The organism is Parasphingorhabdus flavimaris, assembly GCF_013371215.1.
GTDB classification, from domain to species: Bacteria; Pseudomonadota; Alphaproteobacteria; order Sphingomonadales; family Sphingomonadaceae; genus Parasphingorhabdus; species Parasphingorhabdus flavimaris.
Map to the genome: position 1 here is coordinate 1 of NZ_JABWMH010000003.1, position 57,671 is coordinate 57,671.

53 protein-coding genes (1 of these 53 running past the window's edge) are annotated in these 57,671 nt (G+C 58.1%); 27 read left to right on the top strand and 26 right to left on the bottom strand.

Annotated features, from left to right (window positions below; genetic code table 11):
* Positions 1-746: 746 nt before the first annotated feature.
* Positions 747-926: a hypothetical protein gene (locus HUO14_RS08910; protein ID WP_176279566.1), complete on the bottom strand. Its 180-nt coding sequence runs from the start codon at positions 924-926 to the stop codon at positions 747-749.
* A 110-nt stretch (positions 927-1,036) separates the two neighbouring features.
* Positions 1,037-2,149, bottom strand: coding sequence for a hypothetical protein (locus HUO14_RS08915; RefSeq protein ID WP_176279567.1), 1,113 nt, complete (start codon positions 2,147-2,149; stop codon positions 1,037-1,039).
* A 479-nt stretch (positions 2,150-2,628) separates the two neighbouring features.
* On the opposite strand from HUO14_RS08915, the gene HUO14_RS08920 reads away from it, so the two are divergent.
* Positions 2,629-3,795, top strand: a complete 1,167-nt coding sequence (locus HUO14_RS08920) for a hypothetical protein (RefSeq protein WP_176279568.1) — start codon at positions 2,629-2,631, stop codon at positions 3,793-3,795.
* Between the two features lie 976 nt (positions 3,796-4,771).
* Here the strand turns inward: HUO14_RS08920 and HUO14_RS08925 are convergent.
* Entirely contained in the window at positions 4,772-5,098 is a 327-nt protein-coding gene (locus HUO14_RS08925) for a DUF423 domain-containing protein (RefSeq protein ID WP_176280151.1), read from the bottom strand.
* Between the two features lie 295 nt (positions 5,099-5,393).
* Here HUO14_RS08925 and HUO14_RS08930 point away from each other — a divergent pair, with 295 nt between their 5' ends.
* Positions 5,394-6,821: a M24 family metallopeptidase gene (locus HUO14_RS08930; RefSeq protein ID WP_343046081.1), complete on the top strand. Its 1,428-nt coding sequence runs from the start codon at positions 5,394-5,396 to the stop codon at positions 6,819-6,821.
* 79 nt (positions 6,822-6,900) lie between these two features.
* On the opposite strand, the gene asd is transcribed toward HUO14_RS08930, so the two are convergent.
* The gene (gene asd / locus HUO14_RS08935; RefSeq protein WP_176279569.1) at positions 6,901-7,755 is read right to left on the bottom strand and encodes an archaetidylserine decarboxylase; all 855 of its coding nucleotides are present in this window, start codon (positions 7,753-7,755) and stop codon (positions 6,901-6,903) included.
* A 377-nt stretch (positions 7,756-8,132) separates the two neighbouring features.
* Here asd and HUO14_RS08940 point away from each other — a divergent pair, with 377 nt between their 5' ends.
* Positions 8,133-10,172 (top strand): putative bifunctional diguanylate cyclase/phosphodiesterase, encoded by a 2,040-nt coding sequence (locus HUO14_RS08940; protein WP_176279570.1) that lies wholly within the window; start codon positions 8,133-8,135, stop codon positions 10,170-10,172.
* A complete protein-coding gene (locus HUO14_RS08945) occupies positions 10,169-10,627 on the top strand; it encodes a BLUF domain-containing protein (protein WP_176279571.1) in 459 nt (152 codons plus the stop codon). The genes HUO14_RS08940 and HUO14_RS08945 overlap by 4 nt, the downstream gene beginning before the upstream one ends.
* 194 nt (positions 10,628-10,821) lie before the next feature.
* Here the strand turns inward: HUO14_RS08945 and HUO14_RS08950 are convergent, their stop codons facing one another.
* On the bottom strand, positions 10,822-13,101 hold the full coding sequence (locus tag HUO14_RS08950) for a PAS domain S-box protein (RefSeq protein WP_176279572.1): 2,280 nt from the start codon (positions 13,099-13,101) through the stop codon (positions 10,822-10,824).
* Positions 13,102-13,301: 200 nt separating this feature from the next.
* On the opposite strand from HUO14_RS08950, the gene HUO14_RS08955 reads away from it, so the two are divergent.
* The gene (locus HUO14_RS08955) at positions 13,302-13,466 is read left to right on the top strand and encodes a DUF1328 domain-containing protein (RefSeq protein WP_176279573.1); all 165 of its coding nucleotides are present in this window, start codon (positions 13,302-13,304) and stop codon (positions 13,464-13,466) included.
* A 56-nt stretch (positions 13,467-13,522) separates the two neighbouring features.
* Here the strand turns inward: HUO14_RS08955 and HUO14_RS08960 are convergent, their stop codons facing one another.
* The 3 genes from HUO14_RS08960 to HUO14_RS08970 are packed head-to-tail and all read right to left on the bottom strand — an operon-like array spanning position 13,523 to position 16,456.
* Positions 13,523-14,344: a methyltransferase domain-containing protein gene (locus tag HUO14_RS08960; protein ID WP_176279574.1), complete on the bottom strand. Its 822-nt coding sequence runs from the start codon at positions 14,342-14,344 to the stop codon at positions 13,523-13,525.
* Positions 14,345-14,348: 4 nt separating this feature from the next.
* On the bottom strand, positions 14,349-15,659 hold the full coding sequence (locus HUO14_RS08965) for an FAD-dependent oxidoreductase (RefSeq protein ID WP_176279575.1): 1,311 nt from the start codon (positions 15,657-15,659) through the stop codon (positions 14,349-14,351).
* Positions 15,659-16,456 (bottom strand): thioesterase family protein, encoded by a 798-nt coding sequence (locus tag HUO14_RS08970; protein ID WP_176279576.1) that lies wholly within the window; start codon positions 16,454-16,456, stop codon positions 15,659-15,661. Before HUO14_RS08970 ends, HUO14_RS08965 begins: the two co-directional genes overlap by 1 nt.
* A 124-nt stretch (positions 16,457-16,580) precedes the next feature.
* Here HUO14_RS08970 and HUO14_RS08975 point away from each other — a divergent pair, with 124 nt between their 5' ends.
* The gene (locus HUO14_RS08975) at positions 16,581-16,880 is read left to right on the top strand and encodes an integration host factor subunit alpha (RefSeq protein ID WP_176279577.1); all 300 of its coding nucleotides are present in this window, start codon (positions 16,581-16,583) and stop codon (positions 16,878-16,880) included.
* A gap of 30 nt (positions 16,881-16,910) precedes the next feature.
* A complete protein-coding gene (locus HUO14_RS08980; RefSeq protein ID WP_176279578.1) occupies positions 16,911-17,297 on the top strand; it encodes a MerR family transcriptional regulator in 387 nt (128 codons plus the stop codon).
* 27 nt (positions 17,298-17,324) lie between these two features.
* On the opposite strand, the gene HUO14_RS08985 is transcribed toward HUO14_RS08980, so the two are convergent.
* Genes HUO14_RS08985 through HUO14_RS08995 form a run of 3 tightly spaced genes read right to left on the bottom strand, consistent with a single transcriptional unit; the run spans position 17,325 to position 21,166 of the window.
* Positions 17,325-17,867: a SixA phosphatase family protein gene (locus HUO14_RS08985; RefSeq protein WP_176279579.1), complete on the bottom strand. Its 543-nt coding sequence runs from the start codon at positions 17,865-17,867 to the stop codon at positions 17,325-17,327.
* Complete coding sequence (locus HUO14_RS08990) at positions 17,864-20,599, bottom strand: ATP-dependent DNA helicase (RefSeq protein ID WP_176279580.1); 2,736 nt, start codon at positions 20,597-20,599, stop codon at positions 17,864-17,866. Before HUO14_RS08990 ends, HUO14_RS08985 begins: the two co-directional genes overlap by 4 nt.
* A complete protein-coding gene (locus tag HUO14_RS08995) occupies positions 20,600-21,166 on the bottom strand; it encodes an NnrU family protein (protein ID WP_176279581.1) in 567 nt (188 codons plus the stop codon). It lies immediately after the preceding gene.
* Between the two features lie 86 nt (positions 21,167-21,252).
* Between HUO14_RS08995 and HUO14_RS09000 the strand changes: the two genes are divergently transcribed.
* Genes HUO14_RS09000 through HUO14_RS09010 form a run of 3 tightly spaced genes read left to right on the top strand, consistent with a single transcriptional unit; the run spans position 21,253 to position 23,800 of the window.
* Entirely contained in the window at positions 21,253-22,833 is a 1,581-nt protein-coding gene (locus HUO14_RS09000; RefSeq protein ID WP_425500484.1) for a lysine--tRNA ligase, read from the top strand.
* The gene (locus tag HUO14_RS09005) at positions 22,830-23,318 is read left to right on the top strand and encodes a DUF3291 domain-containing protein (RefSeq protein WP_176279582.1); all 489 of its coding nucleotides are present in this window, start codon (positions 22,830-22,832) and stop codon (positions 23,316-23,318) included. Before HUO14_RS09000 ends, HUO14_RS09005 begins: the two co-directional genes overlap by 4 nt.
* Complete coding sequence (locus HUO14_RS09010) at positions 23,318-23,800, top strand: asparaginase domain-containing protein (RefSeq protein ID WP_176279583.1); 483 nt, start codon at positions 23,318-23,320, stop codon at positions 23,798-23,800. The genes HUO14_RS09005 and HUO14_RS09010 overlap by 1 nt, the downstream gene beginning before the upstream one ends.
* 39 nt (positions 23,801-23,839) lie before the next feature.
* Here HUO14_RS09010 and HUO14_RS09015 read toward each other — a convergent pair whose 3' ends face one another.
* Positions 23,840-24,901 (bottom strand): fatty acid desaturase family protein, encoded by a 1,062-nt coding sequence (locus HUO14_RS09015; RefSeq protein WP_176279584.1) that lies wholly within the window; start codon positions 24,899-24,901, stop codon positions 23,840-23,842.
* A 153-nt stretch (positions 24,902-25,054) separates the two neighbouring features.
* Between HUO14_RS09015 and HUO14_RS09020 the strand changes: the two genes are divergently transcribed.
* Positions 25,055-26,476 (top strand): mechanosensitive ion channel family protein, encoded by a 1,422-nt coding sequence (locus HUO14_RS09020; protein ID WP_176279585.1) that lies wholly within the window; start codon positions 25,055-25,057, stop codon positions 26,474-26,476.
* A 1-nt stretch (position 26,477) separates the two neighbouring features.
* Here the strand turns inward: HUO14_RS09020 and argE are convergent, their stop codons facing one another.
* The 6 genes from argE to HUO14_RS09050 all read right to left on the bottom strand — a co-directional run bounded on the left by argE (position 26,478) and on the right by HUO14_RS09050 (position 33,544).
* Positions 26,478-27,641: an acetylornithine deacetylase gene (gene argE, locus HUO14_RS09025; protein ID WP_176279586.1), complete on the bottom strand. Its 1,164-nt coding sequence runs from the start codon at positions 27,639-27,641 to the stop codon at positions 26,478-26,480.
* A gap of 237 nt (positions 27,642-27,878) precedes the next feature.
* Entirely contained in the window at positions 27,879-28,415 is a 537-nt protein-coding gene (locus tag HUO14_RS09030) for a rhodanese-like domain-containing protein (protein WP_176279587.1), read from the bottom strand.
* Between the two features lie 79 nt (positions 28,416-28,494).
* Positions 28,495-29,457, bottom strand: coding sequence for a hypothetical protein (locus HUO14_RS09035; protein WP_176279588.1), 963 nt, complete (start codon positions 29,455-29,457; stop codon positions 28,495-28,497).
* 141 nt (positions 29,458-29,598) lie between these two features.
* Positions 29,599-31,431, bottom strand: a complete 1,833-nt coding sequence (locus tag HUO14_RS09040) for a DUF885 domain-containing protein (protein ID WP_176279589.1) — start codon at positions 31,429-31,431, stop codon at positions 29,599-29,601.
* A gap of 123 nt (positions 31,432-31,554) precedes the next feature.
* Positions 31,555-32,256 carry a prolyl hydroxylase family protein gene (locus tag HUO14_RS09045; protein ID WP_176279590.1) on the bottom strand — a complete coding sequence of 234 codons (702 nt, stop codon included), beginning with the start codon at positions 32,254-32,256 and terminating at the stop codon, positions 31,555-31,557.
* Between the two features lie 10 nt (positions 32,257-32,266).
* Positions 32,267-33,544, bottom strand: coding sequence for a metal-dependent hydrolase family protein (locus tag HUO14_RS09050; protein ID WP_176279591.1), 1,278 nt, complete (start codon positions 33,542-33,544; stop codon positions 32,267-32,269).
* Positions 33,545-33,912: 368 nt separating this feature from the next.
* Between HUO14_RS09050 and HUO14_RS09055 the strand changes: the two genes are divergently transcribed.
* A complete protein-coding gene (locus HUO14_RS09055; RefSeq protein WP_176279592.1) occupies positions 33,913-35,313 on the top strand; it encodes a methyl-accepting chemotaxis protein in 1,401 nt (466 codons plus the stop codon).
* Positions 35,314-35,410: 97 nt separating this feature from the next.
* On the opposite strand, the gene HUO14_RS09060 is transcribed toward HUO14_RS09055, so the two are convergent.
* The 4 genes from HUO14_RS09060 to aroQ all read right to left on the bottom strand — a co-directional run bounded on the left by HUO14_RS09060 (position 35,411) and on the right by aroQ (position 38,975).
* Complete coding sequence (locus tag HUO14_RS09060) at positions 35,411-36,388, bottom strand: RcnB family protein (protein ID WP_176279593.1); 978 nt, start codon at positions 36,386-36,388, stop codon at positions 35,411-35,413.
* Between the two features lie 289 nt (positions 36,389-36,677).
* The gene (gene accC, locus HUO14_RS09065) at positions 36,678-38,033 is read right to left on the bottom strand and encodes an acetyl-CoA carboxylase biotin carboxylase subunit (RefSeq protein WP_176279594.1); all 1,356 of its coding nucleotides are present in this window, start codon (positions 38,031-38,033) and stop codon (positions 36,678-36,680) included.
* A gap of 10 nt (positions 38,034-38,043) precedes the next feature.
* Positions 38,044-38,517, bottom strand: a complete 474-nt coding sequence (accB, locus tag HUO14_RS09070; RefSeq protein ID WP_246255464.1) for an acetyl-CoA carboxylase biotin carboxyl carrier protein — start codon at positions 38,515-38,517, stop codon at positions 38,044-38,046.
* A gap of 20 nt (positions 38,518-38,537) precedes the next feature.
* Positions 38,538-38,975 (bottom strand): type II 3-dehydroquinate dehydratase, encoded by a 438-nt coding sequence (aroQ, locus tag HUO14_RS09075; protein WP_176279595.1) that lies wholly within the window; start codon positions 38,973-38,975, stop codon positions 38,538-38,540.
* Positions 38,976-39,059: 84 nt separating this feature from the next.
* Here aroQ and thiS point away from each other — a divergent pair, with 84 nt between their 5' ends.
* From thiS to HUO14_RS09125, 10 genes are all read left to right on the top strand, one after another.
* Entirely contained in the window at positions 39,060-40,055 is a 996-nt protein-coding gene (gene thiS / locus HUO14_RS09080; RefSeq protein ID WP_176279596.1) for a sulfur carrier protein ThiS, read from the top strand.
* 322 nt (positions 40,056-40,377) lie between these two features.
* Positions 40,378-40,731, top strand: a complete 354-nt coding sequence (locus HUO14_RS09085) for a UrcA family protein (RefSeq protein WP_176279597.1) — start codon at positions 40,378-40,380, stop codon at positions 40,729-40,731.
* Between the two features lie 384 nt (positions 40,732-41,115).
* Positions 41,116-41,400 (top strand): CtrA inhibitor SciP, encoded by a 285-nt coding sequence (sciP, locus tag HUO14_RS09090; RefSeq protein ID WP_176279598.1) that lies wholly within the window; start codon positions 41,116-41,118, stop codon positions 41,398-41,400.
* A gap of 96 nt (positions 41,401-41,496) precedes the next feature.
* Entirely contained in the window at positions 41,497-42,648 is a 1,152-nt protein-coding gene (locus tag HUO14_RS09095) for an EAL domain-containing response regulator (RefSeq protein ID WP_176279599.1), read from the top strand.
* A 188-nt stretch (positions 42,649-42,836) separates the two neighbouring features.
* A complete protein-coding gene (locus tag HUO14_RS09100) occupies positions 42,837-44,378 on the top strand; it encodes a WS/DGAT/MGAT family O-acyltransferase (protein ID WP_176279600.1) in 1,542 nt (513 codons plus the stop codon).
* Positions 44,379-44,455: 77 nt separating this feature from the next.
* The gene (locus HUO14_RS09105) at positions 44,456-45,370 is read left to right on the top strand and encodes an SDR family NAD(P)-dependent oxidoreductase (protein ID WP_176279601.1); all 915 of its coding nucleotides are present in this window, start codon (positions 44,456-44,458) and stop codon (positions 45,368-45,370) included.
* Positions 45,371-45,481: 111 nt separating this feature from the next.
* Positions 45,482-45,940 (top strand): MaoC family dehydratase, encoded by a 459-nt coding sequence (locus HUO14_RS09110; protein WP_176279602.1) that lies wholly within the window; start codon positions 45,482-45,484, stop codon positions 45,938-45,940.
* 165 nt (positions 45,941-46,105) lie between these two features.
* Positions 46,106-47,236 (top strand): DUF47 family protein, encoded by a 1,131-nt coding sequence (locus tag HUO14_RS09115; RefSeq protein ID WP_176279603.1) that lies wholly within the window; start codon positions 46,106-46,108, stop codon positions 47,234-47,236.
* A gap of 14 nt (positions 47,237-47,250) precedes the next feature.
* Positions 47,251-48,252 carry an inorganic phosphate transporter gene (locus HUO14_RS09120; RefSeq protein ID WP_176279604.1) on the top strand — a complete coding sequence of 334 codons (1,002 nt, stop codon included), beginning with the start codon at positions 47,251-47,253 and terminating at the stop codon, positions 48,250-48,252.
* A gap of 131 nt (positions 48,253-48,383) precedes the next feature.
* On the top strand, positions 48,384-49,160 hold the full coding sequence (locus HUO14_RS09125; protein ID WP_176279605.1) for a glucose 1-dehydrogenase: 777 nt from the start codon (positions 48,384-48,386) through the stop codon (positions 49,158-49,160).
* 29 nt (positions 49,161-49,189) lie between these two features.
* Here the strand turns inward: HUO14_RS09125 and HUO14_RS09130 are convergent, their stop codons facing one another.
* On the bottom strand, positions 49,190-49,903 hold the full coding sequence (locus HUO14_RS09130) for a DUF3592 domain-containing protein (RefSeq protein ID WP_176279606.1): 714 nt from the start codon (positions 49,901-49,903) through the stop codon (positions 49,190-49,192).
* 237 nt (positions 49,904-50,140) lie between these two features.
* Here HUO14_RS09130 and HUO14_RS09135 point away from each other — a divergent pair, with 237 nt between their 5' ends.
* The 5 genes from HUO14_RS09135 (at position 50,141) to HUO14_RS09155 (ending at position 54,974) form a co-directional block, all read left to right on the top strand.
* The gene (locus HUO14_RS09135) at positions 50,141-51,355 is read left to right on the top strand and encodes an acyl-CoA dehydrogenase family protein (RefSeq protein WP_176279607.1); all 1,215 of its coding nucleotides are present in this window, start codon (positions 50,141-50,143) and stop codon (positions 51,353-51,355) included.
* Between the two features lie 80 nt (positions 51,356-51,435).
* A complete protein-coding gene (locus HUO14_RS09140; RefSeq protein ID WP_343046082.1) occupies positions 51,436-52,578 on the top strand; it encodes an acyl-CoA dehydrogenase family protein in 1,143 nt (380 codons plus the stop codon).
* Positions 52,579-52,685: 107 nt separating this feature from the next.
* Positions 52,686-53,444, top strand: coding sequence for a crotonase/enoyl-CoA hydratase family protein (locus HUO14_RS09145; protein WP_176279608.1), 759 nt, complete (start codon positions 52,686-52,688; stop codon positions 53,442-53,444).
* Positions 53,445-53,453: 9 nt separating this feature from the next.
* Positions 53,454-54,413, top strand: coding sequence for an alpha/beta fold hydrolase (locus tag HUO14_RS09150; RefSeq protein ID WP_176279609.1), 960 nt, complete (start codon positions 53,454-53,456; stop codon positions 54,411-54,413).
* Positions 54,414-54,575: 162 nt separating this feature from the next.
* Positions 54,576-54,974, top strand: a complete 399-nt coding sequence (locus tag HUO14_RS09155; protein ID WP_246255466.1) for an RcnB family protein — start codon at positions 54,576-54,578, stop codon at positions 54,972-54,974.
* A gap of 66 nt (positions 54,975-55,040) precedes the next feature.
* Here HUO14_RS09155 and HUO14_RS09160 read toward each other — a convergent pair whose 3' ends face one another.
* The 3 genes from HUO14_RS09160 to HUO14_RS09170 all read right to left on the bottom strand — a co-directional run.
* A complete protein-coding gene (locus tag HUO14_RS09160; RefSeq protein ID WP_176279610.1) occupies positions 55,041-56,018 on the bottom strand; it encodes an NAD(P)H-dependent flavin oxidoreductase in 978 nt (325 codons plus the stop codon).
* A 70-nt stretch (positions 56,019-56,088) separates the two neighbouring features.
* Positions 56,089-57,117: an acyl-CoA dehydrogenase family protein gene (locus tag HUO14_RS09165; RefSeq protein ID WP_176279611.1), complete on the bottom strand. Its 1,029-nt coding sequence runs from the start codon at positions 57,115-57,117 to the stop codon at positions 56,089-56,091.
* A gap of 118 nt (positions 57,118-57,235) precedes the next feature.
* On the bottom strand, positions 57,236-57,671 hold the 3' end of the coding sequence (locus HUO14_RS09170) for an acyl-CoA dehydrogenase family protein (RefSeq protein WP_176279612.1). 719 nt of this gene lie beyond the right edge of the window; 436 of the gene's 1,155 nt are visible here — the last part of the coding sequence; its start codon lies beyond the right edge, outside the window; its stop codon occupies positions 57,236-57,238.

A 57,671-nucleotide genomic window follows, 5' to 3' on the forward strand; every position in this document is an offset into this window, starting at 1 on the left:
GCACTCGCTTTGGGTTTTGAGGATTTGGGTCTCATCTTCGTTCCTTCGTCACTACGACGAGACCCAAATCCTCCTTAACTTACAACATCAAATTTGTGCCACAGGTGCTGACGGGGAACACACTAGGGGGGTGAGCAAAGAGTTCTGTTGATTCAATCCGAGTTCCTGCGCGTAGCTATGGTGCTAGAAACCACCTGTTTAGGACGGCGGAAATATTTCACGAACACAAATATTGATCGGTAGTTCGCGTCTTTGGAGCCCGAGCGCTACCAGTGAATGGCATTAAAGAGGGCTACGTTAATCTCGCGAGTTTGACCGTATTTGCGTCGTATTTTAAAACAGTCGCAATTGGGCCGAGTGCGGACTGACCGCTCTTGGTTTTCGAACTCGCTGCCGAGCCATCGATGGATGTTCCGGCTGGTGTCGAATGCTGTCAGCCATTCCGCGACCGCGGTCTTTCCGCCGCCGTTCGCCCCAATCAGGAACGTCGCTTTGGCCAAGTCGATCACGGTATTCGATGCGAATACCGGTGAGCGATGGATCGTCAGGCGCCGAATGAAACCGAACGCCGCCTGCTTCCCGCTGTGCTCCTACGATGTTTGATATTCGTGCAACGCCTTCCAGCTTTGCAGTTTGTCTACAGGAAAGCGGGCGCCGCTTCTATTGTCGATCAGGGCTTCGTGGTCTCCGCACATCCAGATGCCGTTGGTCGCGGATCTGATCTGCTTAGGCGTCAGCTCCCCTTGTCAGCGCGGCCCCCTTTTCGCCGCCGAATGAATATGACTTGCAAAGCCGGTGTCCTCGAACTCGTCGGCCGACTTGGCAGGCCCGACGGTGAGCTTGCCGCAGCCTGGATTGGAACAGCGATAGCCGGCTCGCGACGCAATCACGGTACGGGTCATTTTGGTAAATTCGTTTCGAGCCATTGAACGTTAGAATCTTCTTCCTTCGCCGCACATTATGGGAATGTCGTCGGGTTGCCTCCACCCGGCATGACGGGATGCCGCGGCGATCGACTCATCCCAAAGACTTGCACTTAGTCCAACCCAAGTCTGACCTTTGCGGCCGATCTCATCGTTTCGATGAATATCCAATCCTTTTCCCCGTGCTCGACCATCTGACTGATCGGCACGCCGACATAGCGATGTAGGCGTTGGTACACGGAACGCCGCTCGTCGAGTGTCGTAAGATCCTCCAAGCGCTTGCCGAAATGAACGATATTGTGGCGAAGTCCCTGCTTTGGGATACCAACCGGTCCCTGCTCGGCTGTAAGGCGCAGGAAGTCCTGTTGGATCGCAAGATAGTCGGCTTTGTCGTGGGCGATCTGGCGTCCGATCGCCTTACGCGCGTGCTGCATTTTCGTGAAGTCGTTGGGATCGGCGAGAAACTCGATTAGGGCCATCAGCTGCATGAAGCGGCTGGTCTCGCTCACGGCCTCGAGCGCCTCCGAGTAGAGTCGCAGCGCATGGGTGGCGAGTGTAGCTAGCTCCCCTGACGGCATGGGCGGGACGAAAACGTCGGTCATGTCGGTACCGATGCCCAACAGGAGATGGTGACTAGCGACCTCGCCAGCGATCAAATAGCTTTCGTGATCTTCGGGCGCGTAGAACAAGCCGCAGCTATACGGCGTGTCCGCGAGAAGTCCTACGCGGCCTGGCAGTTTCTGAGGTGTCCAGAGGTCGCATTCTGCGAAGCGAACCAAATCGAAGGTACGGTCGCACCTCTCCATCTCCGCGCGGAGCATTTCCAGATGCGCCTCATGGCTGCTTGGAAAGAGAAACGACTGCCAGTCGAGCCGAGTCTTGAAGCCAAGTAACGCGCTACCGAAGAATTCCGGAAGGTCGATGTTGGTCATGGCGCCTTTACCCCAGTGCAACTCGTCACCGGACAGTTCGAGCACGCCGTCGGTCATTTGCCTGCTGAAGGCGGCGAAGCGTCGAGCCGGCCATTCCACGACACGGAGATCGGACGCCGTCAGGGCGTCCGGGGGAAACAAGGCGACGCCGGGAGTCAACCAATCGGTGGCTTCGACCAAGACCCGCGAGATGGGAAGCAAACAGACCCGCTCGCCGGTCTCGCAACTGCTAATTAGCTCGGACAGAATAGCTTGCATGGGCATCGGCGTAGTCGGTTCGATCGCGATTGTCACCCGCGAGACTCGCTTTAAAACACAAAGTGGGGCCCATTATGTTATACCATGACAGTACTGGCGGTGCTCTTGATTTGGCTGATCGCCGTAAAGCTTTGACCGCATTGCTGTTCGGGCGGGCAAAAATGTTTGCGCGACGATCTCCATTCATACTGCTGTACAAGCCGACAGATGGTATTCGAGACGGTTCTGCACGGTTACCCACTGCCCGGCGAGTGGCAGTTGTCGGGATGGCAACCAAACAAGCTTTACGAATGAGATTAGGGTGCGATGTGGATTGACGGTCCTTGCAAAAGGTGTCCAGCGGCTCATGGGCCGGAAGCGGAATGTCAGCTCTTAGGTAGGGCCATAGCCAATTTTGACGCCACCATGTTCCTCTTGTTTTGCCCAACATTACCAGAGCGGCAGAAATTCAACTTCTGAAGTTGTTTTCCTCCACATGGATAGACAGGTTATATTGGACTGGCTAGGATCACCAGATGCAAGTCAACTCAAAACTAGCGCACCTTTCGGCCGAGCAACTGGTGGATCTTCTCGAGAAATATGGCAACCAATCGATACCGCTTAAGGATATCATCTCTGAGTTTTCAATCCAGACTACACCGAGCGCGCTTAATGCACTTTTGCCGCCGCTAATTCATGAGGAAGCACCTTGCCCCTACTGTGTGGACGTCTTCCTTCAGTCTCGCCGCCCAAATCGTTCCGGCTATACCTCTCCTATCAGGCGTTGCCCCAATTGCGGCCATCAGAACACCGATTATTGCCTATGCCTGAACTGCCGGGAATCGGCAGCTAAAAAACGCCAGTGGATCGAAGAGATCAAGCGCGACTTAATACGCGACGACTATGGAGGTCGTCATTACGATGACAATTTCAAATGCGTTACGCTTCGCGATGCGGTCTACCTCTCGGCGCTTATACGCCAATCGCTTTCAGAAGACTTGGCAGTAGTTGACCCTTACGCACCCGGCCCGCCGTTGCTTGCTCCAACCGGCGATCACATGCGGGAAATCACAATGCATCTTCAGGGGAAAGTTTTGCTCGCGGTTGACCCGGAGAGTCCAATTGATGCCTTTGTCTTCAATGAAGAGTTGACCGAGGCTCATTCCTACTACCCTGCAAAAGTCGATTGGCTGTTTCTTCCAGGCCTAGCCCCGGCCAGTAAGCGGCAGTTCATAGCCGACCTCACCGCAGCCATTGATAACAATTGGCCCGACGCATGGCAAAATGACATGCCGAGCTTGTGGCGTGAAATCATCAAGGTCGAAGCTTTCGAATACTTCTTCCACTTGCTGGACCAGCGCGGCTACCAACTCGACAAGATCGGTGAGAAGACGCATGCCGTTTTCGACTTCTTGATTGAGCGCTTTCCTCTTTCGAAAATCTATAATCTTATGTGGCAAGCGGTTCGTGACGTGACCGACTACAACGTCAAGAACGACATCCCGACTTATCGTGCCAAGAACAATTTTGTTGGGGCGATTCAACGCAAGGCCGAGAAGTATATCGCGCAAGGATGGGACTTGAAGGATTCTCGTAGGGATTTTGACTGTCCGCAGACATGGATTAGCTCAACCTTCTTCGATACCTTCATGAAAGTCGGGGAAGACGGATTTACCTCCATGCCACCTCCCGAAAGCGACTAAATCGGTACTAATTGGTGGGGCAGACAGTCTTTCGACTGGAACTCTAAGTCCACATTTGGATGCCAACTCGAAATAATGGACTAAACGCTTACCGGCAGGCTGGTTGGACATACGTGTGCGCCATCCGGCCGCAGATGTCTGTGACCGGTCGTAGTAGAGTGACTTTTAATCCCCACTTCCCTTCTCAAGGAAGCGGATAAATGATTGGTGAAGATAGCGGAGAGTTCAAGCTGAATTGCGATTCCGTCACGGAGAAGGTAATCATGGGGCAGGACAATTACGGCAATCTCAAATGCCCTCTGGTCGCTATTTTGATCTGGGACCAAGGGGCTTGGTCAGTACTGGTTATGCGAATTTCCGACCGACTAATATAAGCACTCTCCGGGATTGTCTGCAAGAAGCATTGGAGCACACTTTATGGATTGCGCGCAATGACGTTCTTGCCAAGCTCGATCGGCGAGTGACGCGTATTGTGAAGGACGGTCCAGCCTTCCGACATAGGCATCTGAATGGATGCAAGCTGGTAGCGGCGCTTGGTCTGGCTATCGTAGAGCTACAAACTGTCGAAAAGGACGTCGATCGTAGATTATGCGAAATGTTCGGTCTTGGTTCCAGTCTTGGATTCCGGCGGCCGCAAGACACGGGCTCAGAGTATATCCCATGACCTTTTGAAGAATAAGCCCCCCACCCCCAACATGATTCGGTTGGCTTATTGGGTGCATCAACAAATTGTACTCGAACCGATCCAAGGAATTAGTCCCGGGGCAGGTATGGGGGCACAGGCAGCATTGATGATAAAATACTTTTTTAAATCAAATGCCTACCGGCTCGACGTGGTTACTCTTCTGGCACCATATTTTCATTCGTTCATGACCGCGAACGATCGCCAAACAGGCCGCGGCGCGACCGTCATCTCCACAAGCTTAAATCGGCATTTGGCCCGCTACATCTCGAAATCCGGCGTGATCTGCTCGTCTTACCCGCGATAATGGATCCAGGCCGCCCAGAGCCATCCGCCGATCAGCAAGGTTCCACCAATCGGTGTTACCGCGCCGAGCCATCGCGGGGCGCCAAAGGCCATTGCGTATAATGTCAGGGCGAAAACGGCGGAGCCGACCAGAAGCAGGATCGCCGGACCCCTGGCGACGCCCATGATCGCCAGTGCGGCCACGGCATGGATCAACTGGTACAATCCGCCGGTTCGCAACCAATCCGCTTCCTGTTGTCCCGGCGCTGCATGGGCCCCGAACGCCCCCGCGGCAATGGCCAATGCTGCCGAAACAGCCGCAAATAATCCGATCAGCATATCTCTTCCTTCTCTTTTTTTTCCGACCAGTCGCCGCCCGTTTCTCACCCCGTGGCCTGACCGCGCCGGTGCGCCGGTCATTATTGCCTGAATCATCCGCAATATCAGATGTAGACCATATCGCCGGAATAGCGACATTGGAACATTGGAACATTGGAGAAGCGGAACGCCGCTCAGGTTCGGAATGGCCCGGGCCGTTCAGTGGCGGCTGGACGCCCGGCAATCTTTACCGCAAGAGGAAGCGGACAGGTGCTAGGTGTAGCTGGCAGCACATCCAGCAGGAGATAAAAGGGTGACGAACCAACGCGATACTGGAATGCGATCGGTGTTTCTCGGCTTTTCGGGATCGGGGAAATTTGCAGGCGCCGCGCTGAAAATGCTGTTTGCGATAGGGCTGCTGTCGACGCCCGCCATGCCAGTCGCTGCGGAGGATGGCGCCGAGAGGACCGCTTACCCGGCGGTCCTGCCGCTTCGCGATCGGGCGGATCTCCTCGACAACTGGCTGCAAGAGCGTCTCGACACGATTCTGCCGATGATAATGCGCGAACAGGGCGTTGACATGTGGGTTCTGGTCGCGCGCGAGAATTTCGAGGAGCCGGTGGTTGCATCGATGCTCGATGCCAAAAGCTTCTCGGCCCGGCGCCGCACGATATTGGTGTTTTTCGATCCCGGCGAGGGCCAGCCGGTCGAACGGCTCACGGTCAGCCGCTATGGTCTGGGTGACATGTTCGAGGCGGCCTGGACGCCGGAAACGCAGCCGGACCAATGGCTCCGGCTCGCTGAAATCATCGCCGATCGCAATCCGCAAAAGATTGCGATCAATTCATCGAAACTGACCGCTTATGCCGACGGCATGACGCTGAGCGCCCATGAAGAGATGATGGCGGCGTTACCCGCCGCGCTCCGGTCGCGGGTCGTCCGTGATGAAGTTCTGGCGATACGCTGGCTCGAAACGCGAACGCCATCGGAAATGGCGCGTTACCCGGAGATCGTGGCGCTGGCCCACGCGATTATCGGCGAAGGGCTCTCCGGCAAGGTGATCAGGCCGGGGATTACCACGACCGACGACGTGGCCTGGTGGTTTCGCGAGAGGATCGCGGAGCTGGGGGTTGAAGCCTGGTTCCATCCATCGGTAGCCATCAGCCGCCAGGGGGTGAAGGAACAACTGGACGGAGATACGGTGATCGAACAAGGCGATATGCTCTGGACGGATTTCGGGATTACATATCTGCGGTTGAACACCGATACCCAGCAGAACGCCTATGTCCTGCGCGACGGCGAGACGCAGGCGCCGAAAGGCCTGCGCGATGGTCTTGCGGCCAGCAACCGGGTGCAGGATGCACTTACCTCGTCATTCACGGCGGGCGACAGCGGCAACGATATTCTCGTCCGGGCCCGTGACAAGGCGATCGCCCAAGGGCTCGAACCCAGTATTTATTCGCACCCGATCGGCTATCATGGCCATGGGGCAGGCGCCGCCATCGGTTTCTGGGATGACCAGAACCCCGGTCCGCGCGGAGAATATAGCCTATATCCCAACACGGCGTGGTCAATCGAACTCAGCGCCACGATGGAGGTGCCCGAATGGGGCCGGCAAAAAATCTCCTTCAAGACCGAAGAGGATGCGTTTTTCGATGGCCAGACGGTGCAATATATCGACGGGCGGCAAAAAGAATTTTATCTGATCGGAGGAACGCCCGAGGCCAGTGAACAGCGGTGATCGGAGTCAGTAGAAGCCGAGATGGCAGCCACTATTCGTTTCTCTACAAACCCCCGTGCGAATGCTGGTCGCCAATATTTCAGAGACCGGGCCGCTCGCCCATTGTTTCGCCGAGACGCACCAATCTCTCCGGAGCCCAGTCGGCTGAAAAAGCGATGCTGTGCTGGGGGAACAGCATGACTATCGTAGAGCCGAGCAGGAACCGCCCCATCTCCTCGCCCTTTTCGAGCGTGATATTCTCGTCGGCATAGGTCCACCGTGTAATCTTGGTCGCGGGCTTTGGTTTGACCACGCCGTGCCAGACCGTCGCCATGCTGCCGACGATGGTGGCGCCGACCAGGACCATCGCGAACGTGCCGTGCTCGGGTGATTCAAACATGCAGATCACCCGCTCGTTTCGCGCGAAAAGATTGGGCACGCCGCGCGCAGTGGCGGGGTTGACCGAAAACAGCGAGCCCGGCACGTAGATCATATCTGTCAGCCTCCCGTCACAAGGCATATGCAGGCGATGATAATCCCTGGGCGACAGATACAGGTTGGCAAAGCTGCCGTTCCGAAATTTTCCCGCCAGTACTGCATCGCCGCCGAGCAGCTCGGTGGTTGTAAAGAAATGGCCCTTGGCCTGAAGAATGCGATTGTCATCAACAGCCCCGAGCTGGCTGATCGCGCCATCCACCGGGCAGGCAAAATCTGCTGTCGTTATCGGTCGCGCGCCGGCTTTGAGCGGACGGGTGAAGAAGGCGTTGAAGCTGCTATAGCTGGAGATGTCCGGATTCCGGGCTTCGCTCATATCCACCGCATATTTGCCGACGAACCAGCCTATCAGCCGCGTTGTCAGCCTGCCCCGTTCCGCGGCGGCAATGCGGCCGGCAAAGGTGGTAAGGCCCCGCTTTGGCAGTATATATTGTGACGCGACTCTCAAGCGTTCGAACAAATTTTTTCTCGCATCAGTTGATCGGGCAACTCTCAAACCGCAAGTCCTGCCAGAACGTCCCTTTGGAATGTTGCGGATGCAAGATGAGCTCGAGCGATGTTTCAGAGCCTTGTGGCACCACAGATATTCACTGCTTCGCAAATGTCAATTGCCGCGGGCCCGCTTCGCGCTCCCGGCTTCGGTCGGCAGGGAAGATATCCACCCATGGCGGAAAAGATCGGTCCCCGACAATTGTGCAGACTGACCGATACTCGATGGGAAGTGGAATAGCGAATTTCCGGCCTACAGCGCGCCCCCGCGCATGTTGAGCCCTTAGCCAAAGCCCGATGCCACCGTTAACCATCCTCGTAGTTCCCATGGCGACGCAAGGAGTTTTAATGCGCGTACTGACTTGCCTGTATCACGAACATAATCTCTGGATCGTAGCCTTGTCCGCCCTGATGTGCCTGGTGGGCTGTCTGGCATCGATGAAATTGTTCCAGCGCACCTTCTTCGAAAGCGGGACAGTACGGTTCCAGTGGTGTTTTCTGTCTGCCTTTACCGCGGGTTCGGCGATATGGGCAACGCACTTCATTGCCATGCTCGGCTACCGCCCGGGCGTTCCCGTGACCCTTGGCGGCACTTTGACGGTGTTATCGGCACTGATCGCGGTCGGTGGAATCGCGCTGGGCCTGATGGTCGCCTGGACACGTAACCGGTTCATTTCCGTATTTACCGGTGGCGGGATCATCGGTCTGTCGATAGCCGCCATGCATTATGTCGGCATGTTCGCTTATCGCGCCGATGGTATCGTGAGATGGCTGCCGGAATATGTCATTGCTTCTCTGATCCTGACTGTTGGTTTTTCTGCGCTCACCATCGACCGGTTGAGAAAAACGGGCGACGGCAAGAATATTCTTCTGCCTGCCGGATCATTCGCTGCGGCAATTGTCGTTCTGCATTTTACCGGCATGGCGGCTTTCACTGTGACCCCGCTGCCGGGCGTTCAGGCCGGTGCCGACAGCGATGCCTTTCTGGCGTTGGCGGCGGCGGTCGCAATGGTTGCCCTGTTCATCATCGGCGCCGGCCTTTCAACCCATCTGCTCGAACGGCGGACAAAATCGAAATCGGACGAGCGGCTTCGGCATATAGCGCTCCACGATGCGTTGACCGAAGTTGCCAATCGCCGGGCCTTTACGGAGGCCTTGCGGATCGAATGCGGCAAGCTGGATAAATTTGGCCGCCCCTTTGCCTTGCTGATGATCGATCTGGATAGTTTCAAGCCGATCAATGATACACTCGGCCACCCGGCTGGCGATATCGTTCTCCAGAAAGTCGCCTGGCGCTTGCGTCATGCTGTCCGCCGCGGAGATATGGTGGCGCGAATTGGCGGAGACGAGTTTGCTGTAATCGCTTACGGGCTCAATTCGGAAGACGAAGCGGCTGCTTTGGCAGCGCGCATTGTCGAAATTCTCGGGCGACCATATATCATGCAAGGGCAAGTCGCGGAAATTGGCGCCAGCGTTGGAGTCAGCCTCGCGCCGGATCACGGGTGTGACCCCGGAACACTGGTCCAATATACCGACATTGCGCTCTATACGGCAAAGCGGGCCGACGAGCGGGGATATCGGCTGTTCGAGCTAACCATGCAGGAGGCCACGCAACGCCGCCGGTTGCTTGAGGTTGATCTTCGACGCGCCTGTATGCGCGAAGATTTCCAGATCGCCTATCAGCCCGTGATAGATTCTGCCACTGGTGCCTTTACCGGGGCGGAAGCGTTGCTGCGATGGACCTGCCCGAAGCGGGGTAATGTCCAGCCATCCGAGTTTATTCCGGTCGCCGAAGAGCTCGGCCTGATTTCGCGCATTGGCGCCATGGTTCTAAAGAAGGCCTGCATTGATGCCGCTTCGTGGCCCGGGCATCTTGATCTGGCCGTCAATATTTCCCCCGTGCAATTGCTCGATCCGCGGTTGCCGCAGACCGTTTTCCAGGCACTGGAGGATTCGGGTTTCCCCGCCGCACGGCTGGAACTGGAAATCACCGAAACCGCGCTTCTCGGAAATGACGAAATTGTGATGCGCACACTCACCGAATTGAGAGACTTCGGGATCCGGATATCGCTGGATGATTTCGGAACAGGATATTCGTCGCTCAGCTATCTGCACCGTTTTCCGATCAACCGGATCAAGATCGACAAGTCCTTTGTGCAGCAACTGCCCGCTGACGCCGGCAGCGCTTCGATCGTCCGGGCTATTGCCCAGCTCGGCCAGAGCCTGCAGATGAAGATAACGGCAGAAGGTATCGAAACCGACGAACAGATGGCGTTTATTGCCGAGCACGGATGCGACGACGTACAGGGTTTTCTGATCAGCCGGCCGATTGATGCGGACAAGATTATCGGTCTGTTCCAACGCGAGACAAGCAAGGCGGCAGCATGAACGCATATACATCCGACAAGCAATTCTCGCGGTTGCTTTACACCAGCGCGCTCGACATCGAATGTTGCGGCGAGAAACCGGCGGAAACCGTCCGCAGAATTGCAGAAGGCGCCGCCGAGCAGAACCGATTGTCTGACCTCACCGGCAGCCTTCTGTTCGTGAACGGGGTTTTCATCCAGATTCTGGAAGGACCGCAGGATGAAGTGGAAAAGGCGTTCGAAAGAATTTGCTGTGATTTTCGACATGTCGACGTGCGGCTGATCGATCTGATCAATGTCTCGGAGCGGTTGTTTGAAGGCTGGAATATGGCTTTTCTCAGCGATGATGAGATGTCGTCACTAGCGCTTGGCGACGAATTGCAGGAAATCCAGTTTCTGGCCGGAGTAAACGCCAGTCAGGCCACGCTTCAAATGCGCAGCCTTCTCGACAATCATTCCGCCGCTAGCAAAGCCTGAAATTTCTCCGCCAACCGGCTGGCCACGGATTCAATATTGCAGACCCGGTCGTGATCGGCTTCCACAGCCGGATTCAGCCTTCGCTTCTTCCGATATTTGCTCTCATATGGCAGCGGAGTCTTTGCCGTTGGATGATTGTCGATATTCGTAGCATATTTCTGCTCGAAACCTTCGGACCCGGGTGATCTTTCAGCTCAATGGGCCTGACCGGCAGAGGGCGGAGCCGTAGCGGCCAGCATCTCCCCGACCTCTTTTACCAAAAGCGCCGATTGAATGGGCTTGGCGAGATGCTGGGATCCGGAAAATGCTGCCGGACGGTCTTCGGCGCTGCGTCCCGAGACCGAAAGATAGGGCGTCCCCATTTGCGATAGCAGCTTTGCGACCGGTTCGGACGTTTCCTTGCCGAGATTGATATCCAGCACGGCAGCGTCGCACAGCTCGTTTTCGAGTTGCTCGAGCGCCCCGCCGACGGTGGTTACCGGACCCAGAATATCGAACCCCGCATCTTTCAGGACTTCCGATATCTCGAGGCCGATCAGGATTTCGTCCTCCACCACCAATATGCGGCGCGTGGTCTCGGTACGCGGTTTCCGCAACTGGATGACCGCGTTTGAGTCCCGGCCGGCCGCCGCCGAACCGCTGAGCAATTTGGCGGCCCGGCAGGATATCCGGCAAACAAGGCCGGCTGGCTCCCATTCCAGATCAACCTCGCCCTCGAGGCTGGCTGCGAGCAGCCGGTCGATCACCGTGGAGCCAAAGCCGTTGCGCGTCGGCTTTTCGACGACGGGACCGCCGCGCTCGGTCCAGTGCATCGAGAAGTCGGGTTCTGCTTCGCCGCTTTGCTCGATTTTCCAGTCAATCTCGATGATGCCGTCATCATTGGACAATGCGCCATATTTCGCTGCGTTGGTGGCGAGTTCGTGCACCGCCATGCCGATTGCCTGGGCCGCCGGTGCCGTGATTTTCAGGGGCGGGCCCATCAGCTTGATCCTCGATCCCAATGTGTCCCGGAAATGGGCAAGCTGGGATTGCACCAGTTCCTGGAGGGGAATGTCCTGCCAGCCGCTGTTGAGCAGAACGTCGTGGCTGGCCGAGAGCGCGAGAATGCGCTCCTCAAAGCGCTGGACGAAGGTCATGGCGTCATTTGCGGCGGTCTGCCGGGCAATCACCTGCACCAGGGTCAACATGTTCTTGGCCCGATGGTTCACCTCTCCCATCAGCAGGCGTTCGCGTTCCTCCGCGCGCTTTCGCTCGCTGATATCATGCGCGATCTTCGAAGCTCCAACGACATTGCCGGCGGCATCGTAAATCGGCGAGACATTGACCGCCACATCCACCCGTCGCCCGTCACGGGCGACGCGGACGGTCTCGTAATTGCTGATCTTCTCGCCACGGTTCATGCGCGCGAGAATGTCATCTTCCTCTTCCTGTCGCTCGGGCGGAATGAGCAGGCGGATCGATTTGCCGATCATTTCCTCGGCAGGATAGCCGAAGATTTTTTCGGCGCCGTCGTTCCAGCTGGTGATGATGCTGTTCAGGGTCTTGGAGATGATCGCCTCGTTCGAAGAGGCAACTATCGCGGCGAGATGGGCCTGCGCCCGTTCCGCCCGCCTGGCGTCGGTTATATCGGTGATCGAGGCATAGAAAAGATTCTCGACTCCCGGAAAAAACTGCAGTTGGACCGCGACATCATAATGCGAGCCATCCTTCCGCTCGTGCACCGCTTCAAACAGCAGGCTGGGGACATCGCCGTTGCGCAGCGGTGTTACAAATTCGATAAATTCGTCTTTGCTATAATGGGGCTTCAGGTCCCAGGGCGTCAAATGGCGAAGCTCTTCCATCGAATAGCCGAGATTTTCCCGGGCGCCGCGATTGACCAGCTCGAAATAATAGCTGTCGGCGCCGAAGACATAAACTTCACTGACGGAATCTTCGACGATTCGTCCGAGCCGTTCGTTGAGCGAGGACGTGGCCAGTCGCTCCAGTTCGGCCGCTGCGCGACCGGAGAATAATTCGACTATTTCAGTTGCCTGCTCCGGGTATGCAATGGTCTTGTCGTCGAGGACTGCCAGCAAACCCAGTATCTCGCCGGACGACGTGCGCAGCGGCGTGCCGATGTAGCTTTTCGCGCCCATTTCGTTCAGCATGTGGTCCTGCGGGAACAGGTCGACGATATTGTCCGGAAAACAACAGGCGCCCTGTTCGACAATATTGGCGCATGGCGTATGTTCCAGCTGATATTCGAAATTCTCTCCCGGGCCGTTGTCCCAGACCGCGACCGTGCACGCTTTGCTCGGGTCAGTCGGGTGGAGCGTCGACAGGAATACAGACCGGACAGAAAGAGCTTCTGCCAGCGCCTCCACCATGACCGGGAAAAAGGCTTCCCCTACAACTTTGGAACAAGAAGCCAGCTTGGCTTGTACCGAAGCGAAAGACTGTATTTCGCCATCTGGCGATCGAGTAGTTTGCACCATCTTTAGGTCTCCCAGAGCTCAATCTGTAAATCCTTCGCGGGCTTCCTGCAATAGGATGTTTTGACCGCCATTCACCGGATCGCCATGCGAAATCCGGCGCGAGCCTTGCCGCGGTCGCGACATCCGCATCGGTTGGATATGGTGTCAGCAACCTTTCTGGCGCCGGTGCGTAATCTGCAGACCTATTGGAGGATATTAAAATGTTACGTTACGCCATCATCTTTCTTGTAATCGCGGTCATCGCCGCCGTTCTCGGCTTCGGTGGTATTGCCGGCGCAGCTGCGGGAATTGCAGAGATTATATTCTACATTTTCCTGGTGCTTTTCGTGATTGGAATTGTCGCGCATCTGTTCCGTCGAGCCTGAACCGCAACGGGATCGCGGGCGGCTGGTGCGTTTCTGCGCCCGACGCCCGCTGATCCTCAATATCGTCTGTCACTGCCGCCGACCTTGGTCGCGCTGACAAGACAATAGCGCAAGATCGAGCGACGGTAAGCCCATTTGAGGAACCGGCTGGTCACGGCATATTTGCACCGGACCGGCCATGTCAGTTTCCGGTCGCTGCCAGCGGAAAAGGCGGGCATGACATATTCGCTGATATCGAGGATGATGATTTCCCCGTAGCCGGCCTGCACCAGCTGGTCCCGGTATATCTCCTCGTTCACGATATTGGTTTCGGCAATATGGGCCCGCTTGAGCATCCAGCACAGAAGCCGGTGGCGAAAACCTTTCGTCCGGTGCCGCGCATCGAGCATGAAGTCGGTCAGAACCAGTCGGCCGGCGGGTGCCAGATGCTGCTCGGCCAGCCCCCAGAATGCCAGCCGGTCAGGAAAATGATAGGTGCAATCGAGCGCCAGCACATGGCTGGGTTTGGTCCCGTCCAGTGCGGCTTTCCAAATGGCGGGATCGTTGACATCACCCCGCCGGATCGCGGCGGAAGTATCTGCTTGACCCTTGCCTGCCAGCAGGGTCCTGGCGTGAGCGGTCTGGCTTCGCGACAGGTTCACGCCGGATATTTGCGATACGCCAAAATGCTCCAGCCAAAGCAACAGCTGGTCGCCGCAACCAAATCCGGCGTCGAAAACGATTGAATGGTGATCCAGTGCGGCCTGTTCTCCGAGCAAGGTCGCCAGTGCGCGGCAGGCATCCGAATAATCGCTCGCATTCTTCCAGTAGCCGAGGTTGCCCCAGGACTGACCGGCGCGATTGAGCGCCAGTTCTGCCAGATCATGGAACTCGGACACAGGATCAGTCCGCAGCGGTGATGCTGCCGCTCCAGGGAATGGTCGCACCCAATTGTCTCGCCACCGTGACCGAAGAGTCGACCGCAGCCTCGAGAAGCGGGATTTTCTCCGCCATATAGGAACCGCATAGCCACAGCCGGTTGCCGGCCCGCGTTTGCTGCTCGCGCAAAGCGAGGACCGCCTTACGGCTGTCTCGCGTTACCGTCGGGCGGGTAAAATCGACTCGCGCCAATTCCCGATTGGGAGCGATTCTGCGCATCGGATTCCACGTCTGAAAGACGGTTTCCTGACCGGAGAGGCGGGGGATTGCCTTGGTCAGATTGACCGAAACTTCGGCCCTGCTGCTGCCTTGCGGGACGTGATAGCTGACCGGAGAAAGGCCGTCTGCCGGGGCGGGCAGAATATCCGGATCGGTGTGGACGCTCATCGTCGACTTTTCGAAAGGAATGCGGTTGAGCAATGCCCGCCGGTCGTCAAATCCTGAGAGCATCGCCGCTGCCTGATGAGCTTGGGCTGCCACCACCACCTGATCGAAACACTGATCTTCTCCGGCCCCGGTGACCAGTCGAAGCTGCGCTTTGGCCGGTTCGATCGACGCAACCGGGCTGTTCGTCCGCAATTCCACGTCGGTCAGCATGCGCGGGACGATGTCATCGACCCCCTTGGCTGCGCTCATGATGCCGATTTCGTGAACGCCGCATGTCAGATATTCGAGCATCAGGTCGGCGGGATAATCGCGCACCGCCTGATAGTCGCAGGTGCAGGTTACCGACATCATCGGCAACAGCACGTGATCGACGAACAATCGTCCCGCACCGGACTGGTCGAGATATTCGCCAAAGCTCAATTGAGCGAGATCCGTGCGGGCAATGTCCCGTCTTGCCCGGGCGAAAAACCGCCGGCTCTGCAGGCCGATGGTCCAGGCCACCGGGCTTGTCCAGCTGCGGCCTTTGGGACGGGGAAAGCGGCCTGGGCCCCAGTCGCTATTGCCATAATGGAGGATGATACGGCCGGCTTCGTCGGAAAAGACACCGGCATGGTCGCTGGTCAGTATCTCGACGCCGATATGCTGGTAGAGCGCAAGCAGATTGTCATAATAGCCGTGGCAGAATATCCGGAGCGGGATGTCGATCCGGCGGGTGATGCCGTTGCTGACATAATCGACGCTATGCGCGCCCATGCCGGCCCGCGCCTGACTTTCGAAAACCGTGACCCGATATTTGTCCTTGAGCAGATAGGCCGCGCTAAGTCCGGCAATACCAGTGCCGATGACGGCGAGCCTGGGTTTGTTCCGGTGATCGCGGTCTGCTACCATCAGGCGTAATAAGCCACGCTCTGCATAGCGGTTGCCATCAGTTCACGGCGGCTGTTCCAGATGCTCATATATTGGCTGCTCGCTCCGTGATCGGCATGGTGGGTGTGCGAATCGATAAGCCACCAGCCATCTTCGGTGGTCAGCTCTTCGGCGATGATATTGATTTGCCAGTTCATCGAGCTGACCATCGCGTTCTTGTCGAGCAATCCCATCACCGAAGGGGGCAGGCTGTCGCACATGCACAGGATTTCGGCCACGGGATCGAGGCCGTCGCGCTGTTTCAGGCGCATCCAGCTGGTCAGGCGATTGGTCTTCTTGCTCGTGTCGATCCGCTTGCCGACATATTCCATGTTCGAGGTGAAAAATTGCGGCGGCCCGCTGTGCAGGTCTTCGCCATCGGGTAGCTCGGGAAAGTCTGGCGCGATAATATCGGATGTCCTGACTTCCGTCGGACGGGGCGCGGCAAATATGAAGTTGCAATGAAGCCCCAGACCCTTGTCCCCGAATATCTCGGACTGGACGAAAGCGGTATTCTTGCCGCGACGCAGCATCGCGGTTTCCGCAGTGAGTGCCCCGAACAGCGGTCCGGTGAACGCAACCTGTGCCGACCGCAGAGGAGGAAGTCCCTCTTCGATATGGCTGGCTGCGTGATAGGCAAGCGCGCCGGACAGTCCACCAAAGGCGGTTCGGCCCTGCGTCCAGCTTTGCGGTAGAGTGACGGGATGGTCCGGTCCGCCGGGTCCGCATTGGTCGAGCAGTTGGGCGAGGGCGACAGGTTGTGGTTGTTTATCGGTCATGACTTCTCGCATATCGGGCTAATCGGCTGAAATCCACTGGTAAGTTTGCCGTCATCGTTTACAAAAGCGCGGATTTGATTTATGCCTTTGTCGAGTTTTCAATCTCTTGATGGAAGATATCGTGATGAGCTATACTAACACGCTGACCCGCGCCGACCTGGCCGAAACGATGAACCGGCTGGTAGGCTTGTCGCGTGCCGACAGCGCTGTCATGGTTGAATCAATCCTTGATCACATGATTGATGCGCTTGTCGATGGCGAAAATGTCAAGATTTCCGGTTTCGGAACCTTCGTATTGCGCGACAAGGGAGAGCGGACCGGGCGCAATCCCAAGACCGGTATCGAAGTTCCGATCGCGCCGCGCCGGGTGCTGACCTTCCGCGCCAGCCAAACGATGCGTGACAGGATCATCGCCGCCGGTTAATCGGCTGAGCGAACCCGGGGGGATTAGAATATGACCAAGGAACAAGGGGCTTTCCGGACCATCGGAGAGCTGTCGAAAGAGCTGAGCATCAAGCCCCATATCCTGCGCTACTGGGAAGACCAGTTCGCGATGCTGACACCGCTCAAGCGCGCTGGTGCGCGGCGCCATTACCGGCCCGAAGATGTCATCATGGTCAAGACGATCAACCGCCTGCTCAATGAAGAAGGCTATACGATCAAGGGCGCGCGCAAATTTCTGGCGTCGAGGCGCAAGGGACCCGAGATGGTCGAAGATGCGCCGCAAGCCGCTGCCGCCTCGCTGCCGTTGATGACTGGCGATGCGCCGGATAATGGCGTGATTCTTGCTGAACTCAAAGCGATCCGCGATCGGCTTTCGCACGCGCTGGACGCCGCCTAGCTCTCAAACAGGTCCGAGCCGCCGAATTCAATCGTAATTCGGGCCGAGCTCCGGATCGAGGTCGCGCGGCCGCGTAAAGCGATCCAGTGTGGCGCATTTCTCTGTAATATCGGCCCAGTTATCGATGGCGAGGGTCATCTCGGCCAGCGTGGCGGTCGGATATTTTGTTTCCACCTCGTCCCGCGCCGGTGAGGTTCCGTCATCCGGAACAAGATCGAAGATCAGGTCTTCCAGGCCCGGATTATGGCCAACCATCAGCACATGCTCGGCATCGGGCCGGGCGCCGCGCAAAACATCCAGCAAGGTGGCAGAGGAAGCGAGGTAGATTTTGCGATCCCAGGTCGGTTCCATCGCGAGGTTGCTGGCGTCTTCCACATTTTCCAGAGTTTCGATCACCCGCACCGCCGGCGAGGCCAGAATCTGGTCGAAGGTCAGTCGGTTGCGCTTGATGAAGCTGCCCATGACGGCTGCCGCGCGCTTGCCCTTTTTGTTGAGAGGCCGGTCAAAGTCGCGCTCGACCGGGTCATCCCAGCCGGATTTGGCGTGGCGCAAGAGTGTAAGTTTTTTCATTGCGGATCGTCATGCATCAAACTTGTTTCAGTTGAAAGACCGGATTCCTTCATTTCGGACGTTGCCTTGCTTATCTCTGCCAGCGCCTGTGCCAGAGGCATCCGTTCGATCGGTGTGCCTTCCGGAAAGGCCGAGAACAGACGCGACGGGAAAGACGAAGAAAGGATGACGAAATGGCCATGGTCGTCGGCGCGGCGGATGATCCGGCCAAAGGCCTGCGCCAGGCGTGCGCGGATGATCCGGTCGTCATAGGCGCTGCCGCCGCCGGCCAGTTTGCGGGCACGGTGCAGGATATTGGGGCGCGGCCACGGCACCGATTCCATCACCACCAGACGCAGGCTCTGGCCCGGGACATCGACTCCGTCGCGCAGGGCATCGGTGCCCAGCAGGCTGGCCTTGGGATCGTCACGGAAAATATCGACCAGGGTGCCGGTGTCGATCGGGTCGACATGCTGGGCGTAGATCGGCAGACCGCTTTGCGCCATCCGGTCGGCGATCCGGGCATATACCGTGCGCAGGCGCCGGATCGCGGTGAACAGGCCAAGCGTCCCGCCCGCCGAGGCTTCAATCAATTGCGCGTAGGCACCGGCCAGTCCGGCCATGTCGCCGCGCTTCACATCGGTCACGATGATGACTTTCGCCTGATTGGGATAGTCAAACGGGCTGGCGACTTCAAATTCCTGCGGCGGGTGCGGAAGATGGACGGCACCGCTGCGCGCCCGGGCGGTATCCCAGCCACCGCCGCCTTTCAGCGTCGCCGAAGTGATCATCACGCCATGGGCTGGCTTGGTGACGACTTCGGTGACCGGAATGGTCGGGTCGAGCCAGTGACGGCAGATGCCGATGTCATATTCGCGGCCCTCGAACCGGTCGATCATCAGCCAGTCGACGAAATCGGGATCGGCTGGCCCGCCGATGCGGGACAGGAGCGAAAGCCAGCCCGACAGGGTATCGCGGCGCCAGCCGAGGCTCGAGAGAGCGCCTTCCATCCGCGCGCGGGCCGGGGCGTCCATCCAGTCCGGGCCTTCCTCGATCAGATGTTCGATCCGCTGGCCGAGACGGACCAGAGGCTTTAGCAAGCCATCCATTGCCTCGGCGGCATTGGCGACGGCATCGATCATCGGCCCTTCGACATGGGTCAGTTCGGTTTCGAGTCCGTAACCGGCATCGGCGCTCTGGCTTTCGTCGCGGGCGAAGACCATCGCGCGGACTTCCTGAAGAAGCGCCTCAATCGGGCCGAAGGGCTCGCCTTCCCCGATCCGCTGGAGCCAGCCGTCACCGGGCAGGGCTTCGGCGGCATGGCGCGCGCTTTCGATCGCGCGGCCACCTTCCTCGTCATAGGATGCGAGATCGGCGAGCCGCGCGGCAAGCCCGCGGCGGCGTCCGCGATTCTTCGTTTCCGGACCGATCACCCAGCGACGGATTTCTATCGCTTCCTGTCCGGAAAGCCGCGCCGCAAACATCGAATCGGCGGCGTCGAACAGATGGTGGCCTTCGTCAAAAATCAATCTGGTCGGGCGGTTTTGCTGTTCGCGCCCGCGGGCAGCATTGACCATGACCAGCGCGTGGTTGGCGATGACGATATCGGCCTGCTGGCTGGCATGTGCCGCCTTCTCGATGAAACATTTGCGATAATGCGGGCAACCGGCATAGACACATTCTCCGCGCCGGTCAGTCAGCGCGGTGGCGCCGTTGCGACGGAATAATGTGGTCAGCCATCCTGGCAGATCGCCGCCAACCATGTCGCCGTCCTTGCTATAGGCAGCCCAGCGCGCGACCAGATGGGCCAGGATCGCTGCACGACCGGTAAAGCCACCCTGCAACGCGTCTTCGAGATTGAGCAGGCAGAGATAATTTTCCCGTCCCTTGCGGACGACAACTTTCCTGCGGAATGTCTCTTCATCCGGGTAGATTCGGCGGGTTTCCCGGTCGAGCTGGCGCTGCAGCGCCTTGGTAAAGGTCGAGATCCACACCGTACCGCCTGCTTGCTGCGACCAAAGGGAAGCGGGCGCGAGATAGCCGAGTGTTTTGCCGATACCCGTCCCCGCTTCGGCCAGCAGCATATTGGGAGAGCCCTTGATCTTGCGCGGGTTGAAAATCTGGCTGACAGCAGCAGCGTAGCTTTTCTGGCCCTCGCGCTCTTCCGATCCTTCGCCGGTCAGGGAGTCAAGCGTGGCCAGCGCCTCGTTCCGGTCTATCGTGACCGTTCGCGGCGCAGGGCGCGGTGCCTCTTCTTCCCATTCGGGCAGTTTGGAAAAAAGCCAGCGTTCGGCCTCGACCGGTTTTTCCAGTTTGCGCCCGACTTCCTGTGCCCAGGGCCAGCGCAGCCGATAGAGCGCCTGCGCGCTGCTCCACGCGCCTTCGCGCTCTTTCCAGAAAGGTGCTTCCAGTCCTTCCAGCAAAAGGCTCGCCGCCTGCCGGCAAAGCGCCGCAATATCGGCCTCTTGCGCCGGCGGAGCCAGACCGAGCGCCTTGGCGAGGCCGGCAGGAGTTGGTACGACGAACTGGGCCGGATGGATGAAGGCGAACAGCTCCAGCAGGTCGAGCCCGGACAGGTCGGGATAGCCGAGCCTTTGCCCCAACAGGGGAGCGTTGAGCAGGATATGCGGCGTTTCCGCTACCCGGCCAATCGCCTCGCCCTTGCCGATTGCGCGGGTTTCGCCATCGGATGAGCAAATCCAGATGCCGCTGTGGCTGGCATGAAGCGCGGGATAGGGAAGTGGTGTTACCATTCAGCCGACGACCGGTACACCGGCGATCCACGGGTGAACGAACATCAAAATGGCATAAAGTGTCGCCGCAATCACCACGCTCAGCAATTCACGACTTACGCTCGCGATCCTGGCCGGTTTCACCCAGATGCCTTCATTGCGCGAAACAGTGATGATCGAGACCAGCGCCCACAGGCCGAGTCCGCCGAACAATATCAGCGACTTGTTGTCGCCATTGGCAAGCAGATGGCCTCCGGCCCAGATCAGAACGCCGGTCAGCATCGGATGCCGTATCCATTGCCGGATGCGCGAGGCGCCCTGCGCCGCACCGATCAGCAGGATAGCGATGAACATCAGCGTCATATTGGCGTGGCGGCCCCAGGCAGGCGGGTCATAGACAAATTCCGCGGTCGTCGAGCGCCAGCCGAAAATCATCAAGGCCAGCGAAACCAGCAGGATCAGCGCGACCAGACCCTTGTGCGGCCCTTCACCAATCGCGCCCTGAATCGATGCGCGCAGGCCCGGTGTCACCGACTTCATCAGATGTACTAGGCTCCATAGCAGCACACCGGCAATAAGCATTTCCATGTTCATTCTCCCGCTTTTGTTGCGTTCTACCTTGCCATATAGGCTAAGGCTACTATTTGCGCAGCATTGACTGAGAAGGACAAATTGTGACCGATTATCGTGAAGCAGCAGAGAATTCCAAAGCGTGGCCGTTCGAGGAAGCCCGCAAGCTGCTCAAACGCTATCGCGGCGAGCGCGGCGCACCGGCACCGAAACCGGGTGGTGAACCAATGCTGTTCGAGACCGGCTATGGTCCCTCGGGCCTGCCGCATATCGGCACGTTCAACGAGGTCCTGCGCACGACGATGGTGCGGCACGCCTATGAAACGCTGACCGGCAATCCGACAAGGCTGATCGCGTTCAGCGATGACATGGACGGCTTTCGCAAGGTGCCGACCAATGTTCCCAATCAGGATATGCTCGCCGAACATCTCCACAAGCCGCTCACGCAGGTGCCGGACCCGTTCGAAAAGTTCGAGAGCTTTGCCGCGCACAACAATGCGATGCTGCGCGATTTTCTCGACCAGTTCGGTTTCGACTATGAATTCATGTCCTCGACCGAGCAATATCGCAGCGGCGCCTTTGACGAGACGCTGAAGCTGGTCCTCGCCCGCAACCAGCAGATACTGGACATCATGCTGCCGACTCTCGGCAAGGAGCGGCAGGCGACTTACTCGCCGATATTGCCGATCAGTCCGAAAACCGGCCACGTGTTGCAGGTGCCTGTCGAGATCGTTGATGCCGAAGCGGGGACTGTCCGCTTTGAAGACGATGGCGAGATGATCGAGCATAATATCCTCTCCGGCGGCGCCAAGCTGCAGTGGAAGGTCGACTGGGCGATGCGCTGGACCGCGCTTGGCGTCGATTATGAAATGTATGGCAAGGACCTGACCGACAGCGGTGTGCAGTCGGGCAAGATTGCCAAGGTGCTGGGCGCGCGCAAGCCGGAAGGCCTGATCTACGAGATGTTCCTCGACGAGAAGGGCGAGAAGATTTCCAAGTCCAAGGGCAATGGCCTCAGCCTCGACGAATGGCTGCGCTATGGCTCGGAGAACAGCCTCGCTTTCTATATCTTCCGCGAGCCCAAATCGGCCAAGCAACTGCATCTGGGCGTCATTCCCAAGGCGGTCGACGAATATTTCCAGTCGCGCGCGCTGTGGCATGAGCAGACACCGGAAAAGCGGCTCGGCAACGCCGTCCATCATGTCCACAATGGCGATGTGCCGACGGACACGATCCCGGTCACCTTTGGCTTGCTGCTCAATCTGGTCGGTGTGATGGGCGACGCGGATCGCGAACAGATCTGGGGCTATTTGCGCCAATATGCGCCGGACGCAACGCCGGAACGCTATCCCGATCTCGACGAGCTGATCGGCAATGCCATGGCCTATCACAAGGATTTCATCGCCCCGACCTTGCAGCGGCGCAAACCGGAAGGCGTCGAAGTGGCGGCGCTTGAACGGCTGGATCGCGAACTTGCCGCGCTGCCCGAACATGCGGCGGCCGAGGATGTCCAGACGATTGTCTATACGATCGGCAAGGAAGGCGGCTTCGACAACCTGCGCGACTGGTTCAAGGCGCTTTACGAGACTCTGCTTGGCTCTTCGCAGGGACCGCGCATGGGTAGCTTCATCGCGCTTTATGGCATATCAAACACCCGGAAACTGATTGCGGAGGCTTTTTCATGAGTGGATATCATCTTGCACAGATCAATATTGCCCGGTTCAAACGGCCCAAGGATGATCCGGCCAATGCCGATTTCATGGACGCGCTGGATCCTGTCAATGCAGCGGCGGAAGCGGCCCCGGGTTTTCTCTGGCGGCTGACCGGCGAAGGCAATGATGCGGTCGATATTGACGCGGTTCCCGGCGACCCCAATCTGGTTGTCAACATGTCGGTCTGGACCGATGTCGATTCGCTCGGCGCCTATGTCTATCGCAATGACCAGCATCTGGTGATCATGCGCCGCCGCAAGGAGTGGATGGAGCATATCGATGTCTATCAGGCGCTCTGGTGGGTGCCCGTCGGGCACGTGCCGAGCGTAGCGGAAGGGCTGGCAGCGGTTGATTATCTTGCCCTCCACGGACCGACGGACAAGGCCTTTACCTTTCGTCACACCTACCCGGCACCGGATGGCACGCCCGCTGTTCCCGTGCTGGACGAATGCGCCTGATGATCGACATTTTTACCACCGGCGGAACGATCGACAAGATCTATTTCGATGCCTTGTCCGAATATCATATCGGTCCGACACCACTGCCCGACATATTGGCCGAGAATAATGTCTATGTGCAGCATCGGGTGACCCAGTTGATGCGCAAGGACAGTCTCGAACTGACCGATGACGATCGCCTTGAAATTCGTGCGGCGATCATTGCCAGCGATGCCGACAAGATTCTTGTGACCCATGGTACCGATACAATGGTCCAGACCGGACGTGTTCTGGCGGATATTCCGGGCAAGACCATCGTGATCACAGGAGCGATGCAACCCGCGACCTTGCGGATCAGCGATGCCGAATTCAATGTCGGCTTTGCGCTGGCCGCCACGCAGACTTTGGCACCGGGCGTCTATATCGCGATGAACGGCGAGATATTCGATCCGGCGAAGGTCCACAAGGACAGGTCGGCGCACCGGTTCATCCGCGACCAGTAGCGCCGCTCTGGTCGCAATCAGGGCGGGGGTCCAGTCGGTCTAGGCTGCAACCGGCCTTGTCACCGTCCGCAAGACCTCGCCATAGCTGTTGGCGATCGTCATCCGCGGGCCATAGCCCTTGGCGATCAGCGCCGTATGCGCCTCGGGCAGATTGTAGCAGGGCACGCCCATGAACAGATGATGCTCGCTGTGATAATTGACCCAATAGGGCGCCAGCGTCATCCGCATCAGCATATTGGCCTTGGTCGTGCGGGCGTGGCTGAACGGGTCATCGCCGCCGGTGGTGGTGCAGGCATGTTCGGCGATATTGCGGATGCGCAGGATCAGCTGGAATGTGGTCGCCAGCGCGGCCAGCCAGATCAGGAACGGGATGATGCCGAGCGTCGCCAGGCTGACCAGCAGCACCGTCAGCTGGATCAGCAGGAAGCGACCGACCGTTCTGGTGGTCCGCTTGGCGCCATCCAGATCGACCACGGGAGCCGCCACGCCAGCAGCGCCGTTGCGGTTCATCGGGGTTCCCGCCGATGTGTCGCGCTTGGCCGACGGGCTTGTGTCACTTGCGCCCGATAGCATGGCCTTTAGTCCGATCCACGCCACTGCAAACTGGTTGCCGCGCTGTTTCAGGAATGTCTGTCCGGTCAGGTCGCGGATGACCTTGCGTTTCATGCTCGCCGGCGTCGTCGGGAAAGCCGCCGACAGGCCGAGGTCGGGGTCTTCGGCTTGCTGGGTGAAGCGGTGATGGGTCAGATGATAGGCGCGATAGCTGTGCAGATCGCTGCCGGTCGCCGAGCCGGTGATCCACTGGCCGACGAAATTGTTGATCTTGCGCTTGGGGTGAAGCAGGCCGTGGGCACCTTCGTGCATCAGGATCGACAGGCCGAGCTGCCGCCCGCCGACCAGCACCAGCGCCAGCGGTGTCGCCAACAGCCCGGCGAGCCAGTGCCACTGCCATAGCAGCGCTGTGCCGCCAATGACCAAAGCCACCATCAGCCACGCGTGCAGCGCCAGCCACAGGCCGCGCCAGCGCGACACGCGGGTCATCGCCGTCCACTCCTCGCGGGCGAAAATCTCGTTCGGTTTTGCGGCCTTTACTGCGGGCATGGCGGTTCTCTCCTGGTCACCCGATATACCGGTTTTCTGAAGATTTTACAAATTTGCCGCCTGACGCTACGACATGCTTGTGGCAACGTTTTGCGGTCTCGGTGGTTGATGCTTTAATCATCCCAGGATCGGGATGAAATATAGGGGCTCGCGATGCAATTCTGGCAATCTGGACCAAGGTTCCATTCGGCACTTGCCATATTGGCCGGTTCTTTTTTCATGCTCTCGGCGCTGATAGCGCATCCGGTCCAGGCCCAGATCGAATTGCCGAGCATAGAAACCCCCGCCGAGCCGGTCGACCCGCAGCCGATCATCGAAGCCCAGACCATTTCGCCCACCGATGCCGAGATAAAAGAGCGGATCGAAGGTATTTTTGCTGAAATTGATGCCTTGAAAGGCGTTCTGGTCAAGGTTGACGCCGGCGTGGTGGCGTTGACCGGCGATGTGCCGGCTCTGGTCGATGCGGATCGGGCGGAGAGTATCGCGGCCCGGGTAGCCGGCGTGGTCACGGTCGAAAACAGTCTGGAGCGGAATCTCGATGTTGCGGATAATCTGCAGCCGGTCACCGACAAGTTGAAGACCAATTTCGAGAAATTTCTCAACAGCCTGCCGCTGATCGGCATTGCGCTGGCAATCTTCATCCTGTTCTGGGTACTGGGCAGGGTGATATCGGGAATGACCGGCCTGTGGCGCCGGATTGCACCAAACATGTTCATGGCGGAACTGATGGCGACGAGCATCAGGGTCATCTTCGTCATTGTCGGCCTGATCATCGCGCTTGGTGTGCTGCAGGCGACCGCGCTGATGGGCGCGATACTCGGCGGTGCCGGCGTGCTTGGTCTGGCGATCGGTTTCGCGATCCGCGACACGGTCGACAATTATATCTCGAGCATCATGCTTTCGATCCGCCAGCCGTTTCGCGCCAATGACCATGTCGTGATCGGCGACCGCGAGGGCCATGTCATCCGTCTGACCTCGCGGGCTACGATATTGATGACGCTTGAGGGCAATCATCTGCGCATTCCCAACAGCACCGTGTTCAAGGCCGAAATACTCAACTATTCCACCAATCCAGAACGCCGTTTCGATTTCGAACTGGGTGTCGATGCCGATGACGACCCGCTCGCCGCTATCGCCATCGGTCTGGAGGCGCTGCGCGGACTGGCCTTCGTGCTCGACGATCCCGATGCCAGCGCCCATCTCGCAGAGGTTGGGGATTCCAACATCGTCATCCGCTTTCTTGGCTGGATCGATCAGACCCATAGCGATTTCTACAAGGCCCGCAGCATCGCCATTCGGGCGGTGATGACCGTATTGGATACCGAAGGCTTTGGCCTGCCGGAACCGATATACCGGCTGCGGTTCGACAGCGGAGCACCGCTCGAAATCGCGCGTTCTGCCAAAGATGAAGCCAGCGACAAAAGCGCGGCGAGCAAACCGGCCCGCAAGCCGCCGCAAGCGGATCTGGCGTTGGGGGATGTCAGCCTTGAAAATGATATCGGCAAAAAGGTTGCGGAAGAACGCGCCGCAGCCCGTGAACAGGACATATTGGACGAAAGCCGGCCGATCGAGTGAGCTAGGGGCGGGACAGTTCCTCAGCCAGGCGTATCATGAAGTCCGCGCCGCGCGCGAACTGGTCCACCGCGAGATATTCGTTCGGCTGATGCGCCTGTTCGATGGACCCGGGGCCGCAGATCACGGTGGCAAAACCGGCCTGCTGAAATTGTCCGGCTTCGGCGGCGTAAGAGACAACCCCTGCCGGACCGTTGTCGCCGGTCAGGCGGCGGACAAAATCTTCCGCGTCGCGTGAACCGGTCGGCGCCATTGGCGGGGCGTTCGACCGACGGATGATCGTCACTCCCGCGTCGGGAAAGGCCTGTTTCATTTCGCCATCCAGGGCCGCGATCTTGGCCTTGAACGGAGCCAGCACCGCCTCGGGATCGACATCCGGCGGGCAGCGCAGATCAAAAACGAAATGCGCCCGACGGGCCAGAATATTGGGAGCGGTTCCGCCTTCCATCCTGCCGATGGTCAGCGTCGCATGGGGCGGGATGAATGGCGAGTCCGGCTTGCCCTGCTCCCAGAGCGTCCGGGCCAGTCCGGCCAGTTCATGCATCAGCTCGATAGCAACCATGTTGGCGGACAGTCCGATATGGGGAAGACTGCTATGGGCTTCATGGCCGAGAACCTCGACCTCGTGGACGGTGATGCCCTTGTGCCCGTTGATCACCTTCATCATCGTCGGTTCGCCGATGATCGCCAGCGCCGGTTTCGGCAGCCTGGCGGCCATTTCCTCGATCATCGCCGGCGCGCCGAGACAGCCGACTTCCTCGTCATAGCTGAAGGCCAGATGCACGGGGCGTTTGCCGGTCTTGAACAAGGATACTGCGGCCAGCGCCAGAGCGACAAACCCTTTCATATCGCAAGTCCCGCGCCCGTGGAGGAGTCCATTGCGCTCGGTCACGGTCCACGGATCGCTGTCCCAATCCTGTCCGTCGATGGGTACGACATCGCTATGGCCGGATAGAATGACTCCGCCCTCCACGTCCGGACCGACGCTGGCATAGAGATTGGCCTTGCTGGCATCCGCATTGACGACCCGCGTCGATGCAACGCCATGCTGACCAAGATAGTCCTCGACCCAGGCGATCAGCTCGAGATTGCTGTTCCGCGACGTCGTGTCGAAGGCAATCAGCCTGGCAAGAATATCGCGGGCGGGAGTGATGAGAGCGTTGGTCATGGGGCGAAGAACTTTACAAAGTTTACAGTGCTAAAAGAAAAAAAGAGACCGGTCCCAAAAACGGCGAAAATTGGAGGGTTTTGCGGGGTTGTTTGAATCGGATCATAGCGGCCGACTATCATAAACAGCGCGATGTAGAACAGGGAATTTTGTTTAGCCCCTCCTTTGAAGAGGAGGAGCTTGAATCTCGCTCGCAATGACAACAGGCAGAAGTTGTTACGCTAGGCACCTTCTGCCTCACGGGAGAAGGGAGGCGCGCAGCCGATCATCACCCACCCACTGCACCAGCGGATCATAGAGATCGACGATCGCGCCGAGCTCGTAGATATTGCGGTAGCCATAGCCATAGAGGTTGATGAAGGTCGGAATGTTGAGCGCCAGCGGCGCGCGTTTGGTCATTATCGGGCGGATATTGTTGCTGAAATTATTGTTGCAGTAGATCAGTATTTCCCGGTCGGGATTGCTGCCGATCACGGCACGTAGCTTGCTGTCGGTAAAGTCGGAAAAGGGAAGGTTGATCGCGCCCGCCATATGACCTTCGGCAAAAGCAGCGGCTGAGCGGGTGTCGAGAATGAGCGTTTCGGGTCTTGCCGACCGTCGATGGAATTCCGCCAGATCAATCAGCCGCCCGGCGCGAACTGCGGCGACCTCGTGGCTCAGGTTCAGAAATCCGGGATAGTCGATCTGCGGCTCGCTGTCGGGGGCAGCTTGCAGCGGCGAAGCCGACAGGGCGATTGCTGCACCCATAGTCAGCACCAATCCGGCGTATCGCATGTCGGAATCTCCTCACAAAGAAGGGAGATATCCGGCAAATATTTTGAACCGGCGCTGAACCCGCCAGCAATCTCGCGATCTAGTGACCCGTTTCCGCCAGTCCGTCGGCGATGAAATCAAGCAGTGCGCTTTCCAGCGGATCGAGATTCTGGTCGGCCTGAATCTTTCCGTGCAGCCAGCTATTCTCGACGATGGTCAGCTTGCGCGCTTGCTCGACTGCGTTGATGTGGCCACATTCGGCATTTTTCTTGCCGAAAATATCGCTGCTGAACACATTTTTGAATGTGCCGCCGACGTCGGAATCTTTCATCCGGCCAAAGAAGCGGCGAACGCTGGGCTTGGTGTCGTCCATGAAATTTTCCAGCCGCGTCGCTTCTGCGCGGCACAGCATGTCATATTCACCATAGGCCATCAGATAATTGCCAACCAGCTGCACGAATAGTGTCTGCCAGTTCTTGCCGTTCTCGCTGCTCAGCGTCGCGTCCTTGATCCGGAACAGCATATCGGCTTCGCTGCGGCTGATCCGGCCGGGGCCGTCTGAACCCGGCGCGTAGCAGATGCGGCGCAGTATCCCGACTTCGCTGTCGCTGATGGAACCGGGTTGCAGGGATCCGCCATCGCGGGTCGGACCCTTGCCGGTCAGAACGGCGTCTTCAATCTGCTTGAGCACGTAGTCCTGCAGAACCTCCGGCGTGCCAGTGGCTTTTTCCATTGTGCGGACGAGCAGTTCCAGCTCTGCCGCGGACTCAATCGTGCCGTCATGGTCGACTTTTTCCATCAGCCACCGGGCATTATCATCGCTGACATAGCCTTTGGGGGCGGCCTGGTTCACCACATATTCGGTGATTGCAGCGACGAAAAACTCCAGCCATTCCTCGCTCGGATCGCTGCCGAGATCGTTGATCTGGAACAGGAGATCGGCTTCATCGGAGCTGATATTGCCGTCCGGCCAGATTTCCTTGCGCAGCGTCATGACATCTGCGGCGCTGATCGCCTGCTTGGCTTTGATTTCCCCGATCAGTCCCGATACGTCCATTTTCATCACATTCATCCCGCTGTTTCGGGATTGCGACTAGCCAGAAATGCTTAAAATGCGGTTAGTGCGATTTGCGCCAGGGTTCGAAAGGGGTGCCGGTATGGGGGAATCTATCCTCCATACCGGCTTTATTTTTTAACGCGCCGATCAGCCTTGTGAAGCAACCCAGTCGCGGATTTTCGATTCCAGCACCGTCATCGGCAATGCGCCGGTGTTGAGCACCTGATCGTGAAATTCGCGCGGGTCGAACTTGTCGCCGAGGGCGTCCTCGGCTTCTTTCTTCAGCCGCTGGATAGTCAGCGCGCCGATCTTGTATGCAAGGGCCTGGGTCGGGATCGCGATATAGCGTTCGACTTCGGCGGTGGCATCGGTTTCGCCCATGCTGCTGTTGTCGAGCATATACTGGATCGCCTGTTCACGGCTCCAGCCCTTGCTGTGCAGGCCGGTGTCGACGACCAGCCGCATGGCGCGGAGCATCTCGTCGTCGAGATGGCCGAAACGCTGGTAAGGGTCGTCATAAAGTTCCATCGGGAAGCCGAGCTTCTCTGCGTAAAGCGCCCAGCCTTCGACAAAGGCGGTGTTGCCGCCAAAGCGCATGAAATTGGGCAGGTCGGCATTTTCCTGGGCCAGTGAAATCTGGAAATGGTGACCCGGTGCGCCTTCGTGCAGATAAAGGGTGGTGATGCCCGAGGTGCTGCGCGAAGGCAGGTCATAGGCATTGAAATAGAATACGCCGGGACGCGAGCCGTCGGGCGTGCCGCTCTGATAGGAACCGCCGGCCTGGAATTTCTCGATCGATTCGTCATAGGGGCGAATTTCCAGCGGCGATTTTGGCAAGACCTTGAATTGCTCGCCAATCCTGGCATCGACCATCTTGCCCATGTCATAATAAGCCTGGGTCAGCGCCTCGCGGGATTCGGGGTGGAACTGTTCATCGGTCCGCAGGAATTCGAAAAATTCCGACAATGTGCCGTCGAAACCGACCTCGGCCTTGATTGCTTCCATCTCGGTCTTGATCCGCGTCACTTCGCTGAGACCCAGATTGTGAACATAGTCGGCCTTGAGCGGCAGGGTGGTCGTGTTCTCGATCATATTCTCATAGAGAATCGCCCCGCCCTTCATCTGGGACAGGCCGACTTCGGTGCGGGCGACTGGCAGATATTCGTTTTTGAGGAAATCATGCATCCGCTGGTTACCGGCGAAAATCTCTTCGGTCGCCGCTGCATATTCCTTGGTCAGTCGCGCCTTGTCGTCATCGCTGAAATCGTCGGGAAAATTCCTAGTCGGCGCCATGAACGGGCTGTCTTCGAGACCCAGGGCATTTTGCGTGGCGAGCTGTTCGATCACGTTGGTGATCGTCAATTTGGTTTCGAGCACGCCGCTTTCCATGCCTTCGCGAAAACGTTCGATCGAACGGTCGCCGATGACAATATATTCTTTGTGACGTTTGAGATTGTCCTCGTAATGTTTCACCGTCTTGAACGGCGCGCCGCCTTTGCCCGATGCAAAATTGGGATAGAATGTGTGAAAGCCGCTGAAATGATTGACCGGGCGAACCACCGTCAATGCCATGATCTCGTCGGAATAGCCTTTGAGCGCCTGCTCCTTGTTGCGCTTGAAGACGTCATAGGCAATCTTGTCGGTCGCGTTCAATTTGCTGCGGTCCAGTTTCAGCAGCGCGGCAAGTTGCGCTTGCTCGGCTGCTTTTTCGCCGGCGAAATATTCGTCCGAAATATAGTCACCGAGCTGGTCGGCATAGCGTTCGTCGCCGCGGAACAACGCGCCGATCGGATTGCGCTTGAGTTCGTCTTCGTCGCTCGCGGCGAACAGTGCCTTCAACTTTTCGCCTTCGGTCATCTCAGCTTCTGCGTGATGCTCCATCGCCAGGGCGCTGGCGGCGGCAAGCGGCTGGGCGTTCGCAACGCTGCCAAGGGCCAGCAGGCTGGTGCCGACGAGAAGGGCGAGAGGTGTCTTGATCATATTAGGTTCCTATCCAAAACTGTTGTGTCGAGCTAACACGGTAAAGTTTCACCCGCAACGATTTCACCGATCAAACCATGTCGTTTGTCGAAGCTGGTCGTTCGTTGATCGGAGTCCGGGTTTCTAGCGCACCCAGGCCTTTTGCCACTCGTTGAGGCGGAACCATTTGGTGATGATATATTTGGCGCCCTGCTCGACCGCCGTCCCGGCGTGCAGCGTGTCAATATTGGGCTTGCCGTCGCGGCTCATATTGTTCCAGATCAGCAACATCCCACGGCGCGGCTCGACCTGATATTGCAGCTGCGGAAACGCGGTTGCGCCGCCCTTTTCGGGCTCGTTGAGATAGGCCATTGCGGTCCAGGTGCGCTGGCCGCCATTGGGTCCTTCATATTCCCAGTATTTCTCGGTCTCGTGAAAATAGTCGTGATGGTCCTTGAACTGTTGTCCGACCTGGTAGCGCTGGCCCTGCAGGACTTCGCTATGCGATTGCGGGAGCCCCATCAGGTCGCAAATCGTCTTGTCAATCCGGCGGATGTCCGGATCATTCGGATCGACATTGCAGCTGTAGCTGGTGCGATAGCCCTCGCGTTCCGTTCCCTCGTAAAGCGTCGAGGGCTGGCTGTCGCTGTCGATCATGTCGATCAGCAGATCGCAATCCTCGTCGCTGATGAAATTCTGGCAGACAAACAGCTGGACATATGGGCTTTCCAGCCACTGGACCCGGGGATGGGCGTTGAGCGTTTCGGTAACCTGACGGCCGAGCGCGGCGATCCGCTGCGGGCTGGCATATCGTTCGATCTGCTTTTTTGAAAAGACCCGGGCCATGCGCGTCAACCTAGTCGATGATACGGCCGCGGACCATCACCCAGTCGATCTTTTCCAGAACCGTGACGTCGTCCAGCGGATTGCCGGCGAATGCGATCAGGTCGGCGGAATAGCCGACCGCGATGCGGCCGATTTCATTCTCCATATCGAGCGCCTTTGCCGCGAGGGTCGTCGCGCTGGCTACAGCCTCGCGCGGGGTCAGACCGGCGTCGACCATCAGCTGCAATTCCTCGGCGTTGCGTCCATGTTCAAACACCCCGGCATCGGTGCCGAACACGATCGGTACGCCGAGCCTTTTGGCTGACGCAACCGCCTTGCCGACAGTATTGAGCGTCATCCGGATTTTTTCTTCGACCACCGGCGTGTATATGCCTTTGCCAAGGCCTTCGCTGACGCCCTTGAATGCCATCAATGTCGGAACCATCGCGGTGCCATTGGCCTTCATCACTTTCAACGCAGCCTCGTCCGCGAACGTGCCATGCTCGATCGTATCGATGCCGGCGCGAGAGGCGGCCTCGATACCGCGCGCACCATGGGCATGGGCCATGACTTTCAGGCCGAGCGAATGGGCGGTGGTGGCGATCGACTGCATTTCTTCATTGGTAAATTGTGCTTCCAGTCCGCGACCCTGCTGGGAGAGCACGCCGCCGGTCGCGGTGATCTTGATAATATCGGCACCGGCCCGGCTGGCCTTGCGCACTTTTTCCGCACATTGGATGGCGCCGGTGCAGGCATAGCCGCTGGTCAGCAGATCATTGACGTCTTCGGTGAAGCCCGAGACATCGCCATGGCCGCCGACGATGGCCAGAGCTGGACCGGCGGCGATGATGCGCGGCCCGGGAATGACGCCATCGGCGGTGCCGCGGCGGAGCGAAAATGCGCTATATTGCGAGGATCCGGCTTCGCGCACCGTGGTGAAACCCGCTTTGGCTGTGACCAGTGCGTTTTTCGCCCCGACAACCACGCCCCATTCCGCCGGTTCGGTGGTTTCTCTCCAGAAATCACCGCCGGGGTCGCCGGTCAGGTGGACGTGCAGGTCGATCAGGCCGGCCATGACGGTCTTGGAGCTGAGGTCGATGACTTGCGCATCGGCGCTGGCGCTCGTTGCACCGCGGTTGATTTCGGCGATCTTGCCATCGCGGACGATGATCGTGGCAGGGCCGCTGGGGCCGGACGCGGCGTCGGTGATCAGATTACCGACATTTATGATCTGGTCCTGGGCAAATGCGCTGCCCGAAATCGCGACCGATATAAAAGCGGCGACCGCCAAACCCAACACACGTTTCATGATATTTCTCTCCAGAATTTTCGTGCCTTATTGCTGAGCGCCAACGCAAGTTGCAACAAGAAAGGGCTCCGACGGCCCCCGATTATCCTCGCTCATCTGATCGCTGCAGAATCGAGGCTGGCCCGGACGGCTGCGCAAGCCGGAAATCGGACGCTGAAATCCATTCATTTTCCGCTGCCCCGGCCAAGCCGCAAAGCATAACTATTTTGAACCGCAATCTATCCTCCAAGACCTTGATATATTTATTGAAAAAAGCTGAAGCCCGGATGCGCTCCCGATCACATTTTTCACAGTTAATAAGTCGATAACCTGATTGGGTTAGGGCTGTGAATCGTAACCCCGCACGCCAAGAGGAAAATGTCGCGATTATGAAGCATGAGAAGATTGAAATTACCGATCCGACATTGATTGATGCCGTGGCTCGTTCCTGTGGAGATGTCACCGTGGGCTGCGCCGATGTCGGTGTTCTGGTCGAGGAGGTGATGACGAATGCGGGAGAAATGCGAGAGCGCCGGGAAGCCTTGCAGGATGTGATTGCAAAACTGGCTGATGACCAGAAGCGGGTGACGGACTCGACCGACGAAGCGCGGCTGTTGTCGAAGCGGGCGAAGGAAGACCTGCATAGCAGCACCGATGTGATCAGAATGTCGATGCAGGAATTTGTCGATTTGACCGATCTGGTTGTCGCGCTGGCCCAGCATATCACCGGCTTTGCAGGGGCGATGGATCAGGTGCGACGGGTGTCCCAGAATATCGATGATATTGCCAACACCACCAGCATACTTGCCCTCAATGCCGCGATCGAAGCACATCGCGCGGGTGCTGCCGGCGCCACTTTTGCGGTCGTCGCAGCGGAAGTCAAACAGCTGGCTTTCAACACGCGCGAAGCCACAGACGAAATATCGGCCACGGTAAACTCGCTGGGCGTGGAAGCCGAAAGCCTGGTTTCGAAAATCGAAAAAGGCGTCGCCAAGGGCAATGATGCGCAGAAAAATTTCCAGAGAATCGATGACACGGTCAACCGGATTTCCGACCTGGTTTCGCAAGTGGACAATCAGAATAGCGACATCGCCCAGAACACCGGCCTGATTCACAACAAGGTCCAGCAGGTGCAGGAAGTCCTCGACCATTTTTCGGAAAGCGCCGACAGGAATACGATCGCTCTGGAAGCGGCGAAGAACAAGGTGGGTGATGTCGAGACGACGTCGAAGGCGATGTTCTCTCAACTGGTCCGGAGCGGTTTTGCATCAGAGGATCGGAAATTTGTCGACATGGCGATCACCGGCAGAGACGAAATGGTTGAAATTGTCGAACAGGCCTTGGCCAGTGGAGAGCTGGCGAGGGATGCGCTTTTTGACCGGCAATATGTCGAAATCTCCGGGTCCGATCCGGTTCGATATGATAACCGGTTCAACGCTTTTGCCGATGCCCATATCCGGCCGCTACTCGACAAATACAAGAATATGGATGCGGTCATCGCCTGCGTTACATCCAATATCGACGGCTATCTGCCAACCCATGTCAGCGAGCGGTCACTGGAGCCCAATGGCGATCCCGAGCATGATGACAAATATTGCCGCAATCGCCGCAAGCTACTCGACGATCTGACCAAACAGGCGATCGCGGAGAAGGATCAGCCCTATAATGTATCGGTATACCGGTTCGTGAAGACCGCCGACGGCCAGTCCGCAGCGGGCAAGCAGGTTTTCGTGCCGCTCTTTTTCGATGGCGAATATTGGGGCAATTTCGAGATTCTCTATCGCAATTGATCGTACGGAAATCTGACGGTTCCGTCGCAAACCAGTTCGTCATGAAAAACCCGCCGCCGTTTCCGGCAGCGGGTCATGTGGTCGCTGGTCAGTCGATTCACCAGAAGAAGTTGTAGATTACGTCGATAACTTCGCCAGTGTAGGTGTCGACCAGCAGGACGTCGTCATAATAGCGGATCCAGCGGGTGCCGCTATAGGCGGCGGGCAGACGATAGCGCCAGGGGTCGTTGATCCAGTAGCGCGATCCGTAAAAGGCCGAGCCCAGATATACGCCTATATTCCAGCGCCGATAGCTGTGATGGCGATAGGGCGTATAATAGCGGCCCAGCCGATAGTGGTTGCGATTGGCCTGACGATAGCGCTGCCAGTTGTAGCGCTGGTTTTGACGCCAGCTGCGGTTCCAGTTGCGGCTGTTGCGCGCGGATCGGCGATTGTCGCGATAGCGCCGGTCTATTCTGCCGTCGCGGTTGCTGTCGACCCGGCGGTCGACGCGACCATTGTTGTTGCGGTCATAGCGCCGGTCGATCCGGCCATCCCGGTTGCGATCATAGCGCCGGTCTACCCGGCCATCACGGTTGCTGTCGCCGCGCCGGGCATCCCGACGCTGGCTGGCCTGATTGGCAACCCGCCGTTCCTGCCGGACGTTGCGATTTCGTTCGGCGGCGCGCCGGTTTTGCCGGACCTCCCGCTGAACATCCGGATTCTGGCGTACAGCGCTCTGGACTTGCCGAATGCCGCGCTGGCTGGTTCTTTCGCTGCGTCGTTCCGCGCGACTGGTGTTTGCATTGCGATCAACGCGGCGGCTTTGCCTGGTTTCGGTGCTGGCTGCGCGCGTCGTGACGCGGGCCTGTCCACGATTGTTGCGATTTTCGGATCGTTGCGCCCGGCGCTGGCCGCTGCCGCGATTGGCGCGTCGCTCGCTGCGACCGTCGCGTTGCAAGTCGGCGTTGCCGGTCAAATCCACTGGTACCGCGTTGGCGGCTAAATTAAGCTTGGGCCCAATGTCGGCGGCAGACGCGGCTGCGGGCGTCAACATTGTGGCCGCCATCAGGCCGGTGACTAAAAATATACGCATGGCTTACTCCTGTTGCTGGCGACTCCATTTGCCGCATCTGTGCAACAGGTGATAGGCTATTAACCCTGTCGGACTCCTGAACTGGCCTGTAATGTTCAGGAAAGGTGGCTTTAACCTGAACGAGGCTGCTGTTCAATCCATTCACCGTGCGGGTGCGGATCCATCTCGTACAAGTGAAAACAGGAGCAATTTCGACCATTTGTGGCGAGCGAGGCCGTTACACACAATCATCGTGAATGATCAGAGCCTCGGAAATGGAACCCCGCCCTTGCCGAGGAGCCGTTAACGCCTAATCCTTCAGGTTGTCCTTCTCAAGCCACTCTTCCAGCCATTTGATCGTATATTCGCCGGACTGGAATTCCTGGTCATGCACCAGCTTCTGATGAAGCGGGATCGTGGTCTGGACGCCTTCGATGACCATCTCGTCCAGCGCCCGTGCCAGTCGCATCATGCAACCGTCGCGGGTGCGGCCATAGACGATCAGCTTGGCGATCATGCTGTCGTAATAAGGCGGGATAGAATAGCCGGCATAGAGACCGCTATCGACGCGGACGTGCATGCCGCCGGGCGCATGGTAGCTGGTGACCTTGCCGGGCGAGGGTGCCCAGGTTTTCGGATTTTCGGCGTTGATCCGGCATTCGATGGCATGGCCGCTGAACACCAGGTCTTCCTGTTTGACCGACAGATCGCGGCCGTCGGCGATGCGGATCTGCTCGCGGACCAGATCGAAACCGGTGATCATTTCGGTGACCGGATGTTCGACCTGCAGGCGGGTGTTCATCTCGATGAAGTAAAATTCCTCATTCTCGTAGAGAAATTCGATCGTTCCGGCGCCGCGATATTGCATGCCCTTCATCGCGTCGACGCAGACCTTGCCCATTCGCTCGCGCTGCTCCCCGCTGATCACCGGCGAAGGCGCTTCTTCGAGGACTTTCTGGTGGCGGCGCTGCAGCGAACAGTCGCGCTCGCCGAGATGGATGGCATTGCCGCGGCCGTCGCCGAACACCTGAAATTCGATATGGCGCGGATCGCCGAGATATTTTTCAATATAGACGGTGGCGTCACCAAAGGCCGCCTTGGCCTCGGTTCCCGCCTGTTTCATCTGGGTTTCGAGTTCGGCTTCGCTGTTGACCACCTTCATACCGCGACCGCCGCCGCCGGAAGCCGCCTTGATGATCACCGGATAGCCGACGTCTTTCGCGACCTGTTTGGCTTCTTCAATTTCGCTGACCGCGCCGTCGCTGCCGGGGACCAGTGGAATGCCCAGATCACCAGCAGTCTTCTTGGCCGCGACCTTGTCGCCCATGATTTTGATATGTTCCGGCTTGGGGCCGATCCACTTGATATCATGCGCTTCGACCACTTCGGCAAAATGCGCGTTTTCCGAAAGGAAACCATAGCCGGGGTGGATCGCGTCGGCGCCGCTGATTTCCGCTGCGGAAATAATCGCCGGGATCGACAGATAGCTGTCTGCGGCAGCTGGGGGACCGATGCAGACCGCCTGATCGGCAAGCCGCACATGCATGGCGTCGGCGTCGGCGGTGCTGTGCACGGCCACGGTTTCGATGCCGAGTTCCTTGGCGGCGCGAAGAATCCGCAGAGCAATTTCTCCGCGGTTGGCAATCAGGATTTTTTCAATGGTCACGCTGTCTGCCTCAAGCGATCATGACCAGAGGCTGGTCAAATTCTATCGGCTGGCCGTTTTCGACCAGGATTGCCTTCACCGTGCCGGATGCTTCGGCGGTGATCGGGTTCATCACTTTCATCGCTTCGACGATCAGCAGCGTATCACCGACGGCAACCTTGTCGCCAACGCTGATGAAATTGGGGGAGCCGGGTTCGGGTGCCAGATAGGCAGTGCCGACCATCGGTGATTTCTGGGCACCGGCGTGGTCATCGACCGGCGCGGCTGGCGCAGCTGGCGGTGCGGCTGCCGCCGGGGCAGCGGCAGGTGCGACAGAAACAGGCGCGGAAACATAGGCTCCACCGCCGCGCGCAACCTTGATCTTGCGGTCACCGTCTTCGACTTCAATCTCGGTCAGACCCGCTTTTTCGAGAATGGCAGCCAGATCACGGACCAGCTTGATATCAACGTTCATGCCTTCACCCGTTTCTTTTTTTGCAGACATATTGTGTCCTTATATAGTCGTTAAAATTTGGTCGCAGCGTCGAGCGCCAGCTGATAGCCGAAAGCACCAAAGCCGCAAATGGTTCCTTTTGCAACCGGTGCAATGAAACTCTTGTGGCGATATTCCTCGCGCGCTGCGGGATTGGAAATATGCACTTCGATGACCGGCGTGCTGATGGATTTTATAGCATCGAACAGGGCAAGCGATGTGTGGGTCAATGCCCCGGCGTTGAGGATTACCGCATGCGCGCCTTCTGCGGAGGCTTCATGCAGCCAGTCGACCAGATGGCCTTCATGGTTGCTCTGGCGGATGTCGACATCGAAACCGAGCGTCCGGGCATGGTCTTCCATCTGTCCGGCAATCTCGTCGAGCGTTTCCGAACCGTAGATTTCCGGTTCACGCATACCAAGCAGGTTGAGATTGGGTCCGTTCAATACATAGATGGTCTTGGCCGCCAAGATATTGCTCCTTCCCAAAGGCTTTTGGTTGCGACTGGAGCGACCTCTTTATATGGCTCGTTTTTGAAAAGCGAGATCAAAGACATGAAAGTTACCGAAATGGCTGAAATTCAGATCAGGTTGAACGGCGATGACCACAAGATCGCGGCTGGCGGCTCGATCGCCGATCTGGTGCGTTCGCTCGATCTCGACCCGGCCAAGGTCGCTGTCGAGCGCAACCGCCTGATCGTGACGCGGTCCACGCTGGAAGATGTCATGGTAGAGCAGGGCGACGAACTGGAAATCGTCCATTTTGTCGGCGGTGGCTCCGTTGACGACAGTTGGACAGTCGCCGGGCGGACATTCCGGTCGCGGCTGATCGTCGGCACCGGCAAATATAAGGACTTCGCTGAAAATGCAGCTGCGGTCGAAGCGTCTGGCGCGGAGATCGTCACCGTGGCGGTCCGCCGTGTCAATGTCACCGACCGCAACCAGCCGGTCCTGATGGACTATATTGATCCGAAGAAGATCACCTATCTTCCGAACACCGCAGGCTGTTTCAACGCCGAGGACGCGATCCGCACATTGCGGCTGGCGCGCGAAGCCGGTGGCTGGGATCTGGTCAAGCTGGAAGTGCTCGGCGAGGCGAAGACATTATATCCCAATATGCGCGAAACGCTCGAGGCGACCGAGGTGCTGGCCAAGGAAGGCTTCAAGCCGATGGTCTATTGCGTCGATGATCCGATCGGAGCGAAGCAACTGGAAGATGCGGGCGCGGTTGCGATCATGCCGCTTGGCGCGCCGATCGGCTCCGGACTCGGTATCCAGAACCGTGTGACCGTCCGCCTGATTGTCGAAGGCGCGAATGTGCCGGTGCTGGTGGACGCCGGTGTCGGGACCGCGAGTGATGCGGCGGTGGCGATGGAGCTCGGCTGCGACGGCGTATTGATGAACACCGCCATTGCCGAAGCGAAGGAACCGGTGCGGATGGCGCGGGCGATGAAGCTCGCGGTCGAAGCCGGTCGTGAAGCTTATCTGTCGGGAAGGATGGGCCGCCGCATGTATGCCGACCCCTCCAGTCCCCTGTCCGGACTGATTTAGTGTCCTAATACGGCATGATTCGCGCTTGTCGGTAACTATCTGAATCGTAAGAAAAGTTACACAATGTTAAATTGGTCGACCAGCGTTTGCCGTTGGTCGAAGCCCTGTGCCGTTTGCCGATCAATATGGTGGTTTATCGAAGTCGGGATGATCGGTTTTGATCGCTCCCCTATCCAAGATGGTGAGGCGGGAGCATGACCCTACGTCTCTCCAGAAAGCCATTCCCGGCCAGATGGATATCTCGCTCCCTACCTCGCCCCTAGCGGGCCGTGCCGGTTCCCCCTTTTCCGGCGCCGCCCCGAAAATTTTGAGGAGTGAGAATATGTCGAATTCAATTTTTACCAGAAGTCTTTGTGCCGCTGCAGCTATCGCGGTGACCGCAACCGGATTTTCCGCCAGCGCGATTGCCCAGAACCGGGCCGAACGTACCGCCGTCGTCAGCTACGCCGATCTTGATCTGAACAGCGAGGATGGACAGGCCACACTGCAGGGTCGGCTGAAAGGCGCCGTCCGTAAAATATGCGGAGGCTATGATTCAAAGAGCCTGATTGATGCGCAAGATCACGCTGTCTGCATGGACCAGGCCAATGCTTCGGCCAAACGCGCCAGTGTGACGCTCATGGCCGCCGTTAAATCGGGCAAGCCCGTGGAAACCGCGATGGTAATCAGCAACTAAAGCAGAATCCGAAAAATCCTGAGGCCCCAAAAGCCGGCCTATTATTGGCCAATTCAGATTTTAATGCCTCCGGTGTTCTTTGCACCGGGGGTATTTATTTTTAATTTGCTGATGTTTGTTAAAACAACTAAAAACTATTAACTAGATTCTATTCTTTATAATTACTTTAATGATTAAAGGCCGTAAACCTAACTATCAGTTTCTGACTTATAATGTGCGAACAATACTAGCATTGCCGACCTATTAACCAGATATGGATACCCAATCTTAATATCTGATTCGTTATATGTATCGAATTGTAACGGGGGAGCGCTTATCAGGTGCACCTGTGCATATACATGTGTCTGACCAGACAGCGCAAAACCGAATATTATAGGAGGTTTTATGGAAGTTCGTCGGCACACAAAGCCAACACAAGTTATCGGCCCCTTCGGTGAAGCATTGAGCCTCGCCGATCTGCCAAAGAATAATATGACCCGCTGGGTTATCCGCCGGAAAGCGGAAGTGGTTGCCGCCGTCAATGGCGGCCTGCTCAGTCTCGAAGAGGCCTGTGCACGCTATGACTTGTCGCTGGAAGAATTTTGTTCCTGGCAAGATACTATCGACAAGTCGGGCTTGCCCGGTTTGCGTATCAGCTATCTTTCCAAATATCGAACAGCAAGCTCATGAACAGAAAGTCGAGCAGGTCACGATTTGCTCGGTTGTTGCGGGTCGTACCCACTTGAGGATGCTCATCCGCATCCGATCCGATTGAAAGCCTATATCATGCCCAAGAAACGAGTTCTCGTCATCGATGAGGAGAGTGCATTCACGCGCCTTTTGCAGGACGATCTTGAACAGCGCGCGATATCCGTAGCCTGCGTCTATTCTCCCGGAGACGAGAATAGCGCGATGGCCTTTGCCCCCGATGCGGTGGTCGCCGACAAGAATATACTCAACGCGGGCGCCGGCTGCCTTCTGCAGGCGTTCGACAAGATCGAGCGCAAATTGCCGCTGGTTCTGATGACCGGTACGGATGCGAAGCTGATCCATGGATCGGCTGACCCGGTGCAGGCGTCGGACGCGCAGATCGTCGCCACGATACCAAAACCGTTCGAGCCGAATGTGCTGGCAGGACTGATCGAACAATATGCCCGGGTCAGCGAAAAAGAGATTCTGGATTCGGAATATATCGCCGCACTGGTGGCCAGCGGCCGGTTGCTCGATAATCTTGTTGTCGAATTCCAGTCCAAGCATGCGCTGACCGACGGCAGTCTTGCGGGTTATGAAGCCCTGTCGCGACTGAAGACCCGGCGGGCTATCAGCCCCGCCACCATTTTCTCGGCCGCAACCGATATATTACTGGAAATCGAGGCGACGCTGAACGTCTTCGACCAGGTCATGAAGCTGGCGGACTCGCTGTACATGCGAGGGAAGAGCATCCCCGTCTCTTTCAATTGCAGTGCGATTCTCCTGACCAGGTGTGACTTTGTCGATGCGCTTTGCTCGCGCCTGTACAGGCGCAGGAATTTGCGCGGATCGATCTTGATCGAGGTTACCGAGGAGAATCGGGTCGCCAATATCAAGGTCGTGGCCGAGGTCTGTCACCTGCTGTCGCGATATGGACTAAGTGTTTCGATTGATGACTATGGCACGGGTCATAGCAATATCGACCGGATAGCCGACATCCCTTTCGCCGAGTTGAAGCTCGACAAGGAAATTTTCTGGGCCTTTTGCGACGGGCGCGTGCCGATTACCATGCTTGGTTCAATCGTCGATTTTTGTCATATGCGGGGAGCGAAGTCGGTAATCGAAGGTATCGAAACGGCGTTTCATCTGGACAAGGCAAGACTGCTGGGCGCGGACGAGGGGCAGGGCTTCTACTGGGGACATGCGGTCCCACCGCAATATCTGGTCAAGGATTGGCACGCCGCATAATCATGAAATCCGGTATATATATATATTATTTATCAGGATCGTCTGCACCGACTTGGGGTGTTGCCAGCGAAAAGCATGCAATCTCCCGGTCAATAGCGGCGCCAGTCAAATATGACGCTTAACGGATTCGCTAATCGAATAGTTTTGCATTAGGCTGCGGGTCACCAGAGCAGCCTGAGGGAATTGTCATGAAACAGCTAAGCGCACTTGATGCCATGTTCGCCTACACCGAAACCCCGAATACGCCGATGCATATCGGGCAATTGCTGATTTATGATCCCTCGACAGCCCCCGGCGGCAAGGTCGGTTTCAAAGATATATTGCGCTATATCGAGGGGCGTCTCGATGGTGCGCGGATATTTCGCCAGAAGCTGGTGCGAGTGCCGCTGGATCTCGATCATCCCTATTGGGTCGATGACGAAAATTTCGATCTCGAATTTCACGTCCGCCATATTGCCTTGCCCAAGCCTGGCGACTGGCGGCAATTGTGCATCCAGGCGGCGCGCATCTATGCCCGGCCGATGGATATGAACAAACCGCTCTGGGAATATACGGTGATTGAGGGGCTCGACAATGTCGAAGGCGTTCCCAAGGGCAGCTTTGCCATGCTGCACAAGATGCATCATGCGGCGATCGACGGACAGTCCGGCCTGCAAATGACGCTGGCGCTGCACGACCTGGACGCCAAGATGAAACCGCGCAAATTCGACATGCAATTCGAACCGGAAAAAGACCCCAATCCGATGGCGTTGCTCGCCAAGGCCCAGTTCAACAATATCGCCAATCCGGTGCGCGGATTGAAGAATCTGCAGAAACTCCTGCCGATGCCGAAACGGCTGCTCGATGTGCAGCGCGAGTTCCGGCAGCGGGATGATGCCAAGGGCAGCATTCCAAAAACCCGCTTCAACAAGAAACTCAGCCCGCACCGGGTGTTCGACGGTCGCGAATTTACCCTCGCGGATATCAAGAATATCCGCGAGGCCTTCCCCGGCGCGACGGTAAACGATGTGATGATCGCGGTGGTCAGCGGATCGATGCGCGGATATCTGAATGCCAAGAAGGACCTGCCGGAAAAGACCCTGAAAATCGGTGCGCCTGTTTCGGTAAGGACGGACGACGACAAGGATAGCGCCGGCAATCAGGTCACGATGATGCAGGTCGGTGTCGGCACCCATCTCGCCGATGCGGGCGACCGGATGAAATTCATCATGGAGGAAACCCGGCGCTCGAAAGCGATGACCCAGGCGATGGGGGCGAAGACGCTTATGGAATTGTCGGGTGCCATGCCGGCCGGACTGACCGCTGCGGGCACCAAGATGATGGTCCGCGCCGGGATCGTCGACCGGCTGAATCCGGCGGTGAATACGGTTGTTACCAATGTCCCCGGTCCGATGGTGCCGATGTATTTCGCCGGTGCCGAACTGGTCAAATCCTTCGGCATGGGAATATTGGCCGAAGGGCAGGGTCTGTTCCACGTCGTGACCAGCTATAATGGCAATGTCATCCTGACCTTTCTTGCGGACCGTAATATCATGCCCGATCCGGAATTTTATGCGGAGTGCATCGTGAAGAGCTTTTCCGACCTCACCGCTGCGGCGACCAAAGAAAAGACGGCGGCCGCGCGAAAGGCCGGGGAAAAGAAAGCCAAGCAACCGAAAAAGCCGAAGAAACGGGTTTCCGCTTCTGCCGCTACGGCAGGCAGGACCAGAGCGAAAACGACTGGCAAATAGCCGCCTTGATGCTTGACTCCTCGGGCCTGATTGAGCATCGCTCCCGTTAATCATTCGATTAACAAAAGGGACTCGTCATGAGCAAAGTAGAATTTAACGACCGCGTCGCCATCGTCACGGGTGCAGGCGCCGGTCTGGGCCGCGAACATGCCAAGGAATTGGCGCGCCGTGGCGTGAAGGTTGTCGTCAACGATTTCGGCGGTGCCCGCGATGGCACCGGCGGTTCCGCCACCGTGGCCGAGCAGGTCGTCGCTGAAATCGAAGCCGAGGGCGGCGAAGCCATGGCAGCCGGTTGCAGCGTTACCGACATGCCAGCGGTTGAAAAGATGGTCGCCGATGCGATCGCCAAATGGGGCCATGTCGACATTCTGGTCAACAATGCCGGCGTTTTGCGCGATAAAAGCTTCCACAAAATGTCGATGGAAGACTTCAGCTTCGTCATGGACGTTCATCTCACCGGTAGTGCCAATTGCACCAAAGCGGTCTGGGATCATATGCGCGAACGCCAATATGGACGGATCGTGATGACCACATCGTCGACCGGTCTCTATGGCAATTTCGGCCAGGTCAACTATGGCGCAGCAAAGCTCGCTCTGGTCGGCATGATGAACAGCCTGCACCAGGAAGGTGCCGGCAAGGGCATCCACACCAATTGCATTTCTCCCGTCGCGGCTACCCGGATGACCGAAGATTTGATGCCGGAAGAAGCGTTGAAAATGCTGGTGCCCGAAGCAGTAACCCCTGCCGTGGTCTATCTGTGCAGCGATGGCGCGCCATCGAAGACGATCCTGACCGCAGGAGCCGGTGGCTATGCCGCCGCGAAAATTCTCGAAACCGAAGGAATCTGGTTGCCGGAAGACCAGCGCAGCGCCGAAGCAATCGCAGAGAATATCGACCAGATTCTCGATGAAACCGGCATGCAGGAATATGCCAATGGCGGCGGACAGGGCGGAAAATTCTTCCGTCGCATGCAGGAAGTCATGAAGGGCTAGTGAAGTCATATACCATTGCGCGTTTGTCCCGAGCTTGTCGAAGGAGCGCGCGCAATGGCCAATGGTTCGACAGGCTCACCATGAACGGGCCGGGAATGAAGGAGAAACAATATGCCAGTGATTAAACCAAGTGAACTCGAAGCCTGGAAAGGCAAGGAAGTGGGCGTGTCGGAATGGTTCGAAGCCAGCCAGGACCGGATCAACAAATTTGCCGACTGCACCGAGGATCACCAGTTCATCCATATCGATGAAGAAAAAGCCAAGGCGACGCCTTTTGGCGGAACCATCGCTCATGGTCTCCTGACTCTCTCGCTGCTGCCGGCCATGTCTTATGGCTGCACATTGGGCCTCGAAGGCACGGTGATGGGCATCAACTATGGTTTTGACAAGGTCCGTTTCCTCAACCCGGTCCGCGCCGGATCAAAAGTCCGCGCCCGCCATGTACTGGTCGACGCGGTTGAAAAGCAGCCCGGCCGCTGGTTGATGACCTATGATGTTACCGTCGAAATCGACGGCATCGAAACACCGGCTCTGATCGCCCGTTCGCTGGCGATGATCGTGGTCGGCTAAGGCCAGTTCGACAAATTGTCTGCAAGGGGCTCCGGACTGGTTCCGGGGGCCCTTTTTTATGGTGTCTGCAGTGCAGCTTGCGTGAAGCGTGTTGCTAGACTAGTCCTTTTAAAGATATCGCGGAGCCCGAAAGGGCCGCGACTATGTTCTGGGGCGGAGTTTGCAATGTCGATACGGCAGATCGCTGCGCTTCCCTATAAGGCTGATGAATCCGCAATGGATGCACCAGCCCGGATCATGTTGATCACGTCCCGTGAAACCAGACGCTGGATCATTCCAAAAGGCAATATCGGATCAGGCCAGCAGCCCCACAGCGCCGCCGCTCAGGAAGCGGAAGAGGAGGCAGGCATATTGGGCTCAACCTGTCCGACACCGCTGGGCAGCTATCGCTATCGCAAGAAAAAGCGCAACGGCGCCTCGGTCTGGATCGATGTCAGCGTCTTTCCCTTCGCCGTCACCGAGGAGCTGCCAACCTGGGACGAGCAGCATCAGCGGGAACGCCGCTGGTTCTCTCTCGAGGATGCCGCGGACGCGGTTGACGAAGAAGATTTGCGGGCCCTGATCCGCTCCTTTGGCGCGGCCGATTTCTGGGCCGCCACCCAGTCCACCAATATCATCGATACAGTCGCTCAAAAGACAGGGGTCAATATCATGTTTGCCTGGTTCCAACGCCTGCTTCCCGAGCAGGGAAATTTCTTTGACCTGTTTGAAAGGCACTCCGCAACGCTGGTGGCCGGTGCCGATGCGCTGGCGCGACTGCTCCAGGGCGGCAAGGGAATGGCTGATCGTGTTCGAGAAATCATAGACCGTGAACATGACGCCGATGAAATCACCCGTGAGGTCCTCAACACTGTCCGCCGGACCTTCCTTACGCCCTTTGATCGCAGCGCAATCACCAGCCTTATTGCTTCGATGGATGATGCGATTGACGAAATGCAGAAAACCGCCGGTGCCATCGAGCTTTATGACGTCGAGACTTTTGATCAGGAAATGATCGATATCGCTGCGATCATCGTCGATGCGGCGCGTCTGACAGCAGAGGCGATGCCCTTGCTGCGCGATATAGCAGGCAATGGGGACCGCCTCCACGAACTGACCGAGCGGCTGGTCCGGATGGAGGGCCACGCCGACGAGATCCATGCAGCAGGACTGAAAAAGCTGTTTCAGGAACATGGCGAGAGCAATACCCTGCACTTCATCATCTGGCGTGAACTCTACCAGCATATGGAGCGGGTGGTGGACCGGTTCGAAGATGTCGCCAACGAGATCGACGGTCTCGTGATTGATCACGGCTGAAGCGGCGCGACACCATGGACAACAGCATCGCGTTTCCGATCCTTTTCGCGCTTATCGCGTTGGCGCTCGCCTTCGATTTTCTCAACGGCCTCCACGACGCGGCCAATTCGATCGCGACTGTGGTTTCGACCCGTCTGCTGTCGCCGGTCGCGGCGGTGGTTTTTGCCGCATGCGGCAATTTTGCGGCCTATTGGCTGGTCGGGCTGCAGGTCGCCGAGACCGTCGGCGAAGGCATTATCGACAAGGATGTGGTGACGCCCGCGGTTGTGTTCGGGGCGCTGGTCGGTGCGATGTTCTGGAACGTGCTGACCTGGCTCAAGGGAATCCCCTCTTCATCCAGCCATGCCCTGATCGGCGGACTGCTCGGTGCAGGTATTGCCCACGCCGGATTCGGCGCGGTGGAATCCTCCGGCACCACCAAGACGATGGCCGCCATTTTACTGTCGCCGATGATCGGGTTCATGATTGCCATGCTTCTCATGCTGGCCACATCCTGGCTGTTCAAGCCGGTTCAGCCGCGAAAGGCGGAGGGCGTTTTCAAGGTCTTCCACCTGATGTCCTCGGCGGCCTATTCGATCAGCCATGGCGCCAATGACGCGCAAAAATCCATGGGCATTATCGCGGTCCTGCTATATTCAACCGGCTATCTCGGCGGGGAGTTTTCGGTTCCCGAATGGGTGGTCATCAGCTGTTATCTGGCGATATCTTTCGGAACGCTGTCCGGCGGCTGGCGGATCATCAAGACCATGGGTACCAAATTGACCAAGCTCGATCACCACAACGGCTTTTGTGCATCGACGGCGGGATCCGCGGTGGTGTTCGGAGCCTCGGCCATGGGCATCCCTGTGTCGACAACCCACGCCATCACCGGCAGCGTCGTCGGGGTCGGGGCGGCAAGGCGGGCTTCGGCGGTACGCTGGAGCGTCGCCAGCCGGGTCGTCATGGCGTGGTTCATCACCATCCCGGCCAGCGCTGCGGTGGGCGCATTATTCTACTGGCTGACGCGACTGTTCTGAAGGTCAGGCAAGGGGAGTTCGGCGATCTCGCGGCCAACTTAACGCGCATCCGGAACACTAGCGCGTGGACTTTCACGAGATGATGTGAAAGGGGGTGTGGCATATATATTAACGGGAGAACGAGCGTGACGATGAAGACCTTATTTGATGTCAGTGGCAAAGTTGCTGTGGTGACCGGCGGTTCCAGCGGCATTGGCGCTATGATGGCCCAGGGCCTGATCGAAAATGGCGCAAAGGTCTACATCACCGCCCGCAAGGAAGAGCGGCTGATGGCGAAAGCGGCCGAGCTTTCCGAACTGGGCGAGTGTATCGCCATCCCGGCCGACCTGTCCAATGTCGAGGGCATCGAGGCGCTGGTAGCAGTGGTCAGCGAACGCGAAGAGAAGATCGACATTTTGATCAACAATGCCGGCGCCAACTGGAGCGCACCGATCGAGGATTTTCCGGAGCAGGGCTGGGACAAGGTGATGGACATCAACATCAAGTCGATCTTCTTTGCCACGCAGAAATTCCTGCCGTTGCTGAAGGCGGCCGGAAACGCGGATGATCCGGCGCGGGTGATCAATATCGCGTCAATCAACGGCATCCGCAATTCGGGAATGCCGACCTATGCCTATACCGCCAGCAAATCCGGCGTGATCAACCTGACCGAACATCTGGCCACCGATCTCGCTTCCTACAATATCAACGTCAACGCGATCGCTCCGGGTTTCTTTCCGAGCAATATGACCAAACAGATTGTCGAGAATGACGGCATGACGAAAATGGCGATATCGCAGATTCCCCGCGGCCGGATGGGCGCGCCGGAAGATATTGCCGGTACCGCACTTTATCTGTGCTCGCGCGCATCGTCCTGGATGATCGGGCAGGCGCTGGTTCTGGACGGCGGGATGATTTCGCGACCCTGAACGCACCCGGCCGGCCGGGGCCTGGCCGGTCAATGCTGGATCAGGTCCGACAACCAGTCGATATCCAGCATATGGCGGGACGGCTTGTTCGGATCGACCAGCACGCGCAATTTTCTGTTGGCCATATATTCGGTGGGATCCACCCAGATGGAATCGCTCAAATATTGCTCAAGTTTGCCGGTAAACGGATTCTTGCCTTGGGCTACGACACGATAGGGATTGCGGCCATTGAGGCTTTGACTGCGATCCCGTTCGACTTCGAGGAAATCGACCGAGAAAGCGGTTCCGTTTTCCCGCAGCCATGTTCTGGTCCGGCCCTTGTAGATCTCGCGATAAAACAAGGTTCCGCCAACCAGGGAAAATATTGCGCCGATACCGCTGAGGATCACAACGATGGCCCAGCGTCCCCAGAAGTCGTCGACAATCGCATCGGCCGGATTTTCCGGCGCATAGAGAAGATCGACTTCCTGCCCCTTTGAATAGCGCGGTGGACTGGAACTGACACGATCGACAAATTCATGCGACACCGCCCGGTCATCGGTGAAGCGTATGACCGCAGAATAGGTATAGCTTATGCTACCGTCATCATCCTGTCGCTTGCGGAGAAGATCGATAACCTGTCCGTCGGCCGTTTTCGCACCGGCGATAAAGTCCCTCTGGTCAACATATAAATAGCTGGCAGCCGCGAGCATCGCGAGGCCGACCACCAGGAATATGCCGCCGACAGTCTTGAACAGATTCATGGGTGTCTCCGTCGATCAGCCGGATTGCTGCCATGATCCGGAATCTAGCAGAGCTTGATCGGGATGGGAATGCCCGCCTGCGCTGCCACGCCTGCGATATCGCCTTTTTCATGTTCGGGCCCCATTGCATTATGGGATTTAATCGTTCAATTAATAATGCTAGTGATTCACACGGAATGGCAGGGCGGCAGACTCTGCTACCGATCTTTTGCATATAAGCCGTTTAGGAGCGACACCATGGCCGACAAACCGAGTGCAGCCGAACTCAAGGATTATGCCGAACAGGCAGATGCCTGGTTCAAGGAAAATACGGTGCGTGATCCCGGCTTCATGCTGCCGCTGACCTTCATGGAAGTGTCGACCGACCAGCAGTTTGACTTTCTCCAGGACTGGCAGCGTAAAGTCTATGAAGCGGGCTATCTCGGCGCCAGCTGGCCGAAGGAATATGGCGGCGGCGGACTGCACAGCGAATATCAGCGGGTCGCAACCCGGGCGATGAAGAAATATGACGCGCCGATCATGATCAACGCGATCGGCAATGGCTGGGCCGGACCGCTGATTCTCGATCTCGGCAGCGAGGAACAGAAGCAGAAATATATCAAGCCGATGCTCAGCGCCGAGGATATCTGGTGCCAGGGCTTTTCCGAACCGGAGAATGGCTCCGATCTCGGCAACGCACAGCTGAAAGCCGTAAAAGAGGGCGATGAATATGTCCTCAACGGTTCCAAGATCTGGACCTCGCTGGGTGACCGCGCGAAATATATGATCCTGCTGGCGCGCACCGATTTCGATGCGCCGAATAAATATGCCGGGCTCAGCTTCTTCCTCAATCCGATGAAGATCGACGGCATCACCACCAGCCGGATCAAGAAGCTGACCGGCGAATATGGCTTCGTCCAGACCTTCTTCACCGATGCCCGCATTTCCGCCGACTGCCTGTTCGGCGGCGAGGGCAACGGCTGGTCGATGGCGATGAAGACGCTCGAATATGAGCGTGGCGCCAAGGTCAAGCCGGTCGGTGGTTTCTTCGTCAAGGAACTGGACGTGATGGAAATTGTCGAACTGGCCAAAAATTCCGTCCGCAACGGCAAGCCTTTGCTCGATGATCCGGTGATGCGCGACAAGATGACGCAATATATGATCGATATCCAGGCGCTGAATCTCAACAACACCCGCCGCCGGATGCCGCAGCTGATGCAGGACCGGCCGATGGGGCTGCCGCTGATGAACAAGCTGGCGCGCACCGAACTGATCCGCGAGCTGACCGAATTCTCGCTGGCGTTCCAGGGTACCAAGGCGGGCTATTATGTCGGCGATGAAAATGCGGTCGACGACGGTTACTGGCATCGCAGCTATCTCAACAGTTTTTCGGCCACGATTGGTGGAGGCACTTCGGAGATCCAGCGCAATATTGTCGCCGAGCACGCGCTCGGATTGCCGAAAACAAGATAATAATCAGAACAGAAACCCGTTCGCCCTGAGCTTGTCGAAGGGTCTTTATAAAGTGCTTCGACAGGCTCAGCACGAACGGCGTGAAAGACGAGGATAAGATGGATAATCTAGGCACAATCGGAACCACCGAAGAGCAGATCGAACTGATGGATGTGGCGACCAATTTCTGTCGCGACAAAAGCCCGATCGACAAGGTGCGCGGAATGATTGACGACGATCTGGGCTATGATCCCGATATCTGGCGGGAGATCGGCGAGCTCGGATGGCTGGCGATCGCGATTCCCGAAGCGCATGACGGGGTGGGCCTGTCGATGGCCGAAGTCGTGCCGATTGCCGAGCAAATGGGCCGCAATCTGATGAGCAATCCCTTTGGTTCGACGACGCTGGCGGCGCAGGCTCTGCTGGCCGGCGGCAGCGAAGCGCAGCAGGCCGCATGGTTGCCGAAGATTGCCGCGGGTGCAGCGGCAACGCTGGCGCTGCGTGAAGATAATGGCGACTGGGACCTGTCCAATATCGAGGCGGCCGGTACCGTGAGCGGTGACAGCGTCAGCCTGTCCGGCAAGAAGCAGCTGGTGCTCTGGGCCGACAGCGCGGAACTTATCATCGCCTCGGTGAAGATCGACGGTGCGGTCCGCTTTGCCCTGATCGAACGGTCGGCACTGAGCGACAACGCAATGCGCCGGGAAACGGTGATCGACGAAACTGCGCGCAGCTATGAAGTGACTCTCGACGGCGTGACCGTCTCGACCGATGCTCTGTTTGACGCAGGCCGGACCCGCGAGACGCTGGAGAAAATCGAGCTGGCTGCCGGCCTGATCCACGCCGCCGAAATGACTGGCGGCGCGCAATCGGTGATCGATTATACGGTGGAATATCTCAAGACCCGCAAGCAGTTCGGCAAGATTATCGGCAGCTATCAGGCGCTGAAACATCCGACCGTGAACAATTATGTCGAATATGAAAAAGCGCGGACGCATCTGTACAGCGCCGCGCACAGCTGGGGCGAGCAGGGCCGCGGCGAGGTTGCCGTCCGCATGGCGGCCGCGCAATCCCACTCGAGCTATTCCACCGCTGCGGATCGCGCGATCCAGTTTCACGGCGGCTTCGGTTTCACCCACGACTGCGACGCGCAATTGCACCGGCGCAAGGCGATCTTGTCAGGTGCGCTGATCGGCGATGCGGCTTATCAGCGGTCGAAACTGGCCAATCTGTTGTTCGATTAGGGTAAAATTTGCCGTTCGTCCTGAGCTTGTCGAAGGACAGCGCTAGTCGATAGGTGCACTTCGACAGGCTCAGTGCGAACGGGTGTGAACCAATAAGGAGAAAAAATATGTCTGAAGTACTCACCGAGATCCAGGACGGTTTCATCATCGTCACCATCAACCGGCCCGACGCCAAAAACGCGATGACCAAGGCGGCAGCCGAAGGCATCCGCGCGGCGATGGAGCAGCTCGACAATGACAACAGCCTCAACGCCGGCATCCTCACCGGCGCTGGCGGGACATTCTGTTCCGGCATGGATCTCAAGGGATTTCTGCGCGGTGAAACGCCATCGGTCAAAGGCTATGGCTTTGGCGGGATCACCGAAAAGGGTCCGGAAAAGCCACTGATCGCCGCGGTCGAAGGCTATGCGCTGGCCGGCGGGCTAGAACTGGCTCTGGCCTGTGATCTGTGCGTTGCCAACGTCAACGCGAAATTCGGCATTCCCGAGGTCAAGCGCAGCCTGGTGGCGGCAGCGGGCGGCGTGATCAAGCTGCAGCAACTGGTCGGCAAGCGGGTCGCGATGGAATGGGCGCTGACCGGCGACTTCTTCTCCGCGCAGCGCGCCTATGAAGTGGGCTTCGTTAACCGGGTGACCGAGGGCGCTGCGATTGACGCGGCGATCGAACTGGCGACCACGGTGGCGGCGAACGGCCCGCTGGCGCTGAAAGCGACGAAGAAGATCATCAACGAAAGCTATGACTGGACCAGCGAGGAAGCGTGGAAGAAACAGGCTGAAATCACTGCACCGGTGTTCACCTCCAAGGATGCGCAGGAAGGCTCGCTCGCCTTCGCCCAGAAGCGCAAGCCCGAATGGAAGGGTGAATAAGCCCGACCCATGGCAAGCAATGATATCGTAGACCAGTGGGCAGCGTCGCATGACCTGCCCGCATGGTTCGTGCAGGCGATGGACGTGCCGCGCGAGGAAGCCTTTGTCGAAGTAGACGGGCACAAGGTGCATTATTTTCGATGGGGTCAGCGCGGCAAGCCGCCGCTGCTGATGACCCACGGCTTTCTCGCCCACGCGCGCTGCTTTGCCTTTATCGCGCCTTTCCTCGCAGAAGACCATGATATCATCGCTTATGACCTGGCGGGGATGGGCGACAGCGAGATGATCGACGATTGCAACGGCGAGAAGCGTGCCAGAGGCATGGTTGCGGTGGCCGATGCTCTCGATCTGTTTGCCGGTCCGGTGAAGCCCAAGATCATTGCCCACAGCTTTGGTTCCGGCGTGGCCCTGACCGCGATGGAAATGGCGGGAGAGCGGTTTGGCGGTCTGATCATCTGTGACCTGATGATCATGCGACCCGAAAAGCTTGTCGCCCATTTTAGCCGCGGCGGCGGCCCTCCCGGTTCCGGCAAGTCGGACAAGCCCAATAATGTCTATGCCGATTACGAGACCGCGCGCGGGCGCTTTGTTCTGGCCCCGCCGCAAGATGTACAGACTCCGTTCCTGCTCGAATATATGGCCTATCACAGCATGCGTGCGGTCGAGGATGGCTGGTCGTGGAAATTTGACCCGATGGTCTTCCACCGCAGCGAGAATGACCAGAGGCAATGGATGGAGGCACCGCAACGGATCGCCGATCTTCCGCACCGGCTGGCGATTGTCTATGGCGAGAAAAGCACATTGTTCGATCGCGACAGCGCTGCCTATCTGCGCGAACTGGGTGGTGATAATATTCCGATGATCGCCGTGCCCAATGCGAAACATCACCTGATGCTCGACGAGCCGCTCGCATTTGTCGCCGCTCTGCGCTCTGTTCTGACGATGTGGGAAGTTGATGCTGGCGACTGAAGGCTGTTTTGCGTCCCGTAGCTGATCGCCAGATGAACCATATCGGGCTCTTGCGACAATATGGTACAAAAAACCGGGAATCTGACAAAGGCCTGCGACAGGTCTCCCCTATTTCTGTCTGTGACGCCGCAGTTGGCGCCGGATAGAAAAAGGGAATTGAAGATGAAAAAGTTTCTGATGGCTTTGGCAGTGACAACAATGGCGGTGTCCCCGGTGGTGACCGCTCAGGCTCAGGCTGCCCAGCACAAGACGGTCGAGAAGCGCGTGACCCAGAAAAATGGCAAACGGGTTGTGACAAAGACCACGACGACCAGAAATACCAAGCAGGATCGCAACGACAACCGGCGCTATGCCGCTGTTTCCCAGAAGAAATGGGCCAAGGGCCAGCGGTTCGACCGGCGCTATGCGACCAATTACCGGGTGATCGACAATCCCCGCGCCTATCGCCTGTCCAGCGCACCGCGTGGATACCAGTGGGTGCGGTCGGGTAATGATGCGGTGCTGATCGCGATAACCAGCGGCCTCATCGGAGCGGTTATCGGAAACGCGATTGCGCGCTGAACCGAATGATCAATCCACAATTAGACAAAAGCCCCCGGAAGCGATTCCGGGGGCTTTTCTGTTCGTTCAGGCAGCCATGAATCCCTTGAGCCGTTGATTGATGATCTGGTCCGCCTCGGCCATGATCCGGTCGATCAGTTCCTGGCATGTCGGGATATCGTTGATCAGGCCGGCAACCATGCCGCAGCTCCATGCGCCAGCATCCATTGTGCCTTCTTTCATGATCTTGGGATAGACGCCCGCGACCTGTTCGATCACGTCGGAGAATTGCAGGTCTGCGCCTTTTTCCTTTTCGATTTCGAGCAGGCGTTCGACAGCGCTATTGGTCAGCACCCGTTCTGTGTTGCGCAGGGGGCGCATCACGAGTCGGGTGTCGAGTTCGCTGGCCGCGACGATCGCGTCTTTCACATTCTGGTGCACCGGTGCTTCCTTGGTGGCGATGAAGCGGGTGCCCATGTTCATGCCTTCCGCGCCCATCGCGAGCGAGGCAACGAGGCTGCGGCCGTCGGCCTGGCCACCGGAGGAAACGAACGGAATGTCCAGCTCGTCGGCAGCGCGGGGCAGCAGGATCATGTTCGGGATATCGTCTTCGCCGGGGTGGCCGCCGCATTCGAATCCGTCGACCGAGACCGCGTCACAGCCGATGCTCTGGGCCTTCAGCGCGTGGCGGACGGCGGTGCATTTGTGGATCACCTTGATGCCGGCGTCGTGCAATGCGGGCAGCACCTGAACCGGGTTGTTGCCGGCGGTTTCGACGACCTTGACGCCGCCTTCGATGATCGCCTTGACCATGCCTTCATAATCGGGCGAGTTGACCACCGGCAGGAAGGTCAGGTTCACGCCGAACGGCTTGTCTGTCATGTCCCGGCATTTGGCGATTTCGTCGGCCAGTGCGGCGGCGGAAGGCTGGGTCAGTGCAGTGATGATACCGAGGCCACCGGCGTTCGACACAGCAGCTGCGAGCTCGGCGAATCCGACATAATGCATGCCGCCCTGAATGATCGGATGTTCGATACCGAATAGCTCTGTAATGCGTGTTTTCATGGACTTAGCTCCTGTTACTGGAAGGATTGGAAGCATGTCTGCTCCCTTCCGGAATTATTTAATCGCGCGATTAACTAGCAACCCATTGACCGGTTGTCACGCCTTTCCAGATATCGTCGGGCGACGTTACGGCGAGCGCTTCTCCGAGCCGTTTCGACCAAAGATGTTCATTGCCCAGCGCATCGCGCCAGGCCCAAAGGCGGCGGGTATAATGGTGCAGATCATATTCCTGCGTATAGCCCATCGCGCCGTGGACCTGATGGAAGGGCACGGTGACCGCCTCTACGCTGTGACCGATCTGGACCTTGGCGACCACCGCCTCGTGCCAGGCCTGTTCCGGATCGTCGCTGTGGCGGGCGATGGCGCTGGCCGCCTGCGTGGCCGCCATGGTCGCGGCGGCGCATTCGGACGCGGCGACCGCCAGCTGCTGCTGGATCGCCTGGAATTTCGACAGCGGCCGGCCGAATTGTTCGCGCTGGGTGACATAGTCGATCGACAGGCCCAGAGCGCTCTCCATCGCCGCTGCCATCTGCACGGCGCGAACGGTCAGGATCAGCGCTTCGATTCCGCGGCGGGAGAGATCGGTCTTCGCCGATTGCTCTGCCAGATGTCCGGAAAAGATGAACTGCGTCATGCCATCGGGTGACAGCGATTCTTCCGGCGAGCGGACGGCGACGCGGTTGTCGAACAGCGAGATTTCGTGATGCGCCTCGTCGAACAGGACGATCTTGTCGGCGTGCATGCCAAAGGGAATGTCGGCGCTCGGGGTGTGACCGCTGAGCGCAAAGCTGGCGCTGCCGTCTGCCGGGGAAAGACCGGCCCGGTCGAGCATCCAGTTGGCGATCAATGTTTCGGCAAATGGCACCGGGGAAGCGGCCTGCGCGGAAGCCCAGATCGCGCCAAAGACCTCGTCATGGTCGGCACCAAAGCCGCCATTGGCTTCGCTGACCCAGGCCAACGGCAGCCCGTTTTCGGTCAGCGCGTCCCAGAGCGCCTGCGGATATTGGCCCGCTTCGGCTTCGTGCGGGACGTCGCGTGCGCACAGGTCGGTATAGATTTTCGTGGCCGTTTCGGCGACCATGCCTTGTGTGTTTATCATGGTATCAATTTGCCTTGAATGGATCCGTTCGCACTGAGCTTGTCGAAGTGCGGTTGTTGCCGATCGCTGTCCTTCGACAGGCTCAGGACGAACGGTGTGCAGTGCATGATTTCCGACATCATCTGAGCCCCAATTGCCGTGCGGTGATCCCGCGCATCACTTCGGTTGTACCGCCGCGCAAGGTGTTGGGCGGAGAGCGCAGCACGCCGATATTCATGATCCGCCGCATGTCCGGGCTCCAGTCCTCGGACGGCAGATCGTTGAGCATCGCCCGCACCTGCTGGGTCAGGTCATTTTCCAGCCGGTTGCCGAGATCCTTGACCAGCGCCGCTTCGGTCTCCGGCGACACGCCCTGATCGAGCAGATTGGCAATGCCCCAGGACATGCCTTTCAGCGTGCGCAGGCTGGCGATCAGCTTGCCGAGCCGGGCGTGGCTGTCCGACCCCATTTTTCCGCTCAGCTGATAGAGGGCGGTTTCCAGCGTGATATAGCTGGACAGGAAGCGTTCCGGTCCGGAGCGTTCCATCGCCAGCTCGCCGGTCACCTGTTTCCAG

Bases quoted from the DNA above. Each gene is read 5' to 3' on its own strand.
- HUO14_RS08910 (WP_176279566.1), bottom strand. From the start codon at position 926: ATGGCTCGAAACGAATTTACCAAAATGACCCGTACCGTGATTGCGTCG.
- HUO14_RS08920 (WP_176279568.1), top strand. From the start codon at position 2,629: ATGCAAGTCAACTCAAAACTAGCGCACCTTTCGGCCGAGCAACTGGTG.
- HUO14_RS08940 (WP_176279570.1), top strand. From the start codon at position 8,133: ATGCGCGTACTGACTTGCCTGTATCACGAACATAATCTCTGGATCGTA.
- HUO14_RS08945 (WP_176279571.1), top strand. From the start codon at position 10,169: ATGAACGCATATACATCCGACAAGCAATTCTCGCGGTTGCTTTACACC.
- HUO14_RS08950 (WP_176279572.1), bottom strand. From the start codon at position 13,101: ATGGTGCAAACTACTCGATCGCCAGATGGCGAAATACAGTCTTTCGCT.
- HUO14_RS08955 (WP_176279573.1), top strand. From the start codon at position 13,302: ATGTTACGTTACGCCATCATCTTTCTTGTAATCGCGGTCATCGCCGCC.
- HUO14_RS08965 (WP_176279575.1), bottom strand. From the start codon at position 15,659: ATGGTAGCAGACCGCGATCACCGGAACAAACCCAGGCTCGCCGTCATC.
- HUO14_RS08970 (WP_176279576.1), bottom strand. From the start codon at position 16,456: ATGACCGATAAACAACCACAACCTGTCGCCCTCGCCCAACTGCTCGAC.
- HUO14_RS08975 (WP_176279577.1), top strand. From the start codon at position 16,581: ATGAGCTATACTAACACGCTGACCCGCGCCGACCTGGCCGAAACGATG.
- HUO14_RS08980 (WP_176279578.1), top strand. From the start codon at position 16,911: ATGACCAAGGAACAAGGGGCTTTCCGGACCATCGGAGAGCTGTCGAAA.
- HUO14_RS08985 (WP_176279579.1), bottom strand. From the start codon at position 17,867: ATGAAAAAACTTACACTCTTGCGCCACGCCAAATCCGGCTGGGATGAC.
- HUO14_RS08990 (WP_176279580.1), bottom strand. From the start codon at position 20,599: ATGGTAACACCACTTCCCTATCCCGCGCTTCATGCCAGCCACAGCGGC.
- HUO14_RS08995 (WP_176279581.1), bottom strand. From the start codon at position 21,166: ATGGAAATGCTTATTGCCGGTGTGCTGCTATGGAGCCTAGTACATCTG.
- HUO14_RS09005 (WP_176279582.1), top strand. From the start codon at position 22,830: ATGAGTGGATATCATCTTGCACAGATCAATATTGCCCGGTTCAAACGG.
- HUO14_RS09010 (WP_176279583.1), top strand. From the start codon at position 23,318: ATGATCGACATTTTTACCACCGGCGGAACGATCGACAAGATCTATTTC.
- HUO14_RS09015 (WP_176279584.1), bottom strand. From the start codon at position 24,901: ATGCCCGCAGTAAAGGCCGCAAAACCGAACGAGATTTTCGCCCGCGAG.
- HUO14_RS09020 (WP_176279585.1), top strand. From the start codon at position 25,055: ATGCAATTCTGGCAATCTGGACCAAGGTTCCATTCGGCACTTGCCATA.
- argE (WP_176279586.1), bottom strand. From the start codon at position 27,641: ATGACCAACGCTCTCATCACTCCCGCCCGCGATATTCTTGCCAGGCTG.
- HUO14_RS09030 (WP_176279587.1), bottom strand. From the start codon at position 28,415: ATGCGATACGCCGGATTGGTGCTGACTATGGGTGCAGCAATCGCCCTG.
- HUO14_RS09035 (WP_176279588.1), bottom strand. From the start codon at position 29,457: ATGAAAATGGACGTATCGGGACTGATCGGGGAAATCAAAGCCAAGCAG.
- HUO14_RS09040 (WP_176279589.1), bottom strand. From the start codon at position 31,431: ATGATCAAGACACCTCTCGCCCTTCTCGTCGGCACCAGCCTGCTGGCC.
- HUO14_RS09045 (WP_176279590.1), bottom strand. From the start codon at position 32,256: ATGGCCCGGGTCTTTTCAAAAAAGCAGATCGAACGATATGCCAGCCCG.
- HUO14_RS09050 (WP_176279591.1), bottom strand. From the start codon at position 33,544: ATGAAACGTGTGTTGGGTTTGGCGGTCGCCGCTTTTATATCGGTCGCG.
- HUO14_RS09055 (WP_176279592.1), top strand. From the start codon at position 33,913: ATGAAGCATGAGAAGATTGAAATTACCGATCCGACATTGATTGATGCC.
- HUO14_RS09060 (WP_176279593.1), bottom strand. From the start codon at position 36,388: ATGCGTATATTTTTAGTCACCGGCCTGATGGCGGCCACAATGTTGACG.
- accB (WP_246255464.1), bottom strand. From the start codon at position 38,517: ATGTCTGCAAAAAAAGAAACGGGTGAAGGCATGAACGTTGATATCAAG.
- thiS (WP_176279596.1), top strand. From the start codon at position 39,060: ATGAAAGTTACCGAAATGGCTGAAATTCAGATCAGGTTGAACGGCGAT.
- HUO14_RS09085 (WP_176279597.1), top strand. From the start codon at position 40,378: ATGTCGAATTCAATTTTTACCAGAAGTCTTTGTGCCGCTGCAGCTATC.
- sciP (WP_176279598.1), top strand. From the start codon at position 41,116: ATGGAAGTTCGTCGGCACACAAAGCCAACACAAGTTATCGGCCCCTTC.
- HUO14_RS09095 (WP_176279599.1), top strand. From the start codon at position 41,497: ATGCCCAAGAAACGAGTTCTCGTCATCGATGAGGAGAGTGCATTCACG.
- HUO14_RS09100 (WP_176279600.1), top strand. From the start codon at position 42,837: ATGAAACAGCTAAGCGCACTTGATGCCATGTTCGCCTACACCGAAACC.
- HUO14_RS09105 (WP_176279601.1), top strand. From the start codon at position 44,456: ATGAGCAAAGTAGAATTTAACGACCGCGTCGCCATCGTCACGGGTGCA.
- HUO14_RS09110 (WP_176279602.1), top strand. From the start codon at position 45,482: ATGCCAGTGATTAAACCAAGTGAACTCGAAGCCTGGAAAGGCAAGGAA.
- HUO14_RS09115 (WP_176279603.1), top strand. From the start codon at position 46,106: ATGTCGATACGGCAGATCGCTGCGCTTCCCTATAAGGCTGATGAATCC.
- HUO14_RS09120 (WP_176279604.1), top strand. From the start codon at position 47,251: ATGGACAACAGCATCGCGTTTCCGATCCTTTTCGCGCTTATCGCGTTG.
- HUO14_RS09125 (WP_176279605.1), top strand. From the start codon at position 48,384: ATGAAGACCTTATTTGATGTCAGTGGCAAAGTTGCTGTGGTGACCGGC.
- HUO14_RS09130 (WP_176279606.1), bottom strand. From the start codon at position 49,903: ATGAATCTGTTCAAGACTGTCGGCGGCATATTCCTGGTGGTCGGCCTC.
- HUO14_RS09135 (WP_176279607.1), top strand. From the start codon at position 50,141: ATGGCCGACAAACCGAGTGCAGCCGAACTCAAGGATTATGCCGAACAG.
- HUO14_RS09145 (WP_176279608.1), top strand. From the start codon at position 52,686: ATGTCTGAAGTACTCACCGAGATCCAGGACGGTTTCATCATCGTCACC.
- HUO14_RS09150 (WP_176279609.1), top strand. From the start codon at position 53,454: ATGGCAAGCAATGATATCGTAGACCAGTGGGCAGCGTCGCATGACCTG.
- HUO14_RS09155 (WP_246255466.1), top strand. From the start codon at position 54,576: ATGAAAAAGTTTCTGATGGCTTTGGCAGTGACAACAATGGCGGTGTCC.
- HUO14_RS09160 (WP_176279610.1), bottom strand. From the start codon at position 56,018: ATGAAAACACGCATTACAGAGCTATTCGGTATCGAACATCCGATCATT.
- HUO14_RS09165 (WP_176279611.1), bottom strand. From the start codon at position 57,117: ATGATAAACACACAAGGCATGGTCGCCGAAACGGCCACGAAAATCTAT.